This window comes from Novosphingobium mangrovisedimenti (assembly GCF_025153475.1).
In the GTDB taxonomy this organism is placed as follows: domain Bacteria; phylum Pseudomonadota; class Alphaproteobacteria; order Sphingomonadales; family Sphingomonadaceae; genus Novosphingobium; species Novosphingobium mangrovi_A.
The window spans coordinates 108,821-165,494 of record NZ_JANZXA010000009.1 but is presented as its reverse complement, the minus strand read 5'-3'; the positions used below and the strand labels follow the sequence as shown (position 1 = coordinate 165,494).

50 protein-coding genes (1 of these 50 only partly in view) are annotated in these 56,674 nt (G+C 64.8%); 32 read left to right on the top strand and 18 right to left on the bottom strand.

Going from position 1 to position 56,674, the window contains the following annotated elements:
- The first annotated feature begins 51 nt into the window (after positions 1-51).
- Genes NZK81_RS14205 through NZK81_RS14195 form a run of 3 tightly spaced genes read left to right on the top strand, consistent with a single transcriptional unit; the run spans position 52 to position 3,274 of the window.
- Positions 52-849: an outer membrane protein assembly factor BamD gene (locus tag NZK81_RS14205; RefSeq protein ID WP_260046802.1), complete on the top strand. Its 798-nt coding sequence runs from the start codon at positions 52-54 to the stop codon at positions 847-849.
- Positions 850-908: 59 nt separating this feature from the next.
- Positions 909-2,588: a DNA repair protein RecN gene (gene recN / locus NZK81_RS14200; protein ID WP_260046801.1), complete on the top strand. Its 1,680-nt coding sequence runs from the start codon at positions 909-911 to the stop codon at positions 2,586-2,588.
- On the top strand, positions 2,585-3,274 hold the full coding sequence (locus tag NZK81_RS14195; protein WP_260046800.1) for a GNAT family N-acetyltransferase: 690 nt from the start codon (positions 2,585-2,587) through the stop codon (positions 3,272-3,274). Before recN ends, NZK81_RS14195 begins: the two co-directional genes overlap by 4 nt.
- Before the next feature lie 12 nt (positions 3,275-3,286).
- On the opposite strand, the gene NZK81_RS14190 is transcribed toward NZK81_RS14195, so the two are convergent.
- On the bottom strand, positions 3,287-3,781 hold the full coding sequence (locus NZK81_RS14190; RefSeq protein ID WP_260046799.1) for a DUF2165 domain-containing protein: 495 nt from the start codon (positions 3,779-3,781) through the stop codon (positions 3,287-3,289).
- 118 nt (positions 3,782-3,899) lie between these two features.
- Here NZK81_RS14190 and ligA point away from each other — a divergent pair, with 118 nt between their 5' ends.
- Positions 3,900-5,990: an NAD-dependent DNA ligase LigA gene (ligA, locus tag NZK81_RS14185; RefSeq protein ID WP_419181688.1), complete on the top strand. Its 2,091-nt coding sequence runs from the start codon at positions 3,900-3,902 to the stop codon at positions 5,988-5,990.
- Positions 5,991-6,047: 57 nt separating this feature from the next.
- On the opposite strand, the gene sciP is transcribed toward ligA, so the two are convergent.
- Positions 6,048-6,350, bottom strand: coding sequence for a CtrA inhibitor SciP (gene sciP / locus NZK81_RS14180; RefSeq protein WP_260046797.1), 303 nt, complete (start codon positions 6,348-6,350; stop codon positions 6,048-6,050).
- Positions 6,351-6,597: 247 nt separating this feature from the next.
- On the opposite strand from sciP, the gene NZK81_RS14175 reads away from it, so the two are divergent.
- Complete coding sequence (locus tag NZK81_RS14175; protein ID WP_260046796.1) at positions 6,598-6,858, top strand: PilZ domain-containing protein; 261 nt, start codon at positions 6,598-6,600, stop codon at positions 6,856-6,858.
- Between the two features lie 56 nt (positions 6,859-6,914).
- On the opposite strand, the gene NZK81_RS14170 is transcribed toward NZK81_RS14175, so the two are convergent.
- Positions 6,915-7,817 carry a 50S ribosomal protein L11 methyltransferase gene (locus NZK81_RS14170; protein ID WP_260046795.1) on the bottom strand — a complete coding sequence of 301 codons (903 nt, stop codon included), beginning with the start codon at positions 7,815-7,817 and terminating at the stop codon, positions 6,915-6,917.
- Positions 7,814-8,734 (bottom strand): subclass B3 metallo-beta-lactamase, encoded by a 921-nt coding sequence (bla, locus tag NZK81_RS14165; RefSeq protein WP_260046794.1) that lies wholly within the window; start codon positions 8,732-8,734, stop codon positions 7,814-7,816. The genes NZK81_RS14170 and bla overlap by 4 nt, the downstream gene beginning before the upstream one ends.
- Positions 8,735-8,883: 149 nt before the next feature.
- Between bla and sdhC the strand changes: the two genes are divergently transcribed.
- From sdhC to NZK81_RS14130, 7 genes are all read left to right on the top strand, one after another.
- Positions 8,884-9,279, top strand: coding sequence for a succinate dehydrogenase, cytochrome b556 subunit (gene sdhC, locus NZK81_RS14160; protein ID WP_260046793.1), 396 nt, complete (start codon positions 8,884-8,886; stop codon positions 9,277-9,279).
- Between the two features lie 12 nt (positions 9,280-9,291).
- Positions 9,292-9,678, top strand: a complete 387-nt coding sequence (sdhD, locus tag NZK81_RS14155) for a succinate dehydrogenase, hydrophobic membrane anchor protein (protein WP_260046792.1) — start codon at positions 9,292-9,294, stop codon at positions 9,676-9,678.
- A complete protein-coding gene (sdhA, locus tag NZK81_RS14150) occupies positions 9,678-11,486 on the top strand; it encodes a succinate dehydrogenase flavoprotein subunit (protein ID WP_260046791.1) in 1,809 nt (602 codons plus the stop codon). The genes sdhD and sdhA overlap by 1 nt, the downstream gene beginning before the upstream one ends.
- 17 nt (positions 11,487-11,503) lie before the next feature.
- Positions 11,504-12,184: a hypothetical protein gene (locus tag NZK81_RS14145; RefSeq protein ID WP_260046790.1), complete on the top strand. Its 681-nt coding sequence runs from the start codon at positions 11,504-11,506 to the stop codon at positions 12,182-12,184.
- Between the two features lie 71 nt (positions 12,185-12,255).
- On the top strand, positions 12,256-12,642 hold the full coding sequence (locus tag NZK81_RS14140) for a BlaI/MecI/CopY family transcriptional regulator (RefSeq protein WP_260046789.1): 387 nt from the start codon (positions 12,256-12,258) through the stop codon (positions 12,640-12,642).
- Positions 12,639-14,309: a M56 family metallopeptidase gene (locus NZK81_RS14135; RefSeq protein ID WP_260046788.1), complete on the top strand. Its 1,671-nt coding sequence runs from the start codon at positions 12,639-12,641 to the stop codon at positions 14,307-14,309. Before NZK81_RS14140 ends, NZK81_RS14135 begins: the two co-directional genes overlap by 4 nt.
- 125 nt (positions 14,310-14,434) lie before the next feature.
- Positions 14,435-16,531, top strand: coding sequence for an oxidoreductase (locus NZK81_RS14130; RefSeq protein WP_260046787.1), 2,097 nt, complete (start codon positions 14,435-14,437; stop codon positions 16,529-16,531).
- Positions 16,532-16,698: 167 nt separating this feature from the next.
- On the opposite strand, the gene NZK81_RS14125 is transcribed toward NZK81_RS14130, so the two are convergent.
- The 3 genes from NZK81_RS14125 to ypfJ are packed head-to-tail and all read right to left on the bottom strand — an operon-like array spanning position 16,699 to position 19,441.
- Positions 16,699-17,847 carry an alpha-hydroxy acid oxidase gene (locus NZK81_RS14125; protein WP_260046786.1) on the bottom strand — a complete coding sequence of 383 codons (1,149 nt, stop codon included), beginning with the start codon at positions 17,845-17,847 and terminating at the stop codon, positions 16,699-16,701.
- A 40-nt stretch (positions 17,848-17,887) separates the two neighbouring features.
- Complete coding sequence (locus tag NZK81_RS14120) at positions 17,888-18,517, bottom strand: hypothetical protein (protein ID WP_260046785.1); 630 nt, start codon at positions 18,515-18,517, stop codon at positions 17,888-17,890.
- A 54-nt stretch (positions 18,518-18,571) separates the two neighbouring features.
- On the bottom strand, positions 18,572-19,441 hold the full coding sequence (ypfJ, locus tag NZK81_RS14115; protein WP_260046784.1) for a KPN_02809 family neutral zinc metallopeptidase: 870 nt from the start codon (positions 19,439-19,441) through the stop codon (positions 18,572-18,574).
- A gap of 291 nt (positions 19,442-19,732) precedes the next feature.
- Between ypfJ and NZK81_RS14110 the strand changes: the two genes are divergently transcribed.
- The 4 genes from NZK81_RS14110 to NZK81_RS14095 all read left to right on the top strand — a co-directional run bounded on the left by NZK81_RS14110 (position 19,733) and on the right by NZK81_RS14095 (position 24,656).
- The gene (locus tag NZK81_RS14110; RefSeq protein ID WP_419181687.1) at positions 19,733-21,187 is read left to right on the top strand and encodes a M28 family peptidase; all 1,455 of its coding nucleotides are present in this window, start codon (positions 19,733-19,735) and stop codon (positions 21,185-21,187) included.
- Between the two features lie 131 nt (positions 21,188-21,318).
- The gene (gene guaB / locus NZK81_RS14105) at positions 21,319-22,776 is read left to right on the top strand and encodes an IMP dehydrogenase (RefSeq protein ID WP_260046782.1); all 1,458 of its coding nucleotides are present in this window, start codon (positions 21,319-21,321) and stop codon (positions 22,774-22,776) included.
- Positions 22,777-22,926: 150 nt separating this feature from the next.
- Positions 22,927-24,099, top strand: coding sequence for an RsmB/NOP family class I SAM-dependent RNA methyltransferase (locus NZK81_RS14100; protein ID WP_260046781.1), 1,173 nt, complete (start codon positions 22,927-22,929; stop codon positions 24,097-24,099).
- A gap of 50 nt (positions 24,100-24,149) precedes the next feature.
- The gene (locus NZK81_RS14095; protein ID WP_260046780.1) at positions 24,150-24,656 is read left to right on the top strand and encodes a tetratricopeptide repeat protein; all 507 of its coding nucleotides are present in this window, start codon (positions 24,150-24,152) and stop codon (positions 24,654-24,656) included.
- A 253-nt stretch (positions 24,657-24,909) separates the two neighbouring features.
- Here the strand turns inward: NZK81_RS14095 and NZK81_RS14090 are convergent, their stop codons facing one another.
- Positions 24,910-25,392 carry an RNA pyrophosphohydrolase gene (locus tag NZK81_RS14090; protein WP_260046779.1) on the bottom strand — a complete coding sequence of 161 codons (483 nt, stop codon included), beginning with the start codon at positions 25,390-25,392 and terminating at the stop codon, positions 24,910-24,912.
- Between the two features lie 268 nt (positions 25,393-25,660).
- On the opposite strand from NZK81_RS14090, the gene NZK81_RS14085 reads away from it, so the two are divergent.
- The 5 genes from NZK81_RS14085 (at position 25,661) to NZK81_RS14065 (ending at position 32,422) form a co-directional block, all read left to right on the top strand.
- The gene (locus NZK81_RS14085) at positions 25,661-27,544 is read left to right on the top strand and encodes a 2-oxoacid:acceptor oxidoreductase subunit alpha (protein WP_260046778.1); all 1,884 of its coding nucleotides are present in this window, start codon (positions 25,661-25,663) and stop codon (positions 27,542-27,544) included.
- Between the two features lie 13 nt (positions 27,545-27,557).
- The gene (locus NZK81_RS14080) at positions 27,558-28,601 is read left to right on the top strand and encodes a 2-oxoacid:ferredoxin oxidoreductase subunit beta (RefSeq protein WP_260046777.1); all 1,044 of its coding nucleotides are present in this window, start codon (positions 27,558-27,560) and stop codon (positions 28,599-28,601) included.
- 22 nt (positions 28,602-28,623) lie between these two features.
- Complete coding sequence (locus NZK81_RS14075) at positions 28,624-29,598, top strand: metal-dependent hydrolase (RefSeq protein WP_260046776.1); 975 nt, start codon at positions 28,624-28,626, stop codon at positions 29,596-29,598.
- Between the two features lie 39 nt (positions 29,599-29,637).
- Positions 29,638-31,011: a cryptochrome/photolyase family protein gene (locus NZK81_RS14070; protein WP_260046775.1), complete on the top strand. Its 1,374-nt coding sequence runs from the start codon at positions 29,638-29,640 to the stop codon at positions 31,009-31,011.
- Positions 31,012-31,129: 118 nt separating this feature from the next.
- Entirely contained in the window at positions 31,130-32,422 is a 1,293-nt protein-coding gene (locus NZK81_RS14065) for an SAM-dependent methyltransferase (RefSeq protein ID WP_260046774.1), read from the top strand.
- A gap of 3 nt (positions 32,423-32,425) precedes the next feature.
- Here NZK81_RS14065 and NZK81_RS14060 read toward each other — a convergent pair whose 3' ends face one another.
- From NZK81_RS14060 to purF, 3 genes are all read right to left on the bottom strand, one after another.
- Positions 32,426-32,779 (bottom strand): PilZ domain-containing protein, encoded by a 354-nt coding sequence (locus tag NZK81_RS14060; RefSeq protein ID WP_260046773.1) that lies wholly within the window; start codon positions 32,777-32,779, stop codon positions 32,426-32,428.
- 81 nt (positions 32,780-32,860) lie between these two features.
- Positions 32,861-33,580, bottom strand: a complete 720-nt coding sequence (locus NZK81_RS14055; protein WP_260046772.1) for an SDR family NAD(P)-dependent oxidoreductase — start codon at positions 33,578-33,580, stop codon at positions 32,861-32,863.
- Between the two features lie 8 nt (positions 33,581-33,588).
- Positions 33,589-35,037: an amidophosphoribosyltransferase gene (gene purF, locus NZK81_RS14050; RefSeq protein ID WP_260046771.1), complete on the bottom strand. Its 1,449-nt coding sequence runs from the start codon at positions 35,035-35,037 to the stop codon at positions 33,589-33,591.
- 278 nt (positions 35,038-35,315) lie between these two features.
- Between purF and NZK81_RS14045 the strand changes: the two genes are divergently transcribed.
- From NZK81_RS14045 to NZK81_RS14030, 4 genes are all read left to right on the top strand, one after another.
- A complete protein-coding gene (locus NZK81_RS14045) occupies positions 35,316-36,557 on the top strand; it encodes a lipoprotein-releasing ABC transporter permease subunit (RefSeq protein WP_260046770.1) in 1,242 nt (413 codons plus the stop codon).
- The gene (locus NZK81_RS14040; protein WP_260046769.1) at positions 36,550-37,236 is read left to right on the top strand and encodes an ABC transporter ATP-binding protein; all 687 of its coding nucleotides are present in this window, start codon (positions 36,550-36,552) and stop codon (positions 37,234-37,236) included. The genes NZK81_RS14045 and NZK81_RS14040 overlap by 8 nt, the downstream gene beginning before the upstream one ends.
- Before the next feature lie 80 nt (positions 37,237-37,316).
- The gene (locus NZK81_RS14035) at positions 37,317-37,601 is read left to right on the top strand and encodes a hypothetical protein (protein WP_260046767.1); all 285 of its coding nucleotides are present in this window, start codon (positions 37,317-37,319) and stop codon (positions 37,599-37,601) included.
- A gap of 96 nt (positions 37,602-37,697) precedes the next feature.
- Positions 37,698-38,177: a glutathione peroxidase gene (locus tag NZK81_RS14030; protein WP_260046766.1), complete on the top strand. Its 480-nt coding sequence runs from the start codon at positions 37,698-37,700 to the stop codon at positions 38,175-38,177.
- 23 nt (positions 38,178-38,200) lie between these two features.
- Here NZK81_RS14030 and NZK81_RS14025 read toward each other — a convergent pair whose 3' ends face one another.
- Together NZK81_RS14025 and NZK81_RS14020 are read right to left on the bottom strand one after the other, a co-directional pair.
- Positions 38,201-39,370, bottom strand: coding sequence for a Yip1 family protein (locus NZK81_RS14025; protein ID WP_260046765.1), 1,170 nt, complete (start codon positions 39,368-39,370; stop codon positions 38,201-38,203).
- A gap of 135 nt (positions 39,371-39,505) precedes the next feature.
- Positions 39,506-40,708, bottom strand: coding sequence for a GGDEF domain-containing protein (locus NZK81_RS14020; protein ID WP_260046764.1), 1,203 nt, complete (start codon positions 40,706-40,708; stop codon positions 39,506-39,508).
- 281 nt (positions 40,709-40,989) lie between these two features.
- On the opposite strand from NZK81_RS14020, the gene dnaE reads away from it, so the two are divergent.
- The 3 genes from dnaE (at position 40,990) to NZK81_RS14005 (ending at position 47,348) form a co-directional block, all read left to right on the top strand.
- Positions 40,990-44,592, top strand: coding sequence for a DNA polymerase III subunit alpha (dnaE, locus tag NZK81_RS14015; RefSeq protein WP_260046763.1), 3,603 nt, complete (start codon positions 40,990-40,992; stop codon positions 44,590-44,592).
- Between the two features lie 200 nt (positions 44,593-44,792).
- On the top strand, positions 44,793-46,391 hold the full coding sequence (locus NZK81_RS14010) for a long-chain fatty acid--CoA ligase (protein ID WP_260046762.1): 1,599 nt from the start codon (positions 44,793-44,795) through the stop codon (positions 46,389-46,391).
- A gap of 201 nt (positions 46,392-46,592) precedes the next feature.
- Positions 46,593-47,348: a hypothetical protein gene (locus NZK81_RS14005; RefSeq protein WP_260046760.1), complete on the top strand. Its 756-nt coding sequence runs from the start codon at positions 46,593-46,595 to the stop codon at positions 47,346-47,348.
- Positions 47,349-47,569: 221 nt separating this feature from the next.
- On the opposite strand, the gene NZK81_RS14000 is transcribed toward NZK81_RS14005, so the two are convergent.
- The 3 genes from NZK81_RS14000 to NZK81_RS13990 form a co-directional block, all read right to left on the bottom strand.
- Positions 47,570-47,854 carry a hypothetical protein gene (locus NZK81_RS14000; protein WP_260046759.1) on the bottom strand — a complete coding sequence of 95 codons (285 nt, stop codon included), beginning with the start codon at positions 47,852-47,854 and terminating at the stop codon, positions 47,570-47,572.
- Between the two features lie 83 nt (positions 47,855-47,937).
- Entirely contained in the window at positions 47,938-48,735 is a 798-nt protein-coding gene (locus tag NZK81_RS13995; RefSeq protein ID WP_260046757.1) for an enoyl-CoA hydratase/isomerase family protein, read from the bottom strand.
- A 92-nt stretch (positions 48,736-48,827) separates the two neighbouring features.
- On the bottom strand, positions 48,828-49,898 hold the full coding sequence (locus tag NZK81_RS13990) for a PA0069 family radical SAM protein (RefSeq protein WP_260046755.1): 1,071 nt from the start codon (positions 49,896-49,898) through the stop codon (positions 48,828-48,830).
- Between the two features lie 142 nt (positions 49,899-50,040).
- Between NZK81_RS13990 and NZK81_RS13985 the strand changes: the two genes are divergently transcribed.
- From NZK81_RS13985 to NZK81_RS13975, 3 genes are all read left to right on the top strand, one after another.
- The gene (locus tag NZK81_RS13985; RefSeq protein WP_260046754.1) at positions 50,041-50,631 is read left to right on the top strand and encodes a TetR/AcrR family transcriptional regulator; all 591 of its coding nucleotides are present in this window, start codon (positions 50,041-50,043) and stop codon (positions 50,629-50,631) included.
- 88 nt (positions 50,632-50,719) lie between these two features.
- Positions 50,720-51,571 carry a TauD/TfdA dioxygenase family protein gene (locus tag NZK81_RS13980; protein ID WP_260046753.1) on the top strand — a complete coding sequence of 284 codons (852 nt, stop codon included), beginning with the start codon at positions 50,720-50,722 and terminating at the stop codon, positions 51,569-51,571.
- A gap of 277 nt (positions 51,572-51,848) precedes the next feature.
- On the top strand, positions 51,849-52,691 hold the full coding sequence (locus tag NZK81_RS13975) for a TauD/TfdA dioxygenase family protein (protein WP_260046752.1): 843 nt from the start codon (positions 51,849-51,851) through the stop codon (positions 52,689-52,691).
- Positions 52,692-52,783: 92 nt separating this feature from the next.
- On the opposite strand, the gene NZK81_RS13970 is transcribed toward NZK81_RS13975, so the two are convergent.
- A complete protein-coding gene (locus NZK81_RS13970) occupies positions 52,784-53,461 on the bottom strand; it encodes a response regulator transcription factor (protein ID WP_260046751.1) in 678 nt (225 codons plus the stop codon).
- A 218-nt stretch (positions 53,462-53,679) separates the two neighbouring features.
- Here NZK81_RS13970 and NZK81_RS13965 point away from each other — a divergent pair, with 218 nt between their 5' ends.
- A complete protein-coding gene (locus tag NZK81_RS13965; protein WP_260046749.1) occupies positions 53,680-56,112 on the top strand; it encodes a TonB-dependent receptor in 2,433 nt (810 codons plus the stop codon).
- Positions 56,113-56,253: 141 nt separating this feature from the next.
- On the opposite strand, the gene NZK81_RS13960 is transcribed toward NZK81_RS13965, so the two are convergent.
- Positions 56,254-56,674, bottom strand: partial view of an NADP-dependent isocitrate dehydrogenase gene (locus NZK81_RS13960; protein WP_260046748.1) — the end only. Its footprint extends 809 nt past the window's final position; only the last 421 of its 1,230 coding nucleotides appear in the window; its start codon lies beyond the right edge, outside the window — the gene reads right to left on this strand; its stop codon occupies positions 56,254-56,256.

Below are 56,674 nucleotides of genomic sequence, written 5' to 3'. Positions count from 1 at the left end.
CCGCGCAACTTCACTTGGCGTTCAGCATCGTGCTGGCTATAGACCCTCGCCATGTTCGAACGTTCGCGACTGAAGACCGCCCTCCTTGCCGCTGCCACCGGCGCGCTCGTCCTTACCGCCGGCTGCGCCGGGCGGGGGGGCAAGAACAAGGATACCGCCTATGTCGCGCGCGACGTCGATACGCTCTACGCGGCGGCGAAGAAGCGGCTCGATGAAGGGCGGACCAAGCAGGCCGCCGCGCTGTTCGACGAAGTCGAGCGCCAGCATCCCTATTCGCCCTGGGCGCGTCGCGCCCAGCTGATGAGCGCCTTCAGCTATTACGCCGCGCGCGATTACAACAAGTCGATCCAGTCGGCGCAGCGCTTCCTTTCGATTCATCCGGGCAACAAGGACGCGCCTTACGCCTACTACCTGATCGCGATCTGCTACTATGAGCAGATCAGCGACGTGACGCGTGACCAGAAGACCACAGAGCAGGCCAAGCAGGCGCTGACCGACATCATGCGCCGCTATCCGACCACCAGCTATGCGGCGGATGCCAAGCTCAAGCTCGACCTCGTCAACGATCACCTTGCCGGCAAGGAAATGACGATCGGCCGTTCCTACGAACGTAGTGGCAAGTGGCTTGCCGCCACGCTGCGTTTCCGCAACGTGGTCGATACCTACCAGACCACCAGCCACACCCCGGAGGCCCTTTTCCGCCTCGTCGAGGGTTACCTTGCACTGGGGGTTCCGGAAGAGGCGCAGAAGGCCGCGGCGGTTCTCGAGAACAACTATCCCAACAGCAGGTGGTACGCCCGCGCCTACAAGCTCATGAGGAAGTACGCGCCCGAAAACGTCGCGGCCTGATGGGGCCGCGCGATGCGGGGTGACGCCGGGCTCGCACTTCGCTAGAACGCTTCGCGAACATGCTGAGCCGGCTTTCCATTCGAAACATCGTGTTGATCGAGGCGCTCGACCTCGATTTCTCCGAGGGACTCGGCGTCCTCACCGGTGAAACTGGCGCGGGCAAGTCGATCCTGCTCGATGCGCTGGGGCTCGTGCTCGGAAACCGGGCGGACAGCGGCCTCGTGCGCGCGGGCGAAGACGGGGCGAGCGTGACGGCCAGCTTCGATTTTTCCGCGCTGCCCGATGCGGTGCGCGGGGCGATCGACGATGCCGAGTTGGAGATCGAGCCCGGTGAACCGCTGATTCTCAAGCGCAGGCTCAAGGCAGACGGCGGATCGAAGGCGTTCCTCAACGATCAGCCCGTCGGTGTCGCGCTGCTGCGCGAAATCGCCCCGGCGCTGGTGGAAATCCATGGCCAGCACGACGATCGCGGTCTCGTCAATGCCCGCGGACACCGGGCCTTGCTCGATCGCTTCGCGGGCAGCGACGTCGGTGGGATCGAGGCTGCGTGGAAGGACTGGCGCGGGGCGCAGGACGTGCTCGACGCCGCGCGGGCGCAAGTCGCGCGGGCCGCAGAGGATCAGGACCTGTTGCTGGCGCATCTCGAGGAGCTGAACGCGCTTGCTCCTGAAACGGGTGAGGAGGAACAGCTCGCTGCCGCCCGCACACGGATGCAGAAGGGCGAAAAGCTTTCCGATGATCTCGCCGCGCTTCAGCATTTGTGGAGCGGTTCCGATTCGGCGCTGGCAGCCTTGCGCGGCGCGGCGCGTCGGCTTGATCGGATCGCCGGTGAGCACGAACTGCTGGCCGAGGCGCTTGCCGCGCTCGACCGTGCGGTGATCGAGGCAAGCGAGGCCGAGGAAAAGCTGGAGCGCGCGGCCGAGGCATTGTCCTTCGATCCGGCCGAGCTGGACCGCATTGAAACGCGGCTGTTCGATTTGCGCGCCGCGGCCCGCAAGCATGGTTGCCAGGTCGATGACCTTCCCGGGAAGATGCACGAGATGCGCACCGTGCTCGACGCCATCGAGGGCGGGCAGGAACATCTCGTCGACCTGGAGAAGGCGGCGCAGCGTGCCGCGCTTGCCTATCGCGAACGGGCTGAAGCGCTGCACGAGCTGCGTCGCAAGGCGGCACAGCGCCTCGATGTGGCGGTCGCGGCGGAACTCGCCCCGCTCAAGCTCGATGCCGCGCGTTTTCAGACATCGGTCGTGCGCCTGCCCGAGGAACGCTGGGGGGCGCACGGCATGGACGCGGTCGAATTCCTGATCAGCACCAATCCCGGCGCCGACTTCGCGCCGCTGGCCAAGATTGCCAGCGGCGGCGAACTTTCGCGCTTCATTCTCGCGCTCAAGGTGGCGCTGGCCGAAGAGGGGGGCGCAGCCACGGTGATCTTCGACGAGATCGACCGGGGCGTGGGCGGGGCTGTCGCCAGCGCCATCGGCGAACGCCTTGCGCGGCTGGCCGGGAACAATGGACAGGGCGGCGGGCAATTGCTGGCGGTGACGCACAGCCCACAGGTCGCCGCGCGCGGGGGGCGGCACTACATGATCGCCAAGTCGAGCGAAGGCACGGTCACGCGCACGTCGGTCGTGCTGCTGGACGAGGCGGACCGCAAGGAAGAGATCGCGCGCATGCTCTCGGGCGCCGAGGTGACCGACGAGGCGCGTGCGCAGGCGAACCGTCTGCTGGAGGGTGTGTGAGCGCGCATCCGCTCGACCGGCCGGTCTGGAATATGCTCAATGGTCCGCAGGCTTCGCTGGCCGTGGCGCGTGGTGCCGCAGTGCGGCTCGATCCCGGCTACGGCCCGTTCGCGGCCGCGCGAGACGACAGTGCGGAGGCACAGGCAGCACTGACGGCATTGCTGACGGACCCGGCAGACAGGATCTGGATCGTCGAAACCCGCGAATGGCCGGCGCCGCCCGGAACGCGCGTGGAGAAAGTCGCCGAGCTGGTCCAGCTGACCGCGCCCGAACCCGCGTCGATGCGGCCCGGCGATGAAACGGTGGAATTGCTCGGTGACGACGACGTGCCAGCCATGGCCGAACTCGCGCTTGCCACCAGGCCCGGTCCCTGGGGGGCGCTCACGCAGTGCTATGGCGCCTATTACGGTATTCGGCACGAGGGCAGGCTGGCTGCCATGGCGGGCGAACGCATGCGCCCGGCGCCTGGTTTCGCCGAGGTCAGCGGCGTATGCACCTGGCCCGAACATCGCGGGCAGGGCCATGCCGCGCGGCTGATCCGCCGCATCATGGCCGGCTTTACCGCGCGGGGCGATACGCCGTTCCTGCACAGCTACGCCGCGAACGACGGGGCGATACGGCTTTACCAGTCCCTCGGTTTCGAGATCAGGAGCAATCTGATCGCGACCGTGCTGGCACGCGCCTAGAAGCACAGGCGCTCAAGCCACCTCCGTGTCGCCGCGCTGGTTCAGGAAGATCAGCAGCAGCATGTACATCGCGCCGAACAGCCACGAGCTGTAGAACGGGTCGCGGCCGGCCTGGATCTGCCACATCTGGTATCCGGCGCCGGCCACTGCCTGGAACAGTCCCCACCAGTTGGCGAGCGCGCAGCCGATACCGATCTTTGCAATGAGCACGCCCTTGTCGAAGGCTGCTGCGTCGCTGCGACCCGTCAGCATCCTGACGCCGGCCCACAGCAGCAGCACGCCCGTCGCGATCTCCAGCGTGAAGACGAGCGCCATGGCGACGAGCACGAGGGCCGGCGGCGGAACCGGCAGCAGGGTGACCGGATAGGCCTCCTGGTCGGCATGGCTGGTCACGTAGGTAAAGAACGCCTGCGCCGCTCCGAAATTGGCTATGTTGTGGATGACGTAGAGAATTGCCATTGCGCCCAGAATGAGCGCGACTAGCGCTTTGAGGAGCCTGTCTGTCACGGTTATCTCCCTGTTGCCCGAAGACAGGGTATCATGGACAGGCGCGAACAAGGAAACGGACCCCGACGTGGCCTCTGACATCGAATCGATCCCCGAAGCCGAAGCTGCCAACGAACTGATGCGACTGGCGCGCCAGATCGCGCGCCACAACCGCCTCTATCATGCGGAAGACGCGCCGGAGATTTCCGATGCGGAGTACGATGCGCTCGTGCGGCGCAATGCCGAGCTGGAAGCGGCATTCCCGCACCTGATCCGGCCGGACAGTCCCTCCAAGCAGGTCGGGCACGAAATCGCTGCATCGCCGCTCTCCAAGGTCCGCCACGAGGTTCGCATGATGAGCCTCGACAATGCCTTTTCCGATGAGGAAGTGGCCGAGTTCGTCGCGCGCATCCGCCGTTTCCTGGCACTCCCCGCGGACGAGCCGGTGGCGATGACCGCCGAGGACAAGATCGATGGCCTGTCCTGTTCACTGCGCTACGAAAACGGGAAGCTGGTAAGGGCCGCCACGCGCGGCGACGGGCTGGTGGGCGAGGACGTGACGCCCAATGTCGCGCATATCGACGACATCGTGCCCGAGCTGAAGGGAGAGGACATTCCCGAGATCTTCGAGGTGCGCGGCGAGGTCTACATGGAAAAGGCCGCCTTCCTTGCGCTCAATGCCCACTTGATGGACGAGGCGCGCGCGCAGGCGGAAGCCAAGGGCGAGGTCTTCGACGAAGCGAAAGTCCGCCAGTTCGCCAACCCGCGCAATGCGGCGGCCGGATCGCTGCGCCAGAAGGACGCGAGCGTGACCGCCAAGCGCCCCTTGCGCTTCTGGGCGCACGGCTGGGGCGCGGCCTCGCACGTGCCCGGCGAGACGCAGCACGAGGTGATCCGCAAGATCGAATCGTGGGGCCTGCCGGTCTCGCCGCAGTTCCGCCAGTGCCATTCGCTGGAGGCAATGCTGGCCGCTTATGCGGAGATCCGCGAGGGGCGGCCCGATCTGCCCTTCGAGATCGACGGCGTCGTCTACAAGGTGGACCGGCTCGACTGGCAGCAGCGGCTCGGCTTCGTCGCCAAGGCCCCGCGTTGGGCCATGGCGCACAAGTTTCCCGCCGAACAGGCCGAGACCGTGCTCGAATCGATCGACATCCAGGTCGGCCGCACGGGCAAGCTGACCCCGGTCGGGCGCCTCAAGCCGGTGCTGGTGGGCGGTGTCACCGTCACCAACGTCACCCTGCACAACCGCGACGAGATCGCGCGCCTCGGCGTGCGACCGGGCGACCGGGTGGTGTTGCAGCGGGCAGGGGACGTGATCCCGCAAGTGGTCGACAACCTCACGCGCGAAGAGGACCGCGAACCTTTCGTCTTCCCCGACCATTGCCCCGAATGCGGCTCCGAAGCCGTGGCCGAGGAAGGCGAGGTCGACGTGCGCTGCACCGGCGGGTTGATCTGCCCAGCCCAGCGCACCGAACGCCTCAAGCACTTCGTCAGCCGCGCCGCGCTCGACATCGAAGGGCTGGGCGAAAAGACCATCGACGAGTTTTTCGCCAGGGGCTGGCTCGAAAGCCCGGCCGACATTTTCCGCCTCAGGAGCCGCAGGGAGGAGATCCTCGCGCTCGAAGGGTGGAAGGACAAGTCTGTGGAAAACCTGTTGGCAGCGGTGGAAAACAAGCGCGCGCCCGATGCCGCGCGGCTGCTGTTCGGGCTCGGTATCCGTCATGTCGGCGCGGTGACCGCGCGCGATCTGATGAAGCGTTTCGAGACGCTGCCGGCGCTGCGCGAGATCGCGGAACTGGCGCACGAGAAGGAAGGCGAGGAGCGGGTGCAGGCCGCCAGCGACGCTTATGCCGAGCTGATTTCGATCGACGGCATCGGCCCGGTGGTCGTCGAGGCGTTGGGCGACTTCTTCCACGAGGATCACAACAAGCACGTCTGGGATGACCTGCTCTCGGAGGTCTCGCCGCCGCCCTACGTGGTGGAGACCCGGGACAGTGCCGTGGCTGGCAAGACGGTGGTCTTCACCGGCAAGCTCGAAACGATGAGCCGAGACGAGGCCAAGGCCCAGGCCGAACGGCTGGGCGCCAAGGCGGCCGGATCGGTTTCGGCCAAGACCGATCTTGTCGTTGCCGGGCCCGGCGCTGGCTCGAAGCTCAAGAAGGCAGCAGAGCTCGGGATCGACGTGATCGACGAGGCGGAATGGGCGGAAATCGTCAAGGCCGCTGGCTGACGGGAGACGTCGCCCGCCAACGCGCGATTTCCGCCCCTCCCCCTCCTTAGGGTACGGTCAGGGCTGTCGGCTCTGTCGTTCGTGCACCTGTCTGTAGTGCTGGACGCGGGTGGCCCGCAGGCCGGGCATCCCTTCCCGTTCGACGGCACGTTGCCAGGACGCGAGTTCCTCCAGCGTCAGGTTGTAGCGTTCGCAGGCTTCGGCAATCGTCAGCAGCCCGCCGTTTACGGCTGCAACGACTTCGGCCTTGCGCCGTACGACCCATCTTGAAGTGTTGGCGGGCGGAAGGTTCTCTCTCTTCAACGCTTCGCCAAGTGGACCGGTGACCGCCTTGCGGCGGTCGAGATCGGATTGAAGCATGGTTGGCCTCTCGACTTGTCAGTACCAACCCCCCTTGGCGCCAGATTCTTGGCTGAATCCATTAATGCGAACTCACTCGAAATGGTTAATGATGGCTTATGAATAAACCCGTAAGTCACTGAGCTATATTGCTAAAATCGGGGGATAAATCGTTCGCGTTTCTTTACGGGTCGTTTACCGGTCTTAATTACCTTTCCGGATGAACGAATTGAGGAGTTCGGGCAGGGACATGGTTTCGGCGGGGCACATGGAATTTGCGTACGGTGCGGTTGTGGCACGGCACGTTTCGGCCGAAGGATGCCAGCTCATTCTCAAGCAGGACCAGGTGGCCAAGGGGCAGCGTTTCCGCTTCAACCTGGATGGGGCCGGCGCGGTTGTCGGTACCGTGCGGTGGGTGGTCTCGGACCGGATCGGCTTCGCCTTCGATCAGCCGCTATGCCGGCGTACCCAGGACGCGCTGGCCAATCACTGCCGCGTTGTGCACGGGCTGGAACTGTTCCTCGCATAGGAACGAGCAGCTTCGAACGCCTCTGCCCACGGCATGGCGGCGCGAGGTGAGGTCGGTTACTTGCGGCGCTTACGCAGCCAGAGGATCGACCAGTCGCCGTTGACGAGCCGGGCAGCAAGCCTCAGTCCCGCCTTGCGGCAGGCGGCGCGCACGGCGGCTTCCTGCGTTTCCAGCAAGCCGGCAAGCAGCAGGTGTCCGCCGGGCACGATCGCCGCGCCGAAATCCGGTGCCAGGGTTACGAGCGGGCCGGCGAGGATATTGGCCATGATCAGGTCGTAGGGACCGCGCGCCGTCAGCAGCGGATGATCCATGCCGTCCGCGACCGTCATCACCAGTTCGCCTCCCCGGGCGCCCATGGTCACGCCGTTGGTGTGGGCGTTGGCTTCGACCACCGATGTGCAGACCGCATCGATGTCGCTCGCTATGGCAAGGGCGCGGGGCCAGAGTGCCAGCGCCGCGAAAGCGAGCAGGCCGGTTCCCGTGCCGATGTCGGCGCAGTTGCGCACCACCACGCCGCGCGCCTTCATGTGCGTGAGCATGGCAAGACATCCGGCTGTCGTCGCATGCTGGCCCGTTCCGAAGGCCTGGCTTGCCGGAATGGTGAAGTCGACGACGCCGGGCTCCGTGCTCGCGGGATAGTCTGGCGTGTGGACGTTGAAGCGGCCGGCGCGGATCGGTTCTAGATCCTGCTGGCTGGCGACGAGCCAGTCGGTATCGGGCAGCTTTTCGATCACGAAGTCAGGAACCGGGCCGGCAAACAGGGCTGCAAGCGCGGCCTCGTCCGTCCGGGTGGGCTTGTGCGTGAACCAGGCCTCCAGTTGCCAGTCGTCAGGACGGTCCTCGGCGATCTCGCTGCCCGAGAGGACGATTTCCGGGTCCCAGTCGAGCGCGTCCTCGTGCGCGACAAGGGCGGCTTCGATTACGGCGCGAGGGGCGAGGGCAGTGATCTTCCAGCTCACGGCCGCGCCTCGTTCGCGTCTCCCGCTTCGCGCGCCAGGCGGGCTTCGAAACGGTGTTGCGCGGCGGCGGCATAGGAGCGGCACGCTGACGAATCGACGAGTGCGGTCTTGCCGGCGAAGCGTTCCATCATGCCGCTCGCGGACGGGTGCGGCGTCAGCAGTATGTCGCAGGGAAGTCGCGCGATTCGCGAAAGGCCCTCGCGCACTTGCGCAACGCGGTCCTCGTGGTCGGTGAAGCGGTAGGCATCGGCCGATATAGCAGTTGCGCTGTCGGCATAGGCGATCATCAGGCAGGTGAAGTCCCCGGTGCAGGACTGCCAGGTCCAGCTTGCCGAGCCCGGCGAATGGGCAGGCGTTGCATGGACCGTCAAGGTGATGCGGCCGAGGACGAGGCTGTCTCCATCGACAAGGACCCGGTCGGTTGCGACGGGGGCCATACCCTTGAGCATGCCGTACTGCGGGTCTGAGGGATCGGGTATGCCGGTTTCGAGCACTTTTGCCGCAGGCGCCAGCGCGGCCAGCTTCGCGCCGGTGGCGCGCTTTAGCGCCGCCAGTGCACCGGCATGGTCGAAATGTTCGTGGCTGAGGATGATCCAGCGTACGTCCGCGGGATCGAAACCCAGCGCGGCGATGTTGGCCAACACCAGCGGAGCCGCCTCGGCCATGCCGCCGTCGATCAGCACGTGGCCGTCATCGCCGGTGATCAGGATCGCGGAAATCCCGCAAGTGCCGACGTACCAGGTGTTGCCGAAAATATGTGCGGGCGGTGCCGGGTCCGTCCAGCCGTCGTGACCGTTGCAGGCTGCGGCAAGTTGCGGGCCGGTGTGCGGCGCGGGAGCGGCCGTTTTCGCGTGTGCCATGGCCGGAGCGGCGGCGAGCAGCGCTGCCAGCGCAATGTTCCTCAGGGACCGATTCATGCCCGCCGCTTTAGGCTTCGCATGCGGAATAGACCAGAACCCTTGCACGATCTTGCGTTGCAGAACTTGCACCATTCCGCGATTTGGCTAAGGGGACTTCGACAAGGGCAGCACGCTTCGCTGCCGCAGGCAAGGGGATTCGCAAGAGCATGGCCAACGCCGGCACCAGCAACCGACCGCTTTCGCCCCACCTCCAGATCTGGCGCTGGGGCCCGCACATGTTCGTCTCGATCATGCATCGTGTCACCGGCAACGGCTTGGCAGTCGCCGGGCTCGGTGTGCTGCTGTGGTGGCTGGGCGCACTCGCCAGTGGCCCCAAGGCATACGAGACGTTCGCCTGGGCCATGACGACGCCGATCGGCTACATCGTGCTGGTGGGTATCTCTTGGGCCTTCTTCACCCACATGATGAGCGGTCTTCGCCACTTTGTGCTCGATGTCGGCGCGGGTTTCGAGCTCAAGTCCAACAAGGTCTGGTCGATCCTGTCGCCGGTCCTGGGTGTGCTCGCCACCGCCGCCTTCTGGGCGCTCCTGCTGCTTCGCTGAGGGACGGAAACAATGGGTAACGGAACTTCCATCGGCCGCGTACGCGGCCTCGGCTCGGCCAAGAGCGGTACGCATCACTGGCTGCTCCAGCGCTTCACCGCCATCGGCAACCTGCTGCTGCTCCTGTGGCTGGCGGCCTCGATCGTCCTGCTGCCGGACCTGAGCTACGCCTCGGTTGCGGACTGGCTGGCGACTCCGGTCCCGGCTGTCGCGATGATCCTGCTCGTCGTCTCGTCCTTCTGGCATGCGCGTCTGGGCATGCAGGTCATGGTCGAGGACTATGTCCATGAGCATGCGAACAAGTTCGCCTGCATCGCCGCCCTGAACCTTGTCGCATTCGCTGGCGCCGCTTTCGGCGTCTTCTGCGTCGTCCGCCTCGCGCTGGGAGCTCACGCCTGATGTCCGCGCCTGCTTACAAGATCATCGATCACACTTATGACACCGTCGTCGTCGGCGCCGGTGGCTCGGGCCTGCGCGCCACGATGGGTTCGGCCGAAGCCGGCCTGAAGACCGCGTGCATCACCAAGGTGTTCCCCACCCGCTCGCACACCGTTGCGGCGCAGGGCGGCATTGCCGCCTCGCTCAAGAACAACACGCCGGATCACTGGACCTGGCATATGTACGACACCGTCAAGGGGTCGGACTGGCTGGGCGATCAGGACGCGATCGAATACATGGTGCGCGAAGCGCCCGACGCGATCCTCGAGCTCGAGCATGCCGGCATGCCCTTCAGCCGCAACGAGGACGGGACGATCTACCAGCGTCCGTTCGGCGGCCACATGCAGAACATGGGCGACGGTCCGCCGGTGCAGCGCACTTGCGCCGCAGCCGACCGTACCGGCCATGCCATGCTCCATACGCTGTACCAGCAGTCGCTGAAGTACGCGGCGGACTTCTTCATCGAATACTTCGCCATCGACCTCATCATGGACGGCGGCAAGTGCGTGGGCGTGATCGCGCTGTGTCTCGATGATGGTTCGATCCACCGCTTCCGTTCGCAGGCCGTGGTGCTCGCGACCGGCGGTTACGGCCGCAGCTACTTCACCGCGACGTCGGCCCACACCTGCACCGGCGACGGCGCGGGCATGGTGCTTCGCGCAGGCCTGCCGCTGCAGGACATGGAATTCGTGCAGTTCCACCCGACCGGCATCTACGGTGCGGGCGTGCTCATCACCGAAGGCGCGCGCGGCGAGGGCGGTTACCTCACCAACTCCGAGGGTGAGCGTTTCATGGAACGCTATGCTCCTTCGGCCAAGGACCTTGCCTCGCGTGACGTCGTCTCGCGTTCGATGGCGCTGGAAATCCGCGAAGGCCGCGGCGTGGGCCCGAACAAGGACCACATCTACCTGCACCTCGATCACATCGATCCCAAGGTGCTGGCGCAGCGCCTGCCGGGCATCACCGAATCGGGCAAGATCTTCGCCGGCGTCGACCTCACCCGTCAGCCGTTGCCGGTGGTTCCGACCGTCCACTACAACATGGGCGGCATTCCGACGAACTACCACGGCGAAGTCATGACCATCGGTGCCGACGGCAACCCCGAAACGGTCGTCCCGGGCCTGTTCGCGGTGGGCGAGGCGGCCTGCGTGTCGGTCCACGGCGCGAACCGCCTCGGCTCCAACTCGCTGACCGACCTTGTCGTGTTCGGCCGCGCGACCGGCCACCGCCTCAAGGAACTGCTGACGCCGATGGCCAAGCAGCCCGAGCTGCCTTCGGACTCGGCGGACTTGGCGCTGACCCGTCTGGACCACTTCCGCCACGCCGACGGCAGCATGCCGACCGCGCAGATCCGCACGGAAATGCAGCAGACCATGTCGGCCCACGCCGCCGTGTTCCGCACCGACGAAGTCATGGCCGAAGGAAAGGTCGCCATGGCAGAAACCTACAAGAAGATGCAGGACATCAAGGTTTCGGACCGCGGCCTGATCTGGAACTCCGACCTCGTCGAGACGATGGAACTGGACAACCTGATCGGTGCGGCCACCGTCACGCTGCACGGCGCCCACGCGCGCAAGGAAAGCCGCGGCGCCCACGCGCACGAGGATTTCCCCACCCGCGACGACGAGAACTGGATGAAGCACACCGCAGCCTGGTTCAACGGCTGGGGCGGCAAGGGCGGCGAGGTTCGCCTCGACTACCGTCCGGTGCACGAATACACGCTCACCGACGATGTCGAGTACATCAAGCCCAAGGCGCGCGTGTACTAAGCGCGCGGCGGCTTGAGATGATGACAAAGAGGGCGGCGATCCGGAAGTTCGGGATTGCCGCCCTTCTTGTATGCGGCGTTCTCCTGCCGGGCACTGTCATGGCCGGGCCCGAGACCGCCGCGATTGCCGGACAATATAACGGCACCCAGATGGAAATGGCCGTGCATCTCGAACTGGGCGAGGACGGACGCTATCGCTACGCCTTGAGCTACGGCGCGGTCGATGAATATTCGCAGGGGACATGGACGAGCACCGGCAGCGCCATTGTCCTGACCAGCGATCCGGTGGACGCGCCCCGCTTCGATTTTCTCGGCGAAAAGGCTGCGGCAGGCGGGCCGAAGGGCGCGCTGGCTGTTGATTTGGAGGTTCCGAAGGGGCTTCCCCTATCCCTGTTCCGCGCTGTGGTCACTCTGGCGGACGGAAGGTCCTTCACTTCGGATTTCAGCGATGACGGGCTGATTGTCCCGCTGGAGAAGGGGGGCGGCAAGGTTTCGATCAGGCTGGGGCTGCCGATATTCGAAGTGCAGGGGGAGCCTGTGCTCGTCGACAACGCGCGGGGAAAACGCCTGAGTTTCGCGTTTGTACCCAATGCCTTGGGCTTCAAGATCTTCGATCACGCCGTCCTGCCGCTGCGTGATGGAGCCTACGTTTTCCAGCGCTACGGACGTGACGTGATGTTCCGCAAAGTGGAAGATTGAACGGAGGCTATTCATCCACGGTTCATGTTTACATTCGTAGTCGATTACGTGTGTAAACGATGGAGGGATGAGTGGCGGCAAAGCCCGATCAGCCGGAACGAATTTCCGAGGCCGAACAGGCTGTGATGGAGGCGCTGTGGCAGCGCTCTCCGCTGACCGCGCAGGAAGTGTGCGAGGAAGTCTGCGGTCCGAGGGGCTGGAGCCTCAATACGGTCAAGACACTGCTCTCGCGCCTCGTGACCAAGCAGGCCGTCGCGACCGAGCCCGACGGCAAGCGCTTCCTCTATTCGCCTAAAATCGCCCGCGCCGAATACGTCGGAACCGAAAGCCGCCGCCTGGTCGACCGCCTGTTCGGCGGGCGCGCGGCGCCGCTCTTTGCGCATCTGGCCCAGTCGGATGCCTTGACCGAAAATGACATCGCCGAGATCGAGGCCCTGTTGAAGGAGCTCAAGTCGTGATCGAATGGCTCACCGATACGCTCGTGATGACCGGCGCGCTGATGGCGCTGGTCCTGCTCGTCCGCCGGCCCGTGGGGCGCTGGTTCGGACCTGGCGCGGCCTATGCGCTCTGGGCTCTTCCGATGCTGCGTCTGGTGCTGCCGCCGCTGGCGCTGCCGCGCGATCTGGCACCGCTGCCGAAAGTCTCGATCAAACCGATCATGGCGGGTGCCACCACGGTGGAGCCGATGGCGACAGACCTCGCCGCAGCCGCGAGCGCGCCCGTGGCGCCTCTTGCTGCCGCAGAACCCGGTCTGCTTGCTCAGATCCCGTGGGCCGGGCTGTTGCTGACGATCTGGCTGTGCGGCGCGGTGGCCTTTCTGGCCTGGCGGACCTGGAACTACTTCACCATGCGGCGTGAACTGCTGGCCGAAGCGCGGCAGGTTGCCAGCGCGCAGGGCGTGCGCATCGTCGAGAGCCCGGCTGCCGTGGCGCCGCTGGCATTCGGGGTGTTCGACAAGGTCGTGGCGCTGCCCATGGGTTTCCTTGCGAACACGGATTCGGAAAACTCCGACTTCGCGATTGCCCATGAACTCGAACACCATGGCGGCAATGACCTTCTCGCCATCATCGCCATGCAGCCGCTGTTTGCGCTGCACTGGTTCAATCCCTTGGCATGGGCGGCCTGGCGCGCGCTGCGCGGGGACCAGGAAGCGGCTTGCGATGCCCGTGTCATGGCCGGACGCGATCGCGAGGTCCGCGCGCGCTATGGACAGCTGATCGCCTCCTATGCGGCTGGAACCCGGCTTGCGCTGGCAGCGCCGATGGCCGGGCCGCTGACGGGTGACAAGCCGATCATCCACCGCCTGAAGGCGCTCGCCTGCGGGGATGTGAGCCCGGCGCGGCGCGTGCTGGGGCGCGGGCTCTTCGCCATTGCCGTCGTGTCCGTGCCGGTGACCGCCACGGTCAGCTATGCGGCGAACGAAGTATCCGAAGGCCCCGAGGCAAGCGGCGTGCCCGAAGTACCCGAGGTTCCGGCCGTGCCAGCGGTGCCCTCTGTCGATGTGCCGCAGCCTCCCGAGGCCCCCATGGCGCCTCAGGCTCCGCTGCCCCCGCGCTGGTCCGAAGCAGAGCCTGCCGAGCCGGCTCCCCCGGTGCCACCGGTTCCTCCGGCGCCGGAAGACCGGGAGTGGATCGCCAGGCAGGAAGCGCGCCACGCCGAGATCGAGGCCAGGGCCGAGCGCGCTGCTGCCCGGGCGCGCAGCCAGGCCGCCGAAGCCGAGCGTCGAGCGGCGGAGGCCGAGCGCATGGCGGCCGAGGCCATGGCCCGTGCACCGAAGGTCGAGGAAACCGTCACCTCCGATGGCAAGCGCAAGATCATCCGCATTGTCAGGATGAACAAGGCCGGCAAGCGCGAGGTTACGCAGGAAATGATCCTCGACTCGGAGTGCCCCGCCGACAGCGCCCACAGCACGGCCCGCGCCGGGCAGAACACGTCGAGGGTTGCCACGGTCATTTGTACCGGCACGCCCAGAGTCGCGATGACGGCGACGATCAAGGCGCTCACATCGGCGCGCGAGGCGATCGCTTCGGATCACAATCTCAAGACCGATGTACGTGCGGAAATCCTTGCCGACCTCGACGGGGAAATCGCCGATGCGCACAGGGAAATGCATAACGGCAACTGATCGGCACTGCCTGAAATAAAATTTAGCACCGGGTGCGTTTCAACGCCCCGGTGTTTTTGTTTTTTCGCAGTTGCACGGTATTTTCAGGCGCCATATCGTTCCGGAAAAACGGGAAGGATGTGGCCATGCATGCAAAATACCCCGGGGTATTCTCTCCGATTCGGCTTGGCCCGGTCGAACTGCCCAACCGGTTCTTCTTCGCACCGCACGGCAGCGCGCTTTCGGCGGGGACCAAGCCGGCGGACGATCTGGTCGCCTATAGCGCGGAACGGGTGAAGGGCGGGGGCTGCGGCCTCGTCATCGTGGCGCTTGCCATGCACGAGCGCGGGCGGACTCGGCAGCCTGTCCCGCACGAGGCCGTGAACATCCCGGCCTTCCGCGTCCTGACCGATGCCATCCACGAGGCCGGGGGCAAGATCTTCGGCGAGCCTTTCTATCACTGGATCGGCGCTGGGTTCTGGCAGCCGCTGAGTCCGCCGGCACCAGCTCTTGCCCCTTCGGTGCGCCAGTTCGGCCACGGTGGCCGCGCCCATTCGACCCGCGCGATGAGCCGTGACGAGATCGCGCGGATGATCGAGGCGACTCGCGAGACCGCCGCGAACATGGCCGAGGCGGGCTTCGACGGGATCATGCTCCACGTCAGCCATGCCGCCCTGATCCAGCAGTTCCTCTCGCCCTGGTTCAACGAGCGGACCGATGAGTACGGCGGTTCGCTGGAAAACCGCATGCGCTTCCTTGTCGAAAGCCTGCAGGCCGCGCGTCAGGGTGGCGGAGACAATTTCGCGGTGGGTCTCAGGCTCAATTGCGATGAGCAACTGGACGGCGGCTATGGCCCCGAAACGGCGCGCGAAGTCGTGACTCGGCTCGTTGATCAAGGGCTGATTGACTATATCGATCTCGATGTCGGTCTGGAGCCGCAGCAGTTTCGCCACGGCATGCCGACCGGCTTCGAGAAGGCGCAGTACTACCGCCCCTGGGTGGAGGTCGTGCGTAGCGCGGCGGGCGGTGTTCCGGTCTTCTCGGTGCTGGGCAACCTGACCAGCATGGCAGATGCGGAGGCGGCGCTGCAGGCGGGTGTGTGCGACGTGATCGGGGCCGCACGCCAGCTCATTGCCGAGCCCGATTTCGTGCAGAACGCGCGCGAAGGGCGTGAAGAACGCGGCCGCACCTGCATCGCCTGCAACTGGTGCACAGCGGCGGGCGGCGAGGGCGCGCAGGGGTGCGCGATCAACCCCGCTTCCTACCGCGACCGCCTCTGGGGCCGGCACAGCTATGAATCGGCGCGCGAGAGCAGGCGCGTGGTCGTCATCGGCGGCGGGCCGGGCGGCATGGAGGCGGCGCGCGTCGCCGCTGCCAAGGGCCACAAGGTAACGCTGTTCGAGGCGCGCGAGGCTCTGGGCGGGGCGCTGTCGCTCTGGGCCGGACTGCCCGGGCGCGGGCATTACCGGGCCGCGATCGACTGGTGGGCGGCTGAACTCGACCGGCTCGGCGTGGACGTGCGGCTCTCCAGCGCAGCGGACGAGGCTGTGGTTCTGGCCGAGGTGCCCGATGCGGTGATCGTCGCTACCGGGGCCACCTATAGCCCCGGCGGACGCTCGATTACGCATGACGGCGACATTCCCGGATCGGACCAGCCCCACGTGCTGACGCCCGAAGAGGTGCTGCTCGGCGGGGTGCGGCCCAGCGGCAATGTCTGGATCTTCGATGCCGAGGGCTATCACACCGGGACCGGCATTGCCGAAATGCTCGCCGAAGGCGGGGCAGGGGTGCGCTTTGTCACAGCGGGCTATTCGCCGGTCTCCGCCCGCAACACCGACAATTGGGAGGAGTACTACATCGTCGGGCGCATGAAGCGCGCCGGGGTGGAACTCGTGCCCACGACATGGCTGCGCGAGATCGGGCCGGACACAGTCATGCTGCGCGATGTCCACACGGGCGAGGCGCGCGTCGAGCCTGCCGACGCCGTCGTCCTCGCCACCGGGCGGGTGCCGCAGGATGCCCTTGCCCGCGCGCTCGAAGGCAAGGTGGCGCAGCTTTTCACCGTGGGCGACGCACTGGCCGCGCGCATGCTGGCGGCTGCGACCTTCGAGGGGCAGAAGTTCGCGCGCGCTATCGGCGAGCCGGATGCGCCTGCGTCCTTTGCCGATGCATGGTTCTCGCCCGATCCGCTGGCGGTCATGCCGTTCCCGGCGGATGTGCCCAGACCCGCTCCGGCGGGTTGACCGCGTTCAGCCGGGCGAGTGATGGGATTCACGGCATCACATCGAAAATTCGCACTGGCCCCGCTCGTCCTGAGCCTGTCGAAGGACGTTGGCACGGGGTCAGGACCAAACACCCTTCGACAAGCTCAGGGTGAGCGGTTTCTGTTTACGCTTTCGTGTTTTCCATCCTAACGCCAGCGCAGGCTTTCGCGGTTGAGTTGATCGACGCGGGTCACGCCCATCAGCTTCATATCGCGCTCGATCTCTTCCTTGAGGATGGTGATTGCGCGTTCGACGCCGGGCTGTCCGGCAGCGGCGAGGGCGTAGAGGTAGAGCCGCCCGCCCGAGGCACAGGTGGCGCCCGCCGCCAGCGCCTTGAGCACGTGCGTGCCGCGCCGCACGCCGCCGTCGCAGATCACCTCGATCTCGCCGCCCACGGCATCGACGATCTCGCGGACCTGGTCGAAGGGCGCGCGGCTGCCGTCGAGCTGGCGGCCGCCGTGGTTGGAAATCATGATCGCATCCGCGCCGATTTCCACTGCGCGGCGCGCGTCGGCCACGCTCATCACGCCCTTGAGGCAGAAGGTGCCGCCCCATTGCTCGCGGATCGAAGCTGCCATCTTCCAGTCCATCGACTGGTCGAGCATCTCGGAGAAATAGCGCTGGATGCTCATCGCCTCGCCGGTGCCGGCGCTGACGTGGGTGTCGAGGTTGGGCAGCGCGAACTTCTCGCGGAAGACGTAGTCCAGCGCCCAGCGCGGCTTGAGCGCGTAGGACAGCAGCGAGGAGGGCGTGAAGCGCGGCGGCGAGGAAAAGCCCGAGCGCAGGCACCGCTCGCGCTTGCCGCCGACGATGGTGTCGACCGTCAGCGCGATGGCATCGAACTTCGCCGCCTGGCAGCGCTCGATCATCGAGCGGTTGAGCCCCTTGTCCTTGTGGACATAGAGCTGGAACATCTTGGGGTTGTCGCCCAGCGCGCCGATTTCCTCGATCGAGACGGTGGCGAGGCTGGAAATGCCGAACCACAGCCCGAACTTCTGCGCCGCGCGCGCGACGGCGCGTTCGCCCTGCCAGTGGAACACGCGCTGCAACGCAGTGGGCGAGAGGATCAGGGGCAGGGCGCTCTTGCGGCCCATCACCGTGATCGAGGTGTCGATGGTCTCTACGCCTGCCAGAACGTCAGGCACCAGATCGACATCGTTGAATGCGGCGGTGTTGCGCGCCTTGGTCAGCTCGTCGTCGGCGGCTCCGTCTATGTAGTCGAAGACGGGCCATGGCAGGCGCTGTTTTGCAAGGCGGCGAAAATCGCCGATGTTATGGCAATCGGAAAGGCGCATGCACAGGGTCTAGCATGCTGCCTGCGCTCTGCAATCGCGCCTAGGGGATAGGTTGGACGACTGGCTCCGCGGTGTACGAGACGCCCTTGTCGTTCTTGTCGCCTTTATCGTTCTTCTTGTCCTTGCCGTCTTCGGCCCTGAGCCTTTCCAGATGGGCCTGGACGACGGCGGGAGGCGCCGGGGAAGCCGGGTACTTGCAGCCCCGCGCCGCGCCCACGCCCTTGAGGAAACCGCGCCGCGCCACGCCGGCCTGGATTGCCGCATTGACCTTCTTGTCCTGGGCATTGGCGCCGGAGACTTCGCGGATCAGGCCGCGGAAGGGAATGAACGAGGAGACCACCCACTTGGCCACGCGGCCGCTGCTGATGCGGTCGCGCTCTTCCTGCGGCAGGTCGATGTCGGGACCCAATACTTCGTCGAGGCCGCCGATCGCCGAGGCGAGCTGGCTGCACTTGCGCAGGCCCGTCAGCGTATAGGGATCGGCCACGGCGGCGGTCAGCACTGGCGGAATTTCGCCATCGCGCCCGACGTTGAGATCGGTGACCGGCGTCTTGGCCACATCCATCGCATCCGGATTGCGATTGGTGACCGGCTTGTCCTGCTGCCTGGCCATGACGGGCCCGGCAAGAAGAGAGGCGGTGACGGTGGCGGTCAACAGCATGCGGCGCATGGGACTGTTCCTGTTGGTTGGGCCATGCCTTGTCGGGCAATGCCCGGTTCGAGATCAGCTCATGGTCGCAAACGTATCACAGGCGTCCTCGTTCCCTGTGTCTATTCCGCGCTTGAGCCACTTCATGCGTTGCTCGCTCGAGCCGTGGGTGAAGCTTTCCGGGTTCACCCGTTGGCCGGCTCCCCGCATCAGCGTGTCGTCGCCGATCGCGCTCGCGGCGGTGAGGCCTTCCTCCATGTCGCCGGGCTCGATCAAGTCCTTGTGCCTGCCCGCCCAGACGCCCGCGTAGCAGTCCGCCTGCAGTTCCATGCGCACCTGCAGGGCATTGGACTGGCCGGGGTTCTGCTGCTGGGCCCGGCGCACCTTGCTGTCGAGCCCGAGCAGGTGCTGGACATGATGGCCGTATTCATGGGCGATCACGTAATAGCGCGCGAAGTCTCCCTTGGCGCCGAGTTGCTTGTCGAGCTGGTCGTAGAAGCTGGTGTCGATGTAGATGCCCTGGTCCGCCGGGCAGTAGAACGGCCCCATGGCGCTTTGCGCGGCACCGCACCCTGAGCGGTCCGTGCCGTTGTAGAAACGCAGCATCGGCTGCTCGAAGGCGATGCCGGCCTGCGCGAACAGCGGCTGCCAGGTGCTGTTGAGCGAATCCAGCGCATTGCAGGCTTCCAGCGAATAGGCGTTCTCGGTGCAGATCTCGGTAGCATCGGTCGAACTCGCCTGTTGTGCGGCGGGGGCCGAGCCCGGCTGCTGCACGTTCTCGATCGTGCCGAGCATCTGGCCCGGATCGACGCCGAAGACCAGAGCGCCGATCAGCACGATCAACAGAGTGCCGAGCCCCAGCTTGCCGCCGCCGCCTCCGGGAAAGCTGCCACGGCCGCCCCGGCTGACGCGGATATTGTCTGGGTTGAACCGTTTCAATCGCATCTGAGGGTCCCTTTTGCTCGCCGGCGCCGGACATGCGCCGTCCCGATTGCCTAGCCGCGAGGTCGATGGGGGATCAATCGATATCGCGCTTCGCACGCGTGCCTGTGTCGCCCGTGTGTTGCCCGGCTGCCATGCTTGGGTGACATTTTTGCAAAAACGACGGTCAGGGCCGGTCTGGCTTGCACTTTTCTCACCCGCGGCGAGGATTCGTCGTATAGGCTATCCGCGATGAATTCGGGTCTGTGGGCACGTCTGGGATGGAAGGCAGGGCTGGCGTCGCTTGGCGTGCTGATGCTGGCCGTCCCGGCGCCGTCTCCCGCCAGGACCAGCCGCGCCGACCGCGAACTCGAAGCCCGGCTGCGCGCGCACATCGAGATTCTCGCGAGCGACGATTTTGACGGTCGCGAACCGGGAACCGAGGGCGAGGCCAGGACGCTGCGCTATCTCGGGCGCCAGTGGTACGACATCGGGCTCGTTTCCGGCACCAATGATCCGGGTAACGAATGGTTCGCGCCGGTTACGCTGGTCGCGCGGGAGCCCGCGGCGGAAAGCGCCCAGTTCCTGCGCAAGGGCTTTCGGACTCCGATCGCGCCGGCCGACATGATCGTGCTCACGTCCGGCAAGCGCAGCCTCGTGCGCAATGCGCCGCTGCTGTTCGTGGGCCGTGCGAGCGGCCTGGAATTCACCCGCAACGAGCTAGCGGGGCGTATCGCGGTCGTGCTCGACGGCGATGCGAGCGATAGCAAGCGGCAGAACGAGCTCCTGGCGCACGGGGCCTCGGCAGTGCTGACGGTGCTCGACGGAGAGCGCAACATCGCGGAAGTCGCCGCGCGGCGCCAGCGTTCGGGCTACGCATTGGCCAACGATGCGCTCGGCGGCGATCTGGAAGCCTTCATCAGCCGCAATTCGATGGAATCGCTGCTGAAGGGTACGGCCCATTCGCTCGATGCGCTGGAAGCCGCGGCGGCAAAGCCGGATTTCGCGCCGATCACGCTCGACGTGACGGCCTCGCTGGAAGCGACCACGCGCGAGACGACGATCCACACGCACAACCTGATCGGCAAGTTGCCGGGCAGGCACCCAGAGGCGGGAGCGGTGCTGTTCGTGGCGCACTGGGACCATTTCGGGGAATGCGGCGAGTCGACGGCCGAGGATCGGATCTGCAACGGTGCGATCGACAATGCCAGCGGGGTTGCTGCGCTGACCGAAGTGGCGCGGCGCCTCGTGCGGGGGCCGCAGATGGACCGCGACATCTATTTCCTCGCCACCACCGCCGAGGAACTGGGGCTGCTCGGCGCGCATGCCTTTGCTGAGAACCCGCCGTTGCCGCTCGACCGTATCGTTGCCGCCTTCAACATCGATTCCGACGCAATCGCGCCCAGGGGGACCCATTTCGCCATCGTCGGGCGGGGCATGACCGGGCTCGATGCCGACATCGGGAAGGTGGTCAAGGCAGAGGGTTTCAAGCTGCGCGACAACGATGACGCCAACGAATACGTGCGCCGGCAGGACGGGTGGGCCCTGTTGCAGCACGACATACCCACCGTGATGGTCACGACCGCCTACGGCGACATGGACCGCATGCGCACTTTCTTCGATACCGACTATCACCGCCCCAGTGACGATCTGGCGCATCTTGCGCATTCGCTGGAGCTTGGCGGGGAGGTGGAAGACGTGAAAGTGCTGACCGCGCTCGGGCGGTGGTTCGCCGATCCGCGCAAGGTACCGCTGAGGATCGCGCAGTAAGCTGCTTCGGCAAGGCCGGGCGGGGGCTTTTCGCGCCGCGCGCGCTTTCGGCAAACACCCCCTAGCCCAATCCCCTCCGCTTGGTTACATGGGCCGCCACGACTCTCCCGGTAAAGGCATTGGTGGCACTCATGGAAATCCAGCTCGGACTTACTTTCGACGACGTTCTTCTGCGTCCGGCGAAGTCCGACATCGTCCCCACGCAGGCCGATACCCGCACCCGTCTGACCAGCACGATCGGGCTCAATATCCCCGTCATCTCCTCGGCCATGGACACCGTGACCGAAGCCGACATGGCGATCGTCATGGCGCAGATGGGCGGGATCGGCGTGCTGCACCGCAATCTCACCGTCGCCGAACAGTGCGCGGCGGTGCGCGCGGTCAAGCGCTATGAAAGCGGCATGGTGGTCAATCCGATTACCATCGCGCCCGATGCTACGTTGGGCGATGCCCAGACGCTGATGACGGTGAACAGGATCAGCGGCATTCCCGTGGTCGAGCGCTCGGGCAAGCTGGTGGGCATCCTCACCAACCGCGACGTGCGCTTTGCCGACAATCTGGCGCAGCCCGTGCGCGAGCTGATGACGCACGAGAACCTTGCGACCGTCGGCCTCGGCGTGACGCAGGAGGAAGCGCGCCGCCTGCTGCACCAGCGTCGCATCGAAAAGCTGCTGGTGGTGGACGATGCCTTCCATTGCGTGGGCCTCATCACCGTGAAGGACATCGAGAAGGCGGTTACCTATCCCGATGCCACCAAGGATGCCGCCGGCCGCCTGCGTGTCGCTGCCGCGACCACGGTGGGCGACAAGGGTTTCGAGCGCACCGAGGCGCTGCTTGACGCCGAATGCGACGTGGTGGTGATCGACACCGCGCACGGTCACAACAAGGACGTCGCGCTGGCTGTCGAGCGGGTGAAGAAGCTTTCCAATTCGGCGCAGGTCATTGCCGGCAACATCGCCACCGCCGAAGCGGCGCGCGCGCTGATCGATGCCGGTGCGGACTGCGTGAAGGTGGGCATCGGGCCGGGCTCGATCTGCACCACGCGCGTTGTCGCCGGCGTCGGCGTGCCGCAGCTCACCGCGATCATGGAAGCGGCCGAGGAAGCCGACAAGTCGGGCGTTCCGGTGATCGCCGACGGCGGTCTGCGCACTTCGGGCGATGCTGCCAAGGCGCTTGCCGCCGGCGCCTCGACGATCATGGTCGGCTCGATGCTGGCCGGTACCGAGGAAGCGCCGGGCGAGACGTTCCTCTATCAGGGCCGCGCCTACAAGTCGTACCGCGGCATGGGCTCGGTCGGCGCGATGGGCCGGGGCTCGGCGGACCGCTATTTCCAGGGCGACATCAAGGACCAGATGAAGCTGGTGCCCGAGGGGATCGAGGGGCAGGTGGCCTTCAAGGGACCGGCCAAGGACGTGATCCACCAGCTTGTCGGCGGCATCAAGGCGGCCATGGGCTACACCGGCTCGCAGACGATCGACGATTTGCGCACCAATTCGAAGTTCATCCGCATCACCAATGCGGGCCTGAACGAGAGCCACGTCCACGATGTGGCGATCACCCGCGAGGCGCCGAACTATCCCTCGCGCTAAGTCCAGGATGCGACCTGTCCTCCCCGGAACGGGGAGGGGGACCATGCGCAGCATGGTGGAGGGGAGCCTCGGTCTGGCGCGATGTTGGGGTGAGAATCCCCTCCACCGCCTGTGGCGGTCCCCCTCCCCGTGCCGGGGAGGACAGGTGTCATGACACCCGCAGCCCGGGTCCAGGCCGCCATCGAGATTCTCGACCTCGTGATCGAAGCCGCGCGCGCGAACGGTGCGCCGGCCGATCGGCTGATCGCGGACTGGTTCCGCCCGCGCCGTTTCGCCGGTAGCGGAGACCGGCGCGCGGTGCGCGAACTTGCCTACCGTGCGATCCGGGCTTGCGGCGAAGTGCCTGAAAATGGGCGTGCGGCCATGCTGCGGGTCGCCGAAGAGGATGCGCAGGTTGCCGCCCTGTTCGATGGCTCGCGCCATGCGCCCGCGCCGATCGTTGCCGGCGAGGCCGTGGCCGCAGGCGGCGTCGCGCCGGCATGGCTGGTCGAAAAGCTGGCGGCCAGCGGTGTCGGGGAGGAAGAGGCGACCGCGCTGCTCGAACGCGCGCCGCTCGATATCCGCATCAACACGCTCAAGGCCGGACGCGTTTCCCTGCCCGAGGGTGGCGAGCGTTCGGTAGCGGCAAACGGCTGGCGCTATCCGCCTGAAACGCGGATCGAGCAGGCCGAGGCCTATCGCTTGGGCGCCATCGAGGTGCAGGACACCGGTTCGCAGCTTACTTGCGAAGTCGTGGCGGCGCGGCCCGGGGAGACCGTGATCGACTTGTGCGCGGGAGCCGGCGGCAAGACGCTGGCGCTGGCTGCGGCCATGGAGAACCGGGGCACGCTCGTGGCCTGCGATGCCGATCGCGCGCGCCTCTCGCGCCTCGCGCCGCGCGCCGAGCGGGCCGGGGCCACGATGATCGAGACCGTGCTGCTCGATCCGGGCCGGGAGCTGCAGGCGCTTGGACGCTTCGAAGGGAAGGCCGACGCGGTTCTGGTCGATGCGCCCTGTTCCGGCACCGGCACCTGGCGGCGCAACCCCGAAGCGCGCTGGCGCCTTACCGAGCGGCAACTGGAACGCTATGCCGGGATCCAGGAACGGCTGCTCGACGTGGCCTCGCGGCTGGTGCGGCCGGGCGGGAGGCTCGTCTTCGTCACGTGCTCGCTTCTCGACGAGGAAGGGGCTTCGCAGGCTAGTCGCTTTCTCGATACCCACGCTGGCTGGCAGGCTGATCAGCCGGTGCTCGCGGCGGGCACGCCGCGCGGGGCAGGGCTCAGGCTATCTCCGTTTCATGACGGTACGGACGGGTTTTTCGTCGCACGCTTCGTTCCGCTGTGATAGCGTTCGGCCTCATGATGAGGACGAAACCCTCGGTCAAGGATCTGCTGATGCGTTACACGCCCGTCGCCGTAGCACTCTCCCTGCTTGCTACGGTCTCTTCCAGTGTACTCTATTCGCGTGCTCCCGATACCCTCGATCCCCGAGCGGAAACGCTGCTTGGCGAGGGGCGTGCGGCTGTCGCCAGCGGCAACTACAATGCGGCCATCGACGCCTACGAGGCGGCGCTGGCGGTGGAGCCGGGCAGCGTTGCGGTTCTGCTCGGGCTGGCCGAGGCCACTCGCCGCGAAGGTCTGCAGGGCAAGGCGCTGCACTATTACCGCGTGGCGCTCACCGCTGATCCCCGCAATCTTGCTGCACTTTCCGGCGAAGGCATGGCGTTGGCTGAAAAGGGCGCGACGGCCAAGGCCAACCGCAATCTTGCCCGGCTGCGCACGCTGTGCGGCATGGAATGTGCCGAGACGAAGACGCTCGCCGCCGCCATCGCCAAGGGTCCGTCCACCCACATGGTCAGCGCCGAGGCCGTAACGCCCAAGCCGGTGGTCTCGGAAAACTGATCCCGCGCCCGTCCGGGACACGTGTTAGGGTACGCAGACACGAAATGGTGACGTCATCCCAGCGAAGGCTGGGGCCGCTCTCAGGTGTTGCGCCGGGCTCGCCGCCATCCCAGCCTGCGCTGGGATGGCGCCTTATTTGCCTCTGATCTCCGCTCAGGCTGAGCTTGTCGAAGCCCCGGCGACGTGGCGCGAGGCATCCATCCTTCGACAGGCCCAGGATGAGCGGGGTTGGGGGAACGATGGCGGGAAACCCTCAGATCAGCGCACGAAACTCTTCCAGAACAGAGCGATAGACGCGCTTCTTGAACGGTATGATGAGGTCGGGCAGCAATTCGGCCTCGACCCATTTCCAGTCGAGAAATTCCGGCGGCTGGTGGGCATTGAGGTCGATGTCCGTGTCGGAGCCCTCGAACCGACCGAGAAACCAGTGCTGGCGCTGGCCGCGGTACTTGCCCTTCCACAGCTTGCCGAGCAGTTCTTCGGGCAGGTCGTAGAGCAGTTCCTCGCGCGTTTGCGAGAGGAACGTGACGCGCTCCTGCGTGACGCCGGTTTCCTCCCACAGTTCGCGATAGGCAGCCGCCTTGAGGTCTTCGCCCTCGTCGACGCCGCCTTGCGGCATCTGCCACCAGTCGCCCTCGCGGGTGTCGATTCGCTTGCCGACGAACACTTTGCCATCGGCGTTGACCAGCATGACCCCCACACAGGGGCGATACGGCAGAGTCGAGAAGTCTTTCATCTCTAGCGGGAAATCCTGACATTTGCGGGAAGGGGGCAGGTTGAATTTCGATATGGTATATCCAAATTCGACATTGCGATGCGCGTTTCCTCGTGCATGAACCGGAGCATGACCCAAGCCTCTGCTCTTGACTAGCTTGTTTTAAGGTTCTCAAGGCGGAATGTCAGGTTTGTTCCCCTGAGAGATTTTCTAAGTTGCTTTGCGGGCCACGCACGCTCAGGTCCGGGGCAGCACAATGGTTCCGGCATTTTGGCCGAAGAGGATTACAATGGCGACTATCACAGCCGAGCACGAAACCGAGGCATCCGTACAGGATACCGCACCCGAAGCAGTCGTGGTGCGATTTGCGGGTGACTCCGGTGACGGCATGCAGCTCACCGGCGGACAGTTCACCCTGTCGACCGCGCTGGCGGGCAACGACCTGGCGACGTTCCCCGACTTTCCGGCGGAAATCCGTGCGCCGCAAGGCACGCTGTTCGGCGTTTCGGCCTTCCAGATCAACTTCGGCTCGAGCGAGATCACGACCGCGGGCGATGCGCCCGACGTGCTGGTCGCGATGAACCCGGCCGCGCTCAAGACCAATGTCCCGGCGCTCAAGCCCGGCGGCCTCGTCATCATCGACACCGGCGAGTTCTCGAAGCGCAATCTGGAAAAGGCGAAGTACGAGAGCAACCCGCTCGAGGACGACAGCCTTGCCAAGTGGGACGTGCTGGCCTTCGACATCTCGGCGCTGACGCTGGAAGCCGTGAAGCCCTTCGGCCTTGGCAACAAGGAAGCGCTGCGCTGCAAGAACATGTGGACCCTGGGCCTTGCGCTGTGGATGTTCGACCGTGATCGCCAGCCGCTGATCGACTGGCTCAATGCCAAGTTCGCCAAGAAGAACCCGGTGCTGGCCGAAGCCAACATCGCCGCGCTCAATGCCGGACACGCCTATGGCGAGACGGCCGAGATTGCCGGGCCGCTGCGCAAGCTGCACGTCGATCCGGTGGCCTCGGAAGCCGGTCTCTACCGCACCATCACTGGCGCCGAAGCGGTGTCGCTCGGCCTTGTTGCCGGTGCGCAGCTTGCCAACCTGCCGATGTTCTTCGGCGGCTATCCGATCACCCCGGCCTCGGCGATCCTTCACAACCTCGTGAAGATGAAGGAATTCGGCGTCACCACCTTCCAGGCGGAAGACGAGATCGCTGCCATCTGCGCTGCGATCGGTGCATCTTATGCCGGCCAGCTCGGCGTCACCTCGTCCTCGGGCCCGGGCATTGCGCTCAAGGGTGAGGCGATGGGCCTTGCGGTGATGACCGAGCTGCCGCTGGTCATCGTCAATTCGCAGCGCGGTGGTCCGTCCACCGGCCTGCCGACCAAGACCGAGCAGTCGGACCTCTATCAGGCGGTCTATGGCCGTAACGGCGATGCCTCGCTGCCGGTGATCGCCGCCTGCTCGCCGGCCGACGCCTTCGAATGCGCGATCGAGGCCTGCCGCATCGCCACGCAGTTCATGACTCCCGTCATGCTGCTGACCGATGGTTACATCGGCAATGCTTCCGAGCCGTGGAAGGTGCCCGATCCGGCAAGCTACACGCCGTTCCCGGTCAGCTTCCTTGAAGAGAACAACAACGGCGAAGGTCACGTGCTGCCCTTCAAGCGCGACGAACGCGGCGTGCGCCCGTGGATCAAGCCCGGCACCGAAGGCCTGATGCACCGGATCGGGGGCATCGAGAAGGGCATCGACACCGGCAACATCGACTATTCGCCCGCCGTCCACCAGGCCCAGACCGATGCCCGCAAGGCCAAGGTCGATGGCGTGGCCAAGGCCATTCCGGCGCAGGACGTGTGCTTGGGCGAAACCTCCGGCAAGCTCGCGGTGGTCGGCTGGGGCTCGACTTACGGGCCGATCCACCAGGCCGTGCGCCGCGCCCGCAAGAAGGGCCTCGACGTTTCGCATATCCATGTCCGCCACGTCTGGCCGCTGCCCGAGAATCTGGGCGATCTGCTCAAGGGTTTCGACAAGGTGCTCGTGCCCGAGATGAACACCGGCCAGTTCAAGACCGTGCTGCGCGACCAGTACTTGGTCGATGCCCGGCCGCTTACCAAGACCAGCGGCCAGCCTTTCACCATCGCCGAGATCGAAGCGGCGATCGAAGACATGCTGGCCTGAGGGGACGAAGACGATGAACGACATGACCCCCATCCAGACCACGCTGAAGGACTGGGAATCGGATCAGGAAGTCCGCTGGTGCCCCGGTTGCGGTGACTATGCGATCCTTAAGGCCGTGCAGCGCACGCTGCCGATGGTGAACGCGGACCCCAAGAACACCGTGTTCGTCTCGGGCATCGGCTGCTCCAGCCGTTTCCCGTACTATGTCGAAAGCTACGGCTTTCACACGATCCACGGCCGCGCGCCCGCGTTTGCGACCGGCATTAAGCTCGCCAATCCGGACCTCGACGTCTGGCTGGTGACGGGTGACGGCGACGGCATGTCGATCGGCGGCAACCACACGATGCACGTGCTGCGCCGTAACCTGAACTGCCAGATCATGCTGTTCAACAACGAGATCTACGGCCTTACCAAGGGGCAGTACTCGCCGACCAGCCGCACCGGCACCAATTCGCCGACGAGCCCGATCGGCTCGGTCGACCGCCCCGCGCTGCCCTGTGCTTTCGCGTTGGGTTCGGGCGCGCGTTTCGTCGCGCGTGGCTACGACATCTCGAAGGACCTGCCCGAAGTGCTCAAGGCCGCCTATGAGCACAAGGGCGCGGCCTTCGTGGAAATCTTCCAGAACTGCATCGTCTACAACAAGGACCGCTTCGACGACTTCACCCAGAAGAAGGTCGCCGACGACACGCAGGTCTGGTGCCGCGACGGCGAGCCGCTGCTCTTCGCCAAGGGCACCAAGGGCCTTGCGCTCGATTGCGATACGCTTTCGCTCAAGGTCGTCGATGTCGTAGACGGGGACTGGGAAGCGGCAGGCGTTGCGGTTCACAACGTCAAGAACCGTGGCCTTGCGCACATGCTGGTGGAAATGCCCTTCGGTGCGTTCCCGATGGCGCTCGGCGTGATCTACGATGATCCGCGCCCGACTTTCGAAAGCGAAGTCGTGGCCGAACGCGCCAAGCTGATCGAGGGCAAGACCGCCGATCTCGGCAAGCTGCTGGCCAAGGGCCAGACCTGGACGGTCGAGGAAAAAGACGCGGCCCACGGCCTGATGGACTGACAATCAAGGGTGAGGCGCGTCCTTGGATAACCTCACCCACAGCCTTGTGGGCTGGGCGCTGGCCGAAACCGGCCTGAAGCGCCGCACCCGCAAGGGGCTGGCCGCCTGCGTGCTCGCGGCCAACATGCCCGACATCGACGTGTTCTTCGGCTGGGCGCCATGGGCACCGCTGGCGATGCACCGGGGCTTTACCCACGGGCTGATCGGCGGCGTGCTGGTCATGCCGCCGCTGCTGGCGGGGCTGCTGTGGCTGCTCGACCGCTGGCAGGTTCGGCGCGGCGTCGAGTTCAGGTCGGGGCTGGCGATGCATTTCGGCTGGTTGCTGGCGCTGTGCTATCTCGGCGCGCTCACCCATCCGCTGCTCGACTTGCAGAACGTCTACGCGATCCAGCTGCTGTCGCCGATGAGCGAGCGCTGGTTCCACGCCGATGGCCTGTTCATCGTGTCGCCGTGGCTGCTGGCGATGCTGGCTGCGGGGATCCCGCTTTCCCGAAGGCGCGCGAACAGGGGCATGGCGCATGCCGGATGGCCCGCATTGGCTGCTCTTGCCGGCGTGGTCGCGTTCATTTCCCTCAACGTGGGCATTTCCGCCTTTGCCTGGAATGCGCCGCGCATGGGCGCGCCTTATGCCAAGCCTGATCGTGTGTTCGCCGCGCCCGGGCCCTTGCGGTTCTGGCGGCGCGACATTGTCTGGCGGCAGGACGGGCGGATCGTACACGGCCGCTACGATCCACTGCGCAGCCTGACCGCACTGGTCGACTTCGGTCCTCCCGTCCCGGACAACATGGCCGATCCGCTGGTCCGCCGCGCGGCCCATGCGAACGCGGATGTCGAGAAGTTCCTGGCATGGTCGCAGATGCCGCTGGCTCGGATCGCGCGCGGCCGCTGCAGCGTGACGGTCACCTTCGGCGATGCCCGCTTCGGCGGCCCCGCCATGAGCCGGGGTTTCACGCGCACGGTGGAGATGCCGTCGGACGTCGCGGGATGTCCGGGGTGACGGCACGGAACGCTGCGCCCTTGCAGGCGTTGTAGGGCCATGAGCTCTCCCGTCATCGTCTGGCTGCGGCGCGACCTGCGCCTGTCCGATCAGGCCGCCATTGCTGCTGCGGCCGCCAAGGGACCGGTCATTCCCGTCTATGTGCTCGACGACGAGACGGCGAAGCACAGGGCCATGGGCGGTGCCTCGCGCTGGTGGCTGCATCACAGCCTTGCCAGCCTCGATGCGGACCTGCGGCAGAAAGGCTCGCGCCTCATGCTGCGCAAGGGGCGGTGCGAGGATGTGCTGGCGGCGCTGGCCGAGGAGGTAGGGGCAGACGAAGTCCATGCCCTCCACCACTACGAACCCTGGTGGCGCAACGCCGAAAAGGCTGTGGCCGGCAAGGTCCGGCTTTGCCTGCATGACGGCAATTACCTGGCACCGCCCGGGTCGGTGCGCACGGGTTCGGGCGCGCCTTACAAGATTTACACGCCGTTCTGGCGCGCTCTCGAGAAGCAGATGCCGCCGCCTGAACCGCGGCCTTGTCTGCAGACCATCGCTGCGCCGCAGACATGGCCCGCGTCCGACGATCTGCAGGACTGGAAGCTGTTGCCCACCGCGCCGGACTGGGCTGGCGGCATGCGCAATTTCTGGGAGCCCGGCGAGCAGGGCGCACAGATGCGTCTGCGCGATTTTGCCGACAAGGCATCGCGCTACAAGGAAGAACGGGACTTCCCGTCGATAAAGGCAACGTCGTTCCTTTCACCGCATCTGCATTTCGGCGAAATCTCGCCCGCGCAGGTCTGGCATGCGGTCGGCAAGGCGGGCGGTTCGGTCGCCACGTTCCTCGGCGAAGTCGGGTGGCGTGACTGTGCACAGAACGTGATCGTGCAGTTTCCCGACTACGGCGCGGTCCCGGCGCGCGACACCTTCGATGCCTTCCCCTGGCGCACGGGAGAGGCGGCGCGCGCGGACCTGCGCGCCTGGCAGCAGGGGCGCACCGGCTATCCCATCGTCGATGCCGGAATGCGCCAGCTCTGGCACACCGGCTGGATGCACAACCGCGTGCGCATGATCGCGGCGAGTTTCCTCATCAAGCACCTGCTGATCGACTGGCGTGAGGGCGAGCAGTGGTTCTGGGATACGCTGGTCGATGCCGACTATGCCTCGAACGCGGTGAACTGGCAGTGGACGGCCGGATCGGGCGTCGATTCCAACATGTTCGTGCGGATCATGGCGCCGCTTTCGCAGTCGGAAAAGTTCGATGCTGCGGTCTATATCCGCGAATGGGTTCCTGAACTGGCGGACCTGCCCGATGGCGAAATCCACGATCCTTCCCCGGTTTGCCGCCCGGAATCCTATCCCGACAGGCTGATCGAACACCGCGATGCGCGCGAGCGGGCCCTGGCCGCCTGGGAAAAGACAAAAGCCTGAGAGGCCGCCAAGGACCTGACATTCCCCACAATTTCGCGCGCGAGTGAGCACGGCATTTCTGAACTGTAATCCAACGGGGCAATTGCTTGCGCTGCAATTCGGGGGCATATCCCCTCGTATGAATGCGCAAGTGCCAGGGAGGGGCGAGGAACTTGTCGCCGGCGGGCGCGCGATCGGCGTGGGGCCGCAGTGGCTCGCACGCCTGTGGGCGGGCGGCGTCGACCGTATTCTCGAGAGAATAGACCGCGGTCTCGTGAGCGGTTCGATCCAGGCGACATTGCCCGGTGGGACCACGCGGGTGCTGGGCGGGCGCGAGCCCGGTTTCGGTGCGGTGGTCGAGATCAGGAGCTGGCGTGCCTTGCTGCGGCTGGCGACGGCGGGTTCGGTCGGATGGTATCAGGCCTGGGAGGCCGGAGAGTGGGACAGCCCCGATCCGGTGCCGCTTTTCGCCCTGTTCATGGACAATGCGACCGCGCTCGGCGACGTCGGACGCGCCCATGGCCCGTGGCGGCTGGCATCCCGTTTCCTGCACTGGCTGCACCGCAACACCCGCTCGGGTTCGCTGCGCAACATCCACGCGCACTACGATCTGGGCAACGATTTCTACGCGCAGTGGCTGGGCGAGACGATGCTCTATTCCAGCGCGCTCTTTTCCCGCGGGGAGGAGGGGCCGAACGCGCTGAGCCAGTTCGTGACCGAGCTGGATGCGGCCCAATCGGCCAAGGCCGGGGCGATCGTCGAGCGGCTCGATCTCGAACCCGGAAACACGGTGCTTGAGATCGGCTGCGGCTGGGGCACGCTCGCCGCGTTCATGGCCGATCACGCGCGGGTCCACGTCGATGCGATCAGTCTTTCGGACGAGCAGCTTGCCTTCGCGCGCGCACGCTGGGGCATCGCGCAGGGCAGCGTCGACTTTCGCAAGCAGGATTACCGCGACGTTGCCGGCGTCTACGACGCGGTGGCCTCGGTCGAGATGGTGGAAGCGGTCGGGCGGCAGTTCTGGCCCGACTTCCTCGATTGCGTCGCTCGCAATCTCAAGCCCGGCGGGCGCGCCGCGATCCAGTTCATTGCCATGCGCGACGAGATCTTCGAAAGCTATGCGCGCAGCGCCGATTTCATCCAGACCTTCATCTTCCCCGGCGGCATGCTGATCAAGGAAAGCGAGTTCCGCCAGCTGGCGCAGGATCGCGGCCTTGGCTGGGAGGATCGCCATGGGTTCGGGCAGGACTACGCAAGGACCCTGCGCGAATGGCGCCGGAATTTCGATCTGGCGGTGGAGGAAGGCAGGCTGCCCGAAGGCTTCGACGAGCGGTTCGTCCGGCTCTGGCGCTTCTATCTGATGTATTGCGAGGGTGGATTCCTGGGCGGTGGCATCGACGTGGCGCAAGTCACGCTTGTGAAAGGCGCCTGAGGCTCATTCTCCCGGCTGGGGATAGCCGTCGCCGGTCCAGCGAGCGAGAATGTTCTCGAGGATGATCGGACTGAGCAGTGTTTCGAAAGCGCCGCCCAGAAGCCCGTTTTCCCACCAGACCACCTTGGCCGGAAGCGACTCCATACCCGGCAGGGTCAGCCAGCAGTAGGTGCCCGGGTGAACACGGCTTACCGCCGTGGCCGAAAAGCCCGACAGCGACAGGTCGCGCACCGTCGTCTGGAACCTCTTCGCGCCCGAGGCGCGAAGCGCTGCCGGTATCGAAATCTTTACGCGTGGCGCGCTACGGTCTTCCTGAGCCGCAGCCGCGTACTTCTCTTGCTGGGTATGGTGGACCATAATACCTGAACCCCGAGCAAACCACGGCGCCAAAATTGGGCCGATGCAATCATACGATCTCAGGCAGCGGTTACTCTGGCCTTACCGTGGTTGGTTAACGGTCTCGCGGTAACCCGTAGAGAACCGTTCACCAAGCAGTTCGACCACCCGCTGCGCTACGACTTCCGGCGGCTTGACCGACTCGGGCGCCTCGCCCGGATAGGCGCGGGCGCGCATCGCGGTGCGCGTGGCGCCGGGGTTGACGATAGCGACGCGCACTTTCGAGATATTGGCGGTTTCCTGCGCGTAGCAGTCGAGCAGCACTTCGAAGGCGGCCTTGGTCGCGGCATAGGCGCCCCAGTAGGCGCGCGGCTTGGCGGCGACGGTCGAGGTCATGCCGATGACGCGGGCATTGTCGCTCTTGCGCAGCAGCGGATCGAAATTGGCGATCAGCGCCTGCGTGGCGAGGACATTGGTGGTCAGTGCCTTGTTGAAGGCTTTCTGGTCGATGTCGGCGACGCTGGTCAGTTCGGGCAGGATCGCGGCATTGATGACGAGGATGTCGAGCTTGCCCCAGCGCTGCGACACCGCCGTTGCAAGGCGGGCGATACCGTCGGGCTCGACGAGGTCGACCGGCGCGATCGTGGCCGAGCCTCCGGCCTGGAAGATCGCTTCCTCGACCGCTTCGAGCGCCTTGGTATCGCGTCCGGTCAGCACGACATGGGCACCTGCCGCTGCCAGGGCGAGGGCAGTCGCCGCGCCGATGCCGCGGCTCGATCCGGTGACAAGCGCGACCTGTCCTTCGAAAATCTTCCCGCTCATGCCACTGCTCACGCCGCGTTGAGTTTCGTGGGCGCGCGCTCGGAGAAGTCGGTCAGCTTGGTCGGATATTCGCCCGAAAAGCACGCGTCGCAGAACTGCGGGCACTTCTTGTTGCGCTTTTCCTCGCCCACCGCGCGATAAAGCCCGTCGATCGAGACGAAGGCCAGGCTGTCGGCCTGGATGAACTCGGCCATGGCTTCGGTATCCATACGGGCGGCGAGCAGCTTGGAACGCTCTGGCGTGTCGACGCCGTAGAAGCAGGAATGCTCGGTCGGCGGGCTGGCGATACGCATGTGCACTTCGGCGGCGCCGGCATCGCGCATCATTTCGACGATCTTCTTCGAAGTCGTGCCGCGCACGATCGAATCGTCGATGAGGACGATGCGCTTGCCTTCCACGAGGGCGCGGTTGGCGTTGTGCTTGCGCTTCACGTCGGCATTGCGCGCGGCGTCACCCGGCTGGATGAAGGTGCGGCCCACATAGTGCGAACGGATGATCCCCAGTTCGAAGGGAATGCCCGATTCCTGCGCATAGCCGATCGCCGCGGGCAAGCCGCTGTCGGGCACCGGGATGACGATGTCGGCATCGGCAAGGGCTTCCTTGGCCAGCTCGACGCCGATCTGCTTGCGCACCTGATAGACCGAGCGGCCGTCCATCACCGAGTCGGGGCGGCTGAAATAGACGTGCTCGAAGATGCAGGGACGCGGATCGGGGTTGCCGAAGGGGCGGTGGCTGGAAATCGTGCCCTTGTGGTCGACCTGCACGAGTTCGCCCGGCTCGATCGAGCGGGTGAATTCGGCACCGATCACGTCGAGCGCCACGGTTTCGGAAGCGAAGACGATCGCATCGCCCAGCCGGCCCATGACGAGCGGGCGGATGCCGAGCGGATCGCGGCAGGCGATCATGCCCTGATTCGTCATGCAGATCAGCGAATAGGCACCTTCCACCATGCGCAGCGCATCGATGAAGCGGTCTAGCAGGGTGGGATAGCGGCTGGTCGCGACGAGGTGGATGATCACCTCGGTGTCCGATGTCGACTGGAAGATCGAGCCCTTGGCGACGAGGTCGCGTTTGAGCGTCATCGCATTGGAAATGTTGCCGTTGTGGGCAATCGCGAAGCCGCCGGTCACCAGATCGGCGAAGAGCGGCTGCACGTTGCGCAGGCCCGAACCGCCGGTGGTGGAGTAGCGCACGTGGCCCGATGCCATCGTGCCCGGCAGCGCCTCGAGCTCCTTGTGGCGGAACACTTGCGCGACATGGCCGAGGCCACGGTGCGAGTGGAACTCGCTGCCGGAAAAGCTGGTGATGCCCACCGCTTCCTGCCCGCGATGCTGGAGGGAATGAAGCCCGGCCGCGGCGATGTTCGCCGCATCCTTGGCACAGATCACGCCGAAAATACCGCACTCTTCGCGCAGTTTGTCCCCGTCGGCGTCACGAAAGGGGTGAGTAATGTTCATGGATCGTCCGGCCCGCTGGCGCGTCAAAACGCCCGCGCATTTGGAAGGGATTGCCTCCAAATGCAAGGGGGGTGAACCGGTTTTCGCCGGGCTTGTCCATGACCCGGTTTCGTGACTCTCCGGTGACAGGCTTGCCGCGGTCCCGCGTTTGGCATCGTAACGCGGGCGGAGACGCCCTTGTGGACCGGTTGCGGCGAGGCTTCGCCGGTGCGGCTTGCCAGCCCCGGCCCATGCCCCTAAGGCCGCACCATCTGCCCGATCACAGACGGACCCGCCCGTTGATCCTATCCCCTTTCGAATGGACTATCGCCAAGCGCTACATGCTTCCCGGCAAGGGCGAGCGTTTCATTGCGCTTGTCGCGGGAATCAGCCTTGTCGCGGTGATGCTGGGCGTCTGGGCGCTGGTCATCGTCATGAGCGTGATGAACGGTTTCCGCGCGGAGCTGTTCGACAAGATCGTCGGGCTCAACGGCCATGCGATCATCCAGGCCTATGGCGGCCGGCTCGACGACTGGCAGGGCGTGCTCAAGGACGTGCGCGAAACGCCGGGCGTGACCCGCGCTTCGCCGCTGATCGAACAGCCTTTGCTGGCCAGCTTCAACGGCCGGGTCGAGGCGATCCTGGTGCGTGGCAATACGGCCGAAGACATCGGCCGCCTGAAGGACAAGGTGAAGGCGGGCGATCTCGCGCAGCTGCAACCCGGCAATGACAACGTGGCGATCGGCACGCAGCTGGCCCAGAACCTCGGCGCGCAGGTTGGCGACATGATAACGGTCATCAACCCGCAAGGGCGCTCGACGCCTTTTGGCACCGTGCCGCGCCAGATCGCCTACCGCGTGGCCGCGATCTTCGAGATCGGCGTCTACGACTACGACAATGCCTTCGTCGTGATGCCGATGCAGGATGCGCAGACCCTGCTCCTGACCGGAGACACGATCGGCATGATCGAGGTGACCACCACCGATCCCGATCGCGTCGGCCAGATCCTCGCGCCGCTGTCGCGCAAGCTGGCGGGCAGGGCCATCATCAGCGACTGGAAGACGATCAACGCTTCGCTGTTCGAGGCGCTGGCGGTCGAACGCGTGGTGATGTTCGTGGTGCTGTCGATCATCGTGCTGGTGGCGGTGTTCAACATCCTTTCCTCGCTGATCATGCTGGTGCGGGCTAAGACGCGCGACATCGCGATCCTGCGCACGATGGGCGCGACGCGGCGCTCGCTGCTCAAGGTTTTCGTGACGACCGGCTTTTGCATCGGTGCGCTGGGGACGGTTTCGGGCCTCGTGCTCGGGCTCGTTTCGCTGCAGTTCCGCCAGCCCATCGTCCACGCGGTGGAACGGATGAGCGGGCAGAACCTGTGGGATCCCTCGATCCGGTTTCTGACCGAACTGCCGAGCCGCCCTGACCCGGTCGAGATCGCGGTGATCTGCGTCATGGCGCTGGTGTTCAGCTTCCTTGCGACGCTCTATCCCGCCTTCAAGGCGGCGAGTACCGATCCGGTGCAGGTGCTGCGCTATGAATGATGCCGTTACCGATCCCGTCGTCCGGCTGACGAACGTCACCCGCAGCTTTGCGCAGGGCGGCGTCACCATCGACGTGCTGCGCGGCGTGAATCTGGCCGTGAACCCCGGAGAGATCGTGGCGCTGCTGGGCCCCTCTGGTTCGGGGAAGTCGACCATGCTGCAGGCGATCGGCCTGCTCGAAGGCGGTTTCGGCGGGCGGATCGAGATTGCCGGGATCGATGCCAGCAAGCTCGGCAAGGACCAGCGCGCGGCGGTGCGGCGCGACCACATCGGGTTCGTCTATCAGTTCCACCACCTGCTGCCGGACTTCAATGCCCTGGAGAACGTGGTGCTACCCCAGCTCATCACCGGCAAGCCGCGGGTCGAGTGTGAGGAGCGGGCGAAGGAACTGCTCGGCGCGCTTGGTCTGGGTCAGCGTCTCGAACATCGTCCCAGCAAGCTTTCGGGCGGCGAGCAGCAGCGCGTGGCGGTTGCCCGCGCGCTGGCCAACCGGCCGCGCCTCGTCCTGGCGGATGAACCGACGGGCAATCTCGACGAGGCAACCGCCGATGTCGTGCTTGGTCAGTTCCTCTCGCTGGTGCGCGGAGAGGGCAGCGCGGCGCTGGTCGCCACGCACAACGAACGGCTCGCCAGACAGATGGACCGCGTCGTGCGCTTGCATGACGGGGTCTTGGCGTAGACACTCTTTGCTGGAATCGGCGTTGATTTTGCGGTTTCCAGTCTCCAAATCGCAGAACGAATCGAATGAAAGGACCCGCGATGAGCGACACCCCGTCCACGATCCAGAACGACGAGGGCTCCCCCAAGGGCTTCGGCTGGAACGACTCGGCTGAACTGCACAAGTGCGAGGATGGCGGTGGCCTGTTCCATCGCTTCAAGACGATCCGACGCGGCACGATGGCCGAACTGGTCCACATCGTGATGGATCTGCCCGAGGAAAAGCAGCAGGACTACGCGATCCAGAAGGATGGCGACCGCCAGTTCAAGATCGGCGAGATCCGCAGCCTGTACCGCCGCTCGGACTATCCGGGCAGCGAGGGCTGAACGGGCGAGGCCTGACGGCATGACTGTCGGAATGAACATGGCTGCGATGCCGTTTGCATTCGATGCCGTCTGTCGGCCGCGCATAAGGGCTTTGCGATGAAGACGATCGCCGATTTCAGCGCCGTGCGTCCCGATGGCGAGACGGTGAGTCTCGCCGATCGGCTGGGGAAGGTCCTGCTGGTCGTCAATACCGCAAGCAAGTGCGGTTTCACGCCCCAATACAAGGGTCTGGAAGACCTCTGGCAGAAGTACGGCGAGCGCGGGTTCGAGGTGATCGCCTTCCCGTGCAACCAGTTCGGGGGGCAGGAGCCAGGCAGCGCGGACCAGATCGCCGAGTTCTGCGAGGTCAATTTCGGCCTCTCGTTTCCGTTGATGGCCAAGATCGACGTCAATGGACCGGACGCGACGGCGCTGTACGAATGGCTCAAGGACCAGGCGCCGGGCATCCTCGGCAGTAAATCCATCAAGTGGAACTTCACCAAGTTCCTGATCAGCCGCGAAGGCGTGGTGGTGCGTCGCTTCGCGCCGACCGACAAACCGGAAAGCCTAGAGAAGGACATCGAAGCCCTTCTCTGAGGCGCTTTTCCGTTTCCTGAAATTCAGTCGGCCAGATTGTCGAGATCGCCCGGGGCGATCCGGGCGACGGCCGACTTCAGCTCGTCGATGCTGTTGGCGGAGCCTTCGGCCTCGATAAGGAAGCGGTTGTTCACCATCCGGCCGAACTTGCCGCGTTCCGTCGTCGTGTTCCACGCTTCGGACTGCATCTGGCCGTCGACGGTTCCGGTCCTTTCGTAGCTGTCGGCATCTTCCTTCGATTGCTCGATCCCCATGGCAGCGCCCATGCCGGCAATGGCGCCCAGTCCATGAAGGTCGGCGATGCGCAGGTTGAAGCTCTTGTCACCCGCGGTGTAGCGGGCCTGCGCCGAGGTTCCGACGGCACCGGCCCCGACCGTTTCCAGCGAGGTGCGGGTGTAGGAGCCGATCGATTCGGGCAGGAGCCCCTTCAGGTCGCCCGCCGAGACCGCCTTCGTCTTGCCACTGGCGGCATCCTCGATCTGCTTGTTCATCTGTTCGATCTTGTCCGTGTCGATCGACCCGACGCCCGGCACGGTGATCGTGCCGCTGCCTTTCGTCCCGCCGGACGATGACGAGGAGGAGAACAGGGCGGGCCCCGCGAAGATGCCGGCCACGGACGCGGTGATGGTGGAGGCGATGATACCCAGCACGATCGCGCAAAGTACCGTCACGGCCGTATAGCCCAGGGCCTTGTCTCCCGGCACTTTCATCAGCACCGGCGCGCCTACGTAGAACAAGTAGAGGCTGTAGAGGCCGACGATGCCCAGCACCGAAAGCGCCGGGATCAGGCTGAAGATGCCGGCCAGCCAGCCTGCCGTCATGCTGTAGGCAACGAGCTTGAAGGCCCCGGTCTTGTTTTCGGAGCCGGCGAACTTGGGCGCGAGCATGTTGGCGATCCACGCCAGCACGAAGACGCCGATGATCGCCATGGCATAGCTCAGGATGGCGGAGGTCAGCCCCGACATCAGGCTGGGGCGGTATCGGACGAACAGGGCGCCGTAACCGAAGACCTGCCCGCCGATCAGCGTGGCGAGGGGACCAATGGCCGCGAGGGGCAGGACATAGCCTTTCAGTATGCTCGATGGCGTGTCGCTTTCGTCGGCAATGATCGGCCATTCCGTACCGGGTTTCAGGATGATCGCCTTAGCGCGTTCGACGAGCGGCTTGCCGCTCGCACTCGTGCCAGAGTCCATGGGTGCCCTCCTCTTTGTGTTCCCAAGAGGAGAGAAACACATTGAATGGTTCAATGCAAAGGCATTGACGGCATTTGTAATATTCTGGCGAGCCTTTGTGGCGCGGAAAAGTTGTGTGGCTGATTTTTTCTTTTTTTACATTACGCTGACGTTGGTCTGGATTTCCGCCGCAGGCGGCTGCGTGCAGGGCGCTGCTGAATCGATCACGACCGTTTGGTTCCGGCCGAGCCGCTTGGCCATGTAGAGGGCTCTGTCGGCTGCCTTGAATGCGTTTTCATGGTCGTGCACGTCTTCCAGCCGCGACAGGCCGATGCTGATCGTGCATCGGCGCGACAGGCTGCCGGCGCGATGGGAATGGCCTTCGTAGCGCTTGCGCATGGCTTCGGCCCGCTCGACGACCGCATCGTCCTGTCGCGCGGTAACGATGGCCGCGAATTCTTCTCCGCCCACGCGAAAGACATTGTTCGCGCCGAAGCAGTCGCGTGCGATCTTCGCCGTCTCGGCAATCACCACGTCGCCGAAGGCGTGGCCCAGCGCATCGTTGATCGACTTGAAGTTGTCGATATCGAGCACGGCCAGCGCGATGCTCCTTGCGGAATCGTGTTCTCGCTCGAGGTGCGCGATCCTGTCATCGAGGGCGCGTCGGTTGCCTATGCCTGTCAGCGGGTCGATCGAGGCGAGTTGATAGTGGCGTTCGGCCAGTTGTTCCCTGCCGAGTGCGGTCATGAAGACGCCGAGCAGCGAACCTTCGAGGACAATCAGGAAGTTGAACAGGGCGATGGACCAGACCTGGGTGTCCCCGGGGCCGAGGGGGGCCGGCAACCACAGCGCGAAAGGGCTGCGGATCAGATCGAAGGCGAAGAAGGCGGAAAAGATCCAGTAGAGCGTTGTGGCGGACGGCAGGCGCGGGCTGCGCATCCGGCCGAATTCTCGTGCAGCGAGGCCGTTGAAGGCCGCGAACAGCAGTACGCGCGGCAGCATCCGCAGTTCGGACATCGCATCGTCTGCGCCGAGCGTGCCGGAAAAGACGAGCACGGCGGTGCAGGGCAGCAGCACGGCCAGCGGTCTTGCGCGGCGTCCGCCCATGACCCGCGCCGCCAGCCATGCCGCGCCATAGACCAGCGTCAGTAAGAACCAGCCGAGCCGCAGCCCCCAGGGGCCGGGCAGAATGTCGGGATAGGTCAGCAGGACGCCCGCTGGCACAGCCATGCCGAAGGGCGCGAAGAGCCAGCTGCGCTGGCCGGGCCTGCCGTCCTTGAGCCAGGAAAGCCCAATCGCAATGGCCATAATGGCGGCGAGCGCGGTGCTGCACGCTGCTATGGTGGTTATGTCCGGCATGGTCCGATCGGCTGGTAACTGGAAACGCTGGGAAAAGCGATCATGATGCGGGGGCTGATCCGTTTCGCTGGGGGCTGGAAGCAGGCCTTGGTGCTTCTTTGTAGCGCAGCGGCTTTAACACTTCGTTCGTCGCGCGTGGTTTTGGCTTCCTTGATTCCCATGGTTACAAAATTCGGAGCATCTTGGATGGCGATCGCGCCGTTGGCGGGGCAGGGGGAATTTCCCCCGCTTTTCGCGAGGCGGACTTGATCGCCGGGGTGGGCGATGCCTAGATTTCAGCCATGTCGTTTGCCTCCTTCGTTCCGCTTCGCATCTTCTCCAGCTTCACCATGCTGGACGGTGCGATCGACCCCAAGGCGGCGGCCAAGCTGGCGAAGGAACGCAAGTTTCCCGCCGCCGCCATTTGCGACCGCAATGGGCTCTACGGCGCGCCGACATTCGCGCAGGCGTGCCAGGGCGTGGGCGTGCAGCCGATCGTCGGCACTTTCCTGGCGGTTGTCAGGCCCGGAGCGGCGGTTCAGGGGCAGGATCGGCCGATCGACTGGCTGGCGCTGTTCGCCCAGAACGAGCAGGGCTGGATGAACCTGTGCCACCACGTCAGCCGCGCGCACCTCGATCGGCCGCTGGAACTCGATCCGCATGTCGAGATCGAGAGCCTGCGCGGGTACACCGATGGCCTGATCTGCCTGACAGGCGGCAACGAAGGCGCGCTGGCGCGGCTCTATGCCGATGAGCGACCGGAAGAGGCGGAGCGTTATTGCGACCAGCTTCAGGCGCTGTTCGGCGACCGGCTCTATATCGAAATCACGCGTACCGGAGAGCCTGAGGAAGACGCGAGCGAGGAAGACCTGATCACGCTCGCCTACGCGCGCGACATCCCGCTCGTCGCCAGCAATCCGGCGCAATATGCCGAGAGCACGTTCCACGCCGCGCACGATGCGATGCTGTGCATCGCCAATTCGACGCAGGTCGATGCCGCAGAGCGGCCGCGCTCGTCCTCGGAACGTTGGGTGAAGCCGATCGCGGTGATGGAGGAGCTGTTCTCCGATCTGCCCGAGGCGATGGCGAACACGCTCGTCGTGGCCCAGCGCTGCGCCTATGCGCCGCCCAAGCGCCGGCCACTGCTGCCCAGCCTTGCCGGTGATATCGAGGGCGAGCAGCGCATGCTGGTCGACGATTCGCGCCGTGGCCTTGCTCGACGCCTGCTGCCCTATTGGCCCGAAGTCACCGAGGACGAGCTCGACGCGGCGATGGCGCTGAAGGGCGACGAACGCGTCGCGGCCTACGAGGTGCTGCGCGAGAAGGGCGTGACCGAGGATTTCCTCGACTATGCCAAACGCCTCGACTTCGAGACCGACATCATCATCTCGATGGGCTTTCCCGGCTACTTCCTGATCGTTGCCGACTTCATCAAGTGGGCCAAGGACAATGGCATCCCGGTGGGGCCGGGGCGTGGTTCGGGCGCGGGCTCGCTGGTCGCCTGGGCGCTGACCATCACCGACCTCGACCCGCTCAAGCTGGGCCTGCTGTTCGAACGCTTCCTCAACCCGGAACGAGTCTCGATGCCCGACTTCGACATCGACTTCTGCGAAACCCGGCGCGGCGAAGTGATCCGCTACGTGCAGCGCAAGTATGGGCACGATCACGTCGCGCAGATCATCACCTTCGGCAAGATGAAGGCCCGCGCCGTGCTGCGCGACTGCGGGCGCATCCTGCAGATGGGCTATGGCCGCGTCGATGGCCTGTGCAAGATGGTGCCCAACCATCCCACCGACCCGTGGAATCTCGACGAAGCGCTGAACGGCCGCAAGGCGCACGGCGTCACCAAGGACCCGCCTGTCGCCGAATTCCGCCGCGAATACGATACCGATCCCGAAGTGAAGCGGATGGTGGACCTCGCCGTCCAGCTCGAGGGCCTGCCGCGCAACTCCTCGACACACGCTGCGGGCGTCGTCATCGGCGACCGTCCGCTCGCCCAACTGGTCCCGCTCTACCGCGATCCGCGTTCCGACATGCCGGTGACGCAGTTCGACATGAAGCACGTGGAGGACACCGGGCTCGTCAAGTTCGACTTTCTCGGCCTCAAGACGCTGTCGGTGCTGCGCAAGGCGACCGACCTGCTCGAACGGCGCGGGATCACGATCGACCTGTCCACGCTCAAATGGGATGATACGGGCGTCTACGAGTTGCTCAAGCGCGGCGATACCGTCGGTGTGTTCCAGCTGGAATCGGAAGGCATGCGCCGCACGCTGGCGGCCGTGAAGCCGACCAATTTCGGCGACATCATTGCGCTCGTCTCGCTTTACCGCCCGGGCCCGATGGACAACATCCCGCTCTTCGGCCGCCGCAAGAACGGGCTGGAAGAGATCGTCTATCCGCACGAGAAGCTGGAGCCGATCCTTGCCGAGACCTACGGCATCTTCGTCTACCAGGAACAGGTGATGCAGGCCGCGCAGGTCCTTGCCGGCTACTCGCTCGGCGGCGCGGACATGCTGCGCCGCGCGATGGGCAAGAAGAAGAAGGAGGAGATGGACCAGCAGCGCGCGATCTTCGTGAAGGGCTGCAAGGAAAACTCCGGCATCGATGCCCCCAAGGCCAACGAACTGTTCGACTTGATCGACAAGTTCGCGGGCTACGGCTTCAACAAGTCGCACGCCGCCGCCTACGCACTGCTGGCCTATCACACCGCCTGGCTGAAGGCGCATTATCCGCACGAATTCTACGCTGCGGCCATGTGCTTCGATATGCATCAGTCGGAAAAGCTGGCGGTTTTCGTGGACGATGCGCGCCGCAACGGCATTGAACTTGCGGCGCCCGACATGAACCGCTCCGAGGCCGAATTCATCGTCGAGGAAACCACCGAGAGCCATGCGGTGCGCTATGCGCTGGCGGGGCTGCGCAACGTCGGTGAAAAGGCGATGGACATGATCGTCGAAGAGCGGCAGGCCAACGGCCCGTTCGCGGATCTCGACGACGTGTTCCGCCGTGCGCCGGCCGGCTCGATGAACCGGCGCCAGCTCGAAAGCCTGGCCGCAGCCGGCGCCTTCGACAGCCTCGAACCGAACAGGGCCAAGGTGCTCGCCAATGCCGATACCCTGCTGGCCGAGGCGGATCGTTCATCGCGCGAGCGCAATTCGGACCAGAACAGCCTGTTCGGCGGCGACGACCATGCAGAGCAGGGCCTGCGCCTCGTCGAGTGCGAATCCTGGAGCCGCATGGACCAGATGGCGAAGGAGCGCGAAGTCTTCGGCTTCTATTTTGCCGCGCACCCGGTCGAACAGTTCCGCGCGGTTGCCTCGTCCAACGGCGCGCGGACCTATTCCAGCCTGATGGCGGGCGGCGCCGGTGGCGGGCGCACAGGTGCGGTGATGGCGGCGATGGTGGAGAACGTCCAGAAGCGAAAGACCCGCAAGGGCAAGGACTTCGTCATGGCGGACTTCTCCGATTCCTCGGGTAACTTCTCGGCCTGCTGTTTCGAGGAAAGCCAGGTCGAAAGCTTCGTGAAGTGGGCGAAGGAAAGCGCCTGCGTCCTGCTCAATGTCGAACTCGACAGCCCCAGCCCGGAGGAGCCGCCGCGCGTTACCGTTCGCGGGGCGCGCCCGCTGGCCGAAGTGACGGCCGATGCGCGCATGTTGCTCAAGCTGGAGATCGACAGGGTCGAGGCGGTGCAGGAACTCGCGCTGTTGCTGCGCCCCGGTGCGAAGGGAGCTGGCGAAGTGATCGCGACGCTGAAACTCGATGGCGGACGGATCCAGAAAGTCCGGCTGGGACGCGACTTTGCCCTCGACGGGGAATTCGTCGAGCAGCTGGCGAATGTCGAGGGGCTTGCGATCGGCGAGTTCAAGGCCAAGCGCGGCCCTGAGCGCATGCAGCGGGCCGCATAGGCAAGGGGCTCTGGTCAGAGCATCTCAGCTCTCGCGGGATCGGTGACCGGGTGCAGCCCTGGCGTGAGGTGCCGTTCGTCGCGGCGTGAGCCCGTGGTGCCGATCCTGCGCTGCGGGCTGGCCTGACAAGCTGGTCGGTCATAATATTTGCTGATTCGAAAAGTGCACATGGCGGCCTGCCGCCGCGGGAGAGATGCACGATGCTTGGGACGATGCAGGATTGGGAAATGCGCGTGTCGGGATTGCTCGATCATGCCGCGCGCGAGCATTCCGGACGGGAGATCGTCAGCCGCTGGGCCGATGGCAGCACGACACGCACCGACTGGCAGGGGATACGCCGGGACGCATTGAAGATGGTGCAGGCGCTGCGCCGTCTGGAAATCTATCCGGAGGACCGTGTAGCGACCCTGGCGATGAACCATGCACGCCATCTGGTGGCCTGGTTCGGTTCCACCGGCGCCGGATGCGTCCTGCACACGATCAATCCGCGCCTGTTCGATGACCAGCTGGACTATATCGTCAACGACGCGCGCGACCGCGTGTTGATCTACGATGCTGCCTTTCAGCCGATCGTCGACCGGATGAAACCCCGCTGGCCGACGATCGAGCACTACATCTGCTTCGATGCGGGCGAGCATGCCGCATCGTTCGAAGACTGGATCGGCGTTGAGGACGGCCATGCCTTCTGGACTCCGGGAGACGAGCGCCAGCCCTGCATGCTGTGTTACACCAGTGGTACCACCGGACACCCCAAGGGCGTGCTCTATTCGCACCGTTCGAACGTGTTGCATGCGCTGACGGTGGTCGCCCCTTCGTGCATGGGCCTCGAACCGCGATCCTGCGTGCTGCCCGCGGTCCCGATGTTCCATGCCAACAATTGGGGGCTCCCGTGGGCCAGCGCCGCGACGGGTGCGAAGATGGTCTATAGCCAGGTCAATGATCCGGCGGCGCTGTGCGCTCTCATGTCGTCGGAAAAGGTCAGCCATGTCGGCGGAGTACCGACCGTGTGGTTCTCGCTTTTCCAGCATCTGGACGAGACCGACGGCACGATGCCGCCGATCCGGGTGGCGCTGTCGGGCGGGTCGGCAGTGCCGCCCGCCGTCGTCGAGCGATTGATGCGCGCCGGCGTGCGGGTGATGCAGGCCTGGGGCATGACCGAGACGTCCCCCATCGCGACGGTCACCTGGGAGCCGGCGGAGTGGGATGACATGAGCTTCGAGGAGCAGGTCGCCTACAAGAGCAGGCAGGGCAGGACGCTCTATGGAAGCGAGGTCCGCGTGGTCTCGCTCGACGACCCGGTGGTCGAATTGGCGCACGATGGCATCACGTCCGGTGCGCTGCATGTGCGCGGTCCCTGGACGATCAGGCGCTATTTCGGGGAAACCGACGATGCCGTCGGACGCGGGCAGTGGTTCGATACCGGGGATGTCGCGACGATCTTGCCCGACAGAACCCTTCGGCTGACCGACCGGACCAAGGATGTCATCAAGTCGGGCGGCGAATGGATCAGTTCGGTCGAACTCGAAAACGCGGCGGTCAGTCACCCCGACGTACTGGAAGCCGCTGCGATCGGCGTGCCGCATCCCCGGTGGGACGAACGGCCGCTCCTGATTGTCGTCCGGCGTCCCGGGGCGGCACTGTCGCAGGAGGACCTGCGTACGTACCTTGAGCCAAGCGTGCCGAAGTGGTGGTTGCCCGAAGCGGTCGAATTCGTCGATGCCATTCCCCACACGGGAACGGGGAAGATCAGCAAGAAGGACCTGCGCGTCCGGTTCCGCGATTACAGGCTTCCGGCCTAGGAGGCGCCTGATGGGCGTGTTCGGGGTGTATCGAGGTCCGAAACGCCGAGGGCGTCTTTCATTGCCAAAAGTGCCCCCGCCGGAGCGGGGGCATAGGTATCAGGATAGCGATAGCCATCCTTCGGGTCGCGTCATCTCGCTTCCACGGATCATGGAAAAGGTATAGTCTAAGATATAACTCTATATTATAGACCTAAATCGATGACATCATCTCACTTCCGGTCCATTGCATTAGGGAAGGATACCTCGAAGGCGTCGCGGAATGATGGCGCTATACCTGCGGGAAAGTATCGGGAGATCATCAAGCGAGCCGAATCTAAGCTGGGTTTGAAGGTTCTTACGCCCGAATACGAGGTGGCTTCATTTTTCTTCGATGCCCATCGGATCACACCGCTTGAGATGCAGGGGCAGTTCAGCGGTTCCAGTGCCAGCCTCTTCAAGATACTGAAAGCGCTGGAGGCGAGGGGGGTATTGCGAACTGAGGTGAATTCCTCGGATCGGAGAAGCAAGTTCTATTGTCTTTCGGACAAGGCACTGGGGGCTTTGCATAAGCAGTGGGGTCAATATAAAGAGCATGGAGCTGTAACTGCCTATGCTCCGGACGATAATAGTGACCTTATGCATCATTATACAAAGACAATATCAGAGAATCTGAAGGTTAAGCAGTTCACCTGCGATTTTCAGATACTGGTGTATATTTATTCAAGTCCGGGTCTTGCTAGTGTTCGATTTCATGATCTTGTCGATGTTTCGCAAGCAAAATTCAACACCAGCTTGCTGTGTTTGAAAAATATGGGGCTTATTTACCACGCACTGTCGCCCGCAGACCGAAGGCGCAAGCTGTATTACCTGTCGGATCAAAGCATCGAAATACTCGACGAAATGACAAGGGGCATATTTCTGTGGCTGGATTCCCAGCCGGAGTTTCTTACTGCGCTGCAGCCGAAAGCGTTATAAACTGGGTCAGATTGAGGCAATAAAATGGCCTAGAGCATTGCAATCCCGTCTCGTTGGGATATGCATGCCGCACCGAGATTCTGCAGACACAGAAGCATCGGGTCGCAAATGGTGGCGTGGAGTGTTTCTCCATGGATTGCATGTTTGAGCCAGCATTCCACGCCACTTTGCTATTGATTGGAATTTGCAGTCAGCGTGATTGCCCCAGTGCAACCGGGCAATCAGTCCGGATTTACCTTCTTTGCGGCATTCTGGGCCGCATTGCCGACTTTCGACGCGGCTTGGCCGACATCGCTTGCAGCCTCTGCAATGGCGTTGTCCTTGTCGTTCCTGTCCGGGGAGGTCAGGCCGACGAGGTACATGGTGCTGAGCACGGCGATCAGCAGCAGAAGGGCCATCAGTATTCCCATGCCGCCGCCCGATTCCGCCGTTGCGCGGATCGCCGCAGTGCGGGCGGCCGGCGCTGGTTGGGCCGGATGTTCAGTGGATGTGCTTTCCTCTGCCATTTTCGGTTCCTGTTCAACTTGCAGATGCAGCCCGGTGGCGCATGCGGGCGTTCGGATGCTTTCGGGGACCGGTAGCTTGCCTGTCAACGGTCGCGATAGGCGGGCGGTCGCTTTTCGCGGAAAGCGGCGACGCCCTCGGCGAAATCCTCGCTCATCAGCATCATCACCTGCTGGCGGTCCTCCACGGCCATGGCATCGGAGAGCGACCGGGCATCGAGGTTGCGGTTCAGCGCTTCCTTGGTGAGGCGCAGGCCCATCGGGGCATTGGCGACCATTTCGCCGGCCAGTTCGAGCCCCTTGTCGAGCAGGCTTTCGGCCGGAACCACTTCGCTCAGCAAACCGCAGGCCAGCGCCTTTTCGGCGCTCATGAAGCGGCCGGTGAGGATATATTCCGAAGCCACCGAGGCACCGACGAGGCGCGGCAGGAAATAGCTGCAACCCAGATCGCAACCGCCCAAGCCGACCTTGATGTAGGCCGCGTCCATTTTCAGGTTCGGCGCACCGTAGCGCACGTCGCAGGCGAGCAGCATGGAAAAGCCCGCCCCGCAGGCCGCGCCGTGGCCGAGCCCGATGATCGGCTGCGGACAGGCGCGCATCAGTTCGAGCAACCCGGCGATGGCGCGCTGCAGCCGCCAGTAGTGCTGCAATTCCCCGCGCGAGCCATCATTCTCCCAGCCCGCAAGGTCCAGCCCGGCGCAGAAGGCGCGGCCCTCGGCGCGCAGGATCACCGCGCGCACGTCGAGCCGCTCGGCCAGCCCGGCGAAATAGTCGCGCAGCGCGAAGGTCAGGGGCTCGTCGAAAGTGTTGAGCGCGTCCGGACGGTTGAGCGTGAGCACCTCGATCGCACCATCTCGCTCGATCTGGATTCGATTCTCAGGCACCCGCGTTCCTCCGTCATGGCTCTCGTTCTGGCCCTGCCATACAGGGCGCGCCGCCCGCCCGCCAATCACCGGGCGGCAATCGTGCTTGAACGCTATAGCAGCGAGAGCTGCCCATCGAGCGAGGGACGGCGGAAGACTGTGCAGTCCAGTTCCTCGTCGGGGCCGGTGATGCCCAGCCGGTGCGCCGCGACGCGGAAACGGCGACGGAACAGGTCTGCCCAGACGCCGTTCGGCTTCATCCGGGTGAAGAATTCTGGATCGTTGTCGCGCCCGCCGCGCATCGACTGGATCGTCGCCATGACCTTGCCGGAGCGGTCGGGGAAATGGGTGTCCAGCCACTCGCGGAACAGCGGGGCGACTTCATGGGGCAGGCGGATCATGATCCACGTCGCCGCGCGCACGCCTTGCTCCGATGCCGCGGACAGGATGCCTTCCAGGAAGCTGTCGGTGATCGAGGGGATGACCGGGGCGATCGAGACATGTGCCGGCACGCCCGCGCGCACCAGCGTGCCGAGCGCCGCTATCCGCTTGGCCGGCGATGCCGCGCGCGGTTCCAGCAGGCGCGAGAGGTGCGGGTCGAGGCTCGTCACCGAAATACCCACGCACGTGAGGCGCCGGCGCGCCAGTTCCTCCAGCAGGTCGAGATCGCGCAGCACCCGGTCGGACTTGGTGGTCACCGTCACCGGATGGCGCGTTTCGAGGCACAATTCGAGGACCTGCCGGGTGATGCGATAGCGTACCTCGATCGGCTGGTAGGGATCGGTATTGGTGCCCATGGCGATCGGGGCAGGGCGGTAGCCGCGCTTCGCCATCGTCTCGCGCAGCAGTCGCGCGGCATCGGGCTTGGCGAAGAGTCTGGTCTCGAAGTCGAGGCCCGGCGAGAGATCGTGCCAAGCATGGCTGGGGCGCGCGTAGCAATAGATGCAGCCGTGCTCACACCCGCGATAGGCATTCACCGAACGGTCGAAGGGAATGTCGGGCGACTGGTTGAACGAGAGGATCGAGCGCGGATGTTCCTCGGTGACTGTCGTTGCAGGCGCACGAACGGCTCCGTCGATCGTCTCGACGCTGTCGAGCCAGTCGCCGTCCTGCTCGCGCGTGGGCAGGTTGAAGCGCGCGCTGACCGCGCCGCTGACTGCTCCTCTACCCTTGATTGCTGACATGGAGCAATTAGAACATAATAAGAACAAATGGTCAATCGGACCGGGCCGTTGCTGCGGGAATGCGCGAGTGCCCGTGGAGACAGCCCGTTCCGGTTGATCTTGCGCGGCGCGGCTCGTAGTCCTGACCGGGAAGGGGACCATAATGGCAGGTGCACCGCGCAGGGTGGGAGCCGAGACTTCGGCGACCCGGGCGCTTATTGTCGAAGCAACGGCGCAGTTGATCCGGGACGAAGGCTATGCCGCCGTCAGTACGCGGCGCGTGGCGGCGCGCGCGGGGCTGAAACCGTCGCTGGTCCATTACTATTTCCCGACCACCGACGATCTGCTCGTCGAAGTCTCGCGCCAGGGCGCCGTGGACAGCGACCGGATGATCGAGGAGGCGCTGGCCTCCGACGATCCGCTGCGCGCGCTCTGGGATTTCTTCGTCGATACCAGCCGCACCGCGATGGCGCTGGAATTCATGGCCATGGCCAACCACCGCGAGGCCGTGCGCAAGTACATGGCCGAGCACAGCGAGACGATGCGCGCGCGGCAGGTGGAGATCCTCAAGCACATTCTGGGCGACCGCATCGCGCGGCTGGAAGGCTTCGATCCGGCCGGGCTCACCGTGGTCCTTGCCGGCATCGGCCGCGCGATCGTGATGGAGGAGGGGCTTGGCGTGAAGACCGGCCATGCCGAGGCGATGAAGATCGTCGAGACCTGGCTAGAGAAACTTGCGCCAGATCAAAGCTAGCATAGCTGAACGAAGGCATGGTTCCGGCCGATGGGGCTGAACGAGTGTTCAGCACGCAGCCCCGAGCAGCGATCTGGGAGTTCATGCCGTGAGCGAAGTCATTGAAAAGACCCGTCTGAAGTACGAGCGCATCAAGCCGAAGGTCGGCGCGCGCATCCTCAATTCGAGGGAAGAAATCCTCTCCGGCGAACTCTCCGAAGAGATTCGCGAGCTGCTGGAGGAAGTCGGGGTCCTGGTCTTTCCGAAGATCGATTTCACCGATGAGGAGCAGGTGAAGTTCACCAATTCGGTGGGCGGCAATGCCGAGGAAATCCGCGGCGAGCAGGTGTTCAAGATCTCGCTCGACAAGAACGTGAACAAGGAAGCGGTCGAGTACCTCAAGGGCTCGCTGTTCTGGCACGTCGACGGCACGATGAACCGCATCCCGATTCGCGGCTCGGTGCTGTCGAGCAAGGTTCTGCCGACCTGGGGCGGCAATACCGAATTCGCCAACTGCTACACCGCCTACGACGATCTGCCGCAGGAAACCAAGGACAAGATCGAGAACCTGCGCGTGGTTCACTCGATGTGGGTTTCGCAGCTTTATCACTGCCCCGAACCGACGCTGGCCCAGCTCGAAGACTGGATGAGCAAGGGCGAGGACGGCACCGGCGAGCGCGAGCTGCCGCTGGTCTACAAGCACGCCTCGGACCGCAAGTCGCTGATCTTGGGCAACACGGCGGAACGCGTCGTGGGCATGTCGAGCCAGGAAAGCGCCAAGCTGCTGCACGGCTTGCGCGAACACGCCACCAGCGAACCCTATCACTATGCGCACGAATGGAACGTGGGCGATGCGGTGATGTGGGACAACACCGGCACGCTCCACCGCGCCATGCCCTATGATCCCGATTGCGGCCGCATGCTCCACCGCACGATCATCAAGGGCGAAAGCTGGGGCTGATCCCGCAGCCTTTCCGCCCGTCCCGCAGGCAAGGCGGGATAGTGTGAAAAATGATGGCCGCCGCAGCGATGAGTTGCGGCGGCCATACTCATTTCGGGTCGAGGCACTTATATGGGCATGGACCGTCATTTCGCGCCTTGTTCCGATGGATCGGGAACGTGCGGTACAGGCAGCTTTGCCGATCATGTTGATCGGGCTCGGCCCCTCTTGACCCGCGACGCGCATTGGCGGAGAGTTGGAAACATAGTTCTCGCCCCAGTATCCGGGAGTATTTGCAATGTCGGTCGCCACTGAGACCAAGCTTCGCACCGAAAACATCAAGCCGAAGATCGGCAGCCGCGTCCTCAACTCGAAGGAAGAGCTTCTGTCCGGCGAACTCGCCGCCGAGCTGCGCGACCTGATCGAGCAGCGCGGCGTGCTGGTGTTCCCGAAGATCGACTTCACCGAGGACGAGCAGATCGCCTTTACCAAGACGCTGGGCAACTACGCTCCGGAAAACCCGGACGGTTCGGTCAGCAAGATCACGCTCGACGTGAAGGAAAACCCCTCGGCCGCCGAATACCTCAAGGGTTCGCTCTACTGGCACATCGACGGCACCCGCAATGACGTGCCGATCCTGGCCTCGCTGCTGACCTGCAAGGTGCCGAGCCCCAAGGGCACCGGCAACACCGGCTTTTCGAACACCTATGCCGCCTATGACGACCTGAGCGACGAGCAGAAGGCGGAATACGACGACCTCAAGGTTCTCCACGCCCCCTGGGCCTCGCTGTTCTACTACGAGCCGGAGCCAGGCCTCGCCAAGCTCAAGGGCATGCAGGCGATTGGCGAAAAGGTGCTGCCGCTGGTGTGGGAGCACAAGTCGGGCCGCAAGTCGCTGGTGCTGGGCTGCACCTCGCACCACGTGCTCGACGTGCCTTATGGCAAGAGCGCCGAGATCATCCATGGCCTGCGCGAATGGGCGACCGGCCCGGACTTCACCTACAGCCATGAATGGGAAGCCGGCGACCTCGTGATGTGGGACAACACCGGCACGATGCACCGCGCCGAGTGGTACGATCCCGAGTGTGGCCGCATGATGCTGCGCACCAAGCTCGAGGGCGAGGAGCCCTGGGCGGAATAATTCCGCGCCTTTCCAAGGCTGGGTACGAAAAGCCCGCCCTCCGCAAGGATTGGCGGGCTTTCGATTCCGTGGGAGAGGGTCGTGTCGATCGCCTATACGGTATCGAGAATGTAGCCGCACGAACGGACCGTTCGGGGCACGTGGGGCACGTCATGGGCGCGCAACGTACCGCGCAGGCGGCTCATCCAGACATCTACGGTGCGCTCGTCGTTCACGTCCTGGCTCTTGCCGAGCACGCCGATCAGGTTGCCGCGCGTGAAGACCCGGTCGGGATGTCGGACGAAATGCGCCAGCAGGCGGAATTCGTTGACTTTCAGCGGCAGTGGTTCGCCACGAAAGCGTACCAGATAGGCGTTGGTATCCACCGCCATTTCGCCCAGGACCATGACCGGATCTTCCGGCGGGGTCAGTGCCACGCGGTAGGTCTTCATCCGTTCGACAAGGCTTTGGGGGTCGAGGGGGCCGATGATGTAGTCGTCGGCACCGGCGGCCAGCGCACGCAATTGCATCTGCTCGTCCTGCCCCGGCAATACCATCGAGATCCGCGCCTTCTCTCCGAGACCCGAGGCGCGCAGCAGCCGGACGAGCTGTATGCCCGCCATCGCGGGAAGCAGCCAGTCGATGAATATCCATGTCGTGTCGTCGAATGCCTGGTTCAGCAGACTGTCCGAGTCCACGATCTGTACCTGGATGCTGTAGAAGAGGTCGGAAATCGAATTGATCAGATCCAGCCCACCCGAAGTGAGTAGAAGTCGGTTGAGTTTCAACATGAGGTATTCCGGCGGCTATGTGCGCAGATGCACCTGACTGAGACGCCATGCGGCGAAAATTGCACAGTTCCCGCCCGCAAGAAAACTGCAACATATCCAGAAAATTTCAGCCGCAAATCCTACATTTGGCAGGAATAGATGCCCGCCCTGACCGTAGGGCAGGTGCAAGGCGCGCCGAAAGAAAGCCCCTGCGGCGATTGCCATCAGGGAGCACCGAAGTGCGTACAAAAGCTGTTTCATTGTGTCTTTCCACCTGCGCTCTGGCGCTGGCGGTATCATCTCCCGCCCTTGCGGACGACGCTTCCGTAACGCCCGGCGTTCCGGTCGCCGATGCCGCGGCCGGGCCCGGCCTGAACCAGATCGTCGTCACCGCCACCAAGCGCGAAACCAACCTGCAGAAGACGCCGATCGCCATCTCCGTTGTCGACCCGACGATGCTCAAGGACCGCCACATCCAGAGCCTGATCGATCTTGCCGACGGTTCGGTGCCCACCTTGCGTGTGGCCACCTTCGAGGCGCGCCAGTCGGCGCTGACGGTGGGCATCCGCGGCATCGTTCCCTTCGACCAGAACCAGACCGCGCGCGACACCGGCGTCGGCGTCTATATCGATGGCGTCTATCTCGGCCGCTCGCAGGGGCTCAATGCGGCACTGTTCGATGTGGACCGGATCGAGGTGCTGGAAGGGCCGCAGGGCACGCTGTTCGGACGGAATACCGAGGGTGGTGCCGTCAGCATCGTGACCAAGCAGCCCACCGGCGAATTCGGTGGCCGGATGAGCGCCGGCGTAGGAAACTATGGCAGCTACACCGCCCAGCTGCACCTTAACCTGCCGGAAGTCCATGACATCTCGGTCAAGGCCGATGGCCTGATCCAGCATCAGGACGCAACCGTGAAGGACCCGCTCGCGGGCCAGACGGGCTGGAACTATCACAACGACGTGGGTGGCCGCATCACCGCGAAGTGGGAACCGATCAAGGGCTTTTCCGCCACCTTCGCCTATGACAAGGCGAAGGACGAGAATACGCCGAACTTCAGCCAGCTCATCACGTACAACCCGCTGGATCGTACGGTTGGCCAGTACGACGCGATCACCAGCAAGCTGGTCGCTCCGGGGAGCCCGGCCGGCACCACGACTGTGTGCACCACCTGCATCGCGCCTCTCTCGCCGCTCATCATGCCCACCGGCGGCAAGCGCCTCAAGACTGCGCAGGTCGGAGTCCCGCAGCAGCCGAGCATCGACCGGACCAGCGGATTCTCGGCCAACCTGAAGTGGGAAGTCGCGCCGTCGCTCGAACTGCGCTCGATCACGGCCTGGCGTCAGGTCACCACCGATCAGTGGGATAACTCGGGTGGGCCGGCGCGCACGATCTTCGCGCCAGATACGCCGTTCAGCCGCTATAGCCTCTCGCACCTGACGCAGCGCCAGTTCAGCCAGGAATTCCAGGCCGTGGGCAGTCTCCCGCATCTCGAATACGTGGCCGGCCTCTACTACTTCACCGAGTACGCCCATGAACTGGCCGCAACGCCCGCGTCGAACACGTGGAATACGGACGGCACCGCGTACACGATCAACAGTGCCATCGCGAGCGGTACCATCACGGGCAGCAACAACGGCTGGGATCGCGATTCCTGGTTCGTTCAGCGCGACAGCAACGCCACAGCGCACAGCTATGCCGCTTTCGCACAGGCCACTTGGTCGCCGATCGACGTGCTCCACCTGACCGTCGGCGGACGCTATACCAAGGACAAGCGCCACGGTGCGCTGACCATGGTGTCCGGCGTAACGACCCCGTGGACCTTCACTTACGACAAGGGCCGCTTCGATCCGATGGTGACGCTGGCCTGGGATGCCACGCCCGACATCAATCTCTATGCCAAGTACGCCACGGGCTACCGCGCGGGCGGCGCCAACGACCGTTCGGCGACCTTCCTCGCCTTTGATCCGGAGAAGGTGAAGTCCTACGAAGTGGGCGCCAAGATGGATTTCCTCGACCATCACGTTCGCCTGAACCTGGCCGGGTACATCATGGATCGCACCGGTACCCAGACCGACTTCGACAATGTCGACACCAATCCCTACCTGCCCGATGGGGTGACGCCAAACCCGACGTTCAACCTCCACACCGAAAACACGGCCAATGCGCCGGGTACCTCGAAGATCCGCGGTGTCGAGGCGCAGCTGACCGTTCGTCCGGTCGACAATGTCACCTTGGGTGCGTCCTACGCTTATACCTACATCAAGGTGCCACCGACGCCGAACCCGAACCTGGGTGGCGCGCTCTATCAGGTCTATACCGTGTACACGCCGGAAAACGCCGCCTCGGGTTATATCGACTACGACGTGCCGGTCTCCGCAAACGGCATGAGCCTGCGGATGCACATCGACGGGAACTATGCCGATCCGGTGTACAGCTTCCAGAACGAACCGACGCGCACGGACAAGAGCTTCGTGGTCAATGGTCGCATCGCGCTGGCGGACATCCCGATGGGCGAGGGCGGCCAGAAGCTGACTGTCTCGGCGTGGTCGCGCAACTTGTTCAACACCACTTACATCTATCGTCGCTCGGCGGCGAACGAGAAGGTGCTGGGCGACTATGGCAATTTCAACCCGCCGCGTACCTTCGGTCTCGAGGCGCAAGTCGCCTTCTGATCGATCCTCGGGGTTTTACATGCGGCACCGTTCCTTCGGGGGTGGTGCCTTTGTGTATGCAGGCTTCCGTAGCAGGCCACGAAAAAGCCCCCTCCCGTTGCCGGAAGGGGGCCCTCGAAAGCCTTGCGGGCAGGGTGGCTATCAGCCGAGACCCTGTGCGGCCATTTCCTTTTCGAGGTTCTCGACGATCGCCTCGAAGAACTGCTCGGTGGTCATCCAGCTCTGGTCCGGGCCGATCAGCAGCGCGAGGTCCTTGGTCATCTTGCCTTCCTCGACGGTCTCGATGCAGACGCGCTCGAGAGTCTCGGCGAACTTCACGACTTCCGGGGTCCCGTCGAACTTGCCGCGGTACATGAGGCCGCGGGTCCAGGCGAAGATCGAGGCGATCGGGTTGGTCGAGGTCGCCTTGCCCTGCTGGTGCTGGCGGTAGTGGCGGGTGACGGTGCCGTGGGCCGCTTCGGCTTCCACGGTCTTGCCGTCAGGCGCCATCAGGACCGAGGTCATCAGGCCCAGCGAGCCGAAGCCCTGCGCGACGGTGTCGGACTGGACGTCGCCGTCATAG

Excerpts from the sequence above, each read along its gene's own strand:
- NZK81_RS14205 (WP_260046802.1), top strand. The coding sequence starts at position 52 with ATGTTCGAACGTTCGCGACTGAAGACCGCCCTCCTTGCCGCTGCCACC.
- recN (WP_260046801.1), top strand. The coding sequence starts at position 909 with ATGCTGAGCCGGCTTTCCATTCGAAACATCGTGTTGATCGAGGCGCTC.
- ligA (WP_419181688.1), top strand. The coding sequence starts at position 3,900 with ATGCGACTGGCGCGCCAGATCGCGCGCCACAACCGCCTCTATCATGCG.
- sciP (WP_260046797.1), bottom strand. The coding sequence starts at position 6,350 with ATGCTTCAATCCGATCTCGACCGCCGCAAGGCGGTCACCGGTCCACTT.
- NZK81_RS14175 (WP_260046796.1), top strand. The coding sequence starts at position 6,598 with ATGGAATTTGCGTACGGTGCGGTTGTGGCACGGCACGTTTCGGCCGAA.
- bla (WP_260046794.1), bottom strand. The coding sequence starts at position 8,734 with ATGAATCGGTCCCTGAGGAACATTGCGCTGGCAGCGCTGCTCGCCGCC.
- sdhC (WP_260046793.1), top strand. The coding sequence starts at position 8,884 with ATGGCCAACGCCGGCACCAGCAACCGACCGCTTTCGCCCCACCTCCAG.
- sdhD (WP_260046792.1), top strand. The coding sequence starts at position 9,292 with ATGGGTAACGGAACTTCCATCGGCCGCGTACGCGGCCTCGGCTCGGCC.
- sdhA (WP_260046791.1), top strand. The coding sequence starts at position 9,678 with ATGTCCGCGCCTGCTTACAAGATCATCGATCACACTTATGACACCGTC.
- NZK81_RS14145 (WP_260046790.1), top strand. The coding sequence starts at position 11,504 with ATGATGACAAAGAGGGCGGCGATCCGGAAGTTCGGGATTGCCGCCCTT.
- NZK81_RS14130 (WP_260046787.1), top strand. The coding sequence starts at position 14,435 with ATGCATGCAAAATACCCCGGGGTATTCTCTCCGATTCGGCTTGGCCCG.
- NZK81_RS14125 (WP_260046786.1), bottom strand. The coding sequence starts at position 17,847 with ATGCGCCTTTCCGATTGCCATAACATCGGCGATTTTCGCCGCCTTGCA.
- NZK81_RS14120 (WP_260046785.1), bottom strand. The coding sequence starts at position 18,517 with ATGCGCCGCATGCTGTTGACCGCCACCGTCACCGCCTCTCTTCTTGCC.
- ypfJ (WP_260046784.1), bottom strand. The coding sequence starts at position 19,441 with ATGCGATTGAAACGGTTCAACCCAGACAATATCCGCGTCAGCCGGGGC.
- NZK81_RS14110 (WP_419181687.1), top strand. The coding sequence starts at position 19,733 with ATGCTGGCCGTCCCGGCGCCGTCTCCCGCCAGGACCAGCCGCGCCGAC.
- guaB (WP_260046782.1), top strand. The coding sequence starts at position 21,319 with ATGGAAATCCAGCTCGGACTTACTTTCGACGACGTTCTTCTGCGTCCG.
- NZK81_RS14100 (WP_260046781.1), top strand. The coding sequence starts at position 22,927 with ATGACACCCGCAGCCCGGGTCCAGGCCGCCATCGAGATTCTCGACCTC.
- NZK81_RS14095 (WP_260046780.1), top strand. The coding sequence starts at position 24,150 with ATGCGTTACACGCCCGTCGCCGTAGCACTCTCCCTGCTTGCTACGGTC.
- NZK81_RS14090 (WP_260046779.1), bottom strand. The coding sequence starts at position 25,392 with ATGAAAGACTTCTCGACTCTGCCGTATCGCCCCTGTGTGGGGGTCATG.
- NZK81_RS14085 (WP_260046778.1), top strand. The coding sequence starts at position 25,661 with ATGGCGACTATCACAGCCGAGCACGAAACCGAGGCATCCGTACAGGAT.
- NZK81_RS14080 (WP_260046777.1), top strand. The coding sequence starts at position 27,558 with ATGAACGACATGACCCCCATCCAGACCACGCTGAAGGACTGGGAATCG.
- NZK81_RS14070 (WP_260046775.1), top strand. The coding sequence starts at position 29,638 with ATGAGCTCTCCCGTCATCGTCTGGCTGCGGCGCGACCTGCGCCTGTCC.
- NZK81_RS14065 (WP_260046774.1), top strand. The coding sequence starts at position 31,130 with ATGAATGCGCAAGTGCCAGGGAGGGGCGAGGAACTTGTCGCCGGCGGG.
- NZK81_RS14060 (WP_260046773.1), bottom strand. The coding sequence starts at position 32,779 with ATGGTCCACCATACCCAGCAAGAGAAGTACGCGGCTGCGGCTCAGGAA.
- NZK81_RS14055 (WP_260046772.1), bottom strand. The coding sequence starts at position 33,580 with ATGAGCGGGAAGATTTTCGAAGGACAGGTCGCGCTTGTCACCGGATCG.
- purF (WP_260046771.1), bottom strand. The coding sequence starts at position 35,037 with ATGAACATTACTCACCCCTTTCGTGACGCCGACGGGGACAAACTGCGC.
- NZK81_RS14040 (WP_260046769.1), top strand. The coding sequence starts at position 36,550 with ATGAATGATGCCGTTACCGATCCCGTCGTCCGGCTGACGAACGTCACC.
- NZK81_RS14035 (WP_260046767.1), top strand. The coding sequence starts at position 37,317 with ATGAGCGACACCCCGTCCACGATCCAGAACGACGAGGGCTCCCCCAAG.
- NZK81_RS14030 (WP_260046766.1), top strand. The coding sequence starts at position 37,698 with ATGAAGACGATCGCCGATTTCAGCGCCGTGCGTCCCGATGGCGAGACG.
- NZK81_RS14025 (WP_260046765.1), bottom strand. The coding sequence starts at position 39,370 with ATGGACTCTGGCACGAGTGCGAGCGGCAAGCCGCTCGTCGAACGCGCT.
- NZK81_RS14020 (WP_260046764.1), bottom strand. The coding sequence starts at position 40,708 with ATGCCGGACATAACCACCATAGCAGCGTGCAGCACCGCGCTCGCCGCC.
- dnaE (WP_260046763.1), top strand. The coding sequence starts at position 40,990 with ATGTCGTTTGCCTCCTTCGTTCCGCTTCGCATCTTCTCCAGCTTCACC.
- NZK81_RS14010 (WP_260046762.1), top strand. The coding sequence starts at position 44,793 with ATGCTTGGGACGATGCAGGATTGGGAAATGCGCGTGTCGGGATTGCTC.
- NZK81_RS14005 (WP_260046760.1), top strand. The coding sequence starts at position 46,593 with ATGACATCATCTCACTTCCGGTCCATTGCATTAGGGAAGGATACCTCG.
- NZK81_RS14000 (WP_260046759.1), bottom strand. The coding sequence starts at position 47,854 with ATGGCAGAGGAAAGCACATCCACTGAACATCCGGCCCAACCAGCGCCG.
- NZK81_RS13990 (WP_260046755.1), bottom strand. The coding sequence starts at position 49,898 with ATGTCAGCAATCAAGGGTAGAGGAGCAGTCAGCGGCGCGGTCAGCGCG.
- NZK81_RS13985 (WP_260046754.1), top strand. The coding sequence starts at position 50,041 with ATGGCAGGTGCACCGCGCAGGGTGGGAGCCGAGACTTCGGCGACCCGG.
- NZK81_RS13975 (WP_260046752.1), top strand. The coding sequence starts at position 51,849 with ATGTCGGTCGCCACTGAGACCAAGCTTCGCACCGAAAACATCAAGCCG.
- NZK81_RS13970 (WP_260046751.1), bottom strand. The coding sequence starts at position 53,461 with ATGTTGAAACTCAACCGACTTCTACTCACTTCGGGTGGGCTGGATCTG.